This window comes from Marinococcus sp. LNHM5E3-2.1, assembly GCF_056034365.1.
In genome coordinates this window covers 513,835-571,505 of the sequence record NZ_JBQLIB010000001.1, presented here as the reverse complement: position 1 = coordinate 571,505, position 57,671 = coordinate 513,835, and the positions used below count along the sequence as shown (strand labels likewise).

The following is a 57,671-nucleotide window of genomic DNA, read 5'->3' as shown; positions in this document are numbered from 1 at the left end:
ACCTGCTGGGCAGTCTCAACGGTCCGCAGTTTTTCCAAATGAATTTCATGCTCCTCCAGATGCTCGAATAACCGCAGACCCCGGCCAAGCAGTACGGGAGCGAACGCGACCTGCAGTTCGTCAGCCAGGTTCGCTTTTAACAGCTGCTGGCCTACGTCTGCCCCGAGTACTACCACATTCTTCTGACCGGCTGCTTCTCTTGCCTGTTGAATCGCGCTTTCAATTCCATCTGTTACGAAGGTGATGGTAAGATTCTCATTTTCCTTTGGATGCTTGGCAGGTGGATGATGGGTCAATACAAACAGCGGTACTTGAAATTCGTAGTCCGCCGCATAGGCGTCAGGGTCTTCGCTTTCATCAAAGCTGTTTCTCCCCATCACTACCGCACCCGTTTTAGCCATCTCAGCCTGAATCACTTCATCAGGCTCAAAGCTGGCATAAAGCTTTTCCATCTTTCCGTACCGGTCATTGACGTACCCATCCAGCGATAAAATCATTCCCAAGCATACTTTTGCCATCTCTGTCCCCCGCTTCTTTTTTCATTGAAGCATCCAAAAGCCGTTTCTATCCCGGGTACATAATACCTGCTTGTTTACCATTGTTTAAATGCCCAAGATCGGCAACGAAGAAGGTGCATCTGACAGGCCGGAGCGCCGGGGCTCCCTTACCCGTAAGCCGTCAGCTGTTTTGCACCACATGCACCTCGCAGTCAGCCTTCCGGCGGATAGCTTGAGAGGTGTGGCCAAATATCAGGCGTTCGAACCACTTACCGCCGCTCTGGCCTATAACAATAAGATCCGCCTGATAGCGTTTGGCTAAATCAGTCGCTAAACGTTTTTTGGGCGTACCTGTTTCCATCACCGTTTCCACCTGCTCAATCCCGTGGGCCCACGCAGCCTCCTGACAAGCTTCAAGATACAGGGAAGCCTTCGTCTGCAGCCGCTCGATTCCCTTGGGGTCCATGCGTTCCAGTGTCGAGTAGCTCTTCTGGTCGAATACGAAAGCGATAATTAACTCAGCTTCGTGCTCGGCCGCCATTTTCTTTGCCTCATCGAACACCGTGTAGGTAGGAATCTCGACAGCATCAATTCCTACTAAAATTCGTTGGTATTTGCTCATATTTTGCCTCCTTACTCTTAAAAGATGATCATGGCCTTCTATATCCCCTGTCCACTAATGAAGAAAGCATCCTTCTTGTTGAACCGCCGGCTCATGCGTCCTGAACCGTTCTTTGCAATTAAGATGGTATTTCACCATTCCCCCATTCCATGCGTTTTTAACCTTGTTTAACAGAAAGCCTCTGCTCTATAAAAAAACGGATTTTCTCTTATTTTAATGAGATATTGCTTTCAGAAGTTTATCGTACATTTACAAAGTAAGGATATTCCTTGAGAGAGGGGCAACTGGAAAATTGTAAGAAAGGCATAACGTGTTTTCGTTTCAGCCTGGCGGCACGTTTCCATCAAGGCAATCAATACCCGCAGATCAACATAAACTAAATCAATGCCGGCAATTGATATCGTTAAATTCCCCCTGCAGCACGACCCCCTTTTAGGATGAAGTCTAAAACGTCCAGCAGGGACAATTCCCGCTTTTGAAGACTAGTACTGGGTCTTGGTCTCACTCCTGCTTATCAGTCCGGAAAAACGAGAAGAGTACCGAAAAATTGATGGCGGGGTTACCGCCTCCAATTAGAGCTTGAATAAGTAGTTAAGAATAACAAAATAATTGCACTTCCCTCTCTTAGTCATTTCAGCGTTAACAAGAATACAAAAAGGCGTACCAATATGGTCCGCATGACGAACAGCCGTCCTAGACGATTTCTTACATCGCCTGGGCGGCTGTTTTATGACTTGGATCGATAGAACAAGAAAATTATCCCTCCCTGGTACCCTTTTTTATACTATGCCACTTTGATGTACGTACTTACTAATATGTCGGGTATTAATTATAATAGCATTAGACAAAATAAAAAAAGGTGGCCTTTACGTTATGGAACAATATCGCATTCATCCGGAGAACGGATTGGAATTTGGCATTTATACCCTGGGAGATCATCTGCCCGATCCGCATACAGGAGAGAGAATATCAGCCCAGGACCGGATTCATGAATTAATCGAATATGCCACGCTTGCTGAACAGGCGGGCCTGGATTTCTTCAGCGTCGGGGAAAGCCATCAGGAATATTTTGCCACGCAGGCCCACGCGGTGGTTCTTTCAGCTATTGCCCAGGCGACAAATAAAATAAAAATTGGCAGCTCTTCCACGATCATCAGCACCTCTGACCCTGTCCGGGTGTACGAAAATTTCGCAACAATTGACCTCATTTCCAAAGGACGCACAGAGCTCGTAGCAGGACGCGCCTCCCGGATCGGATTGTTTGACCTGCTTGGTTATAATGTCCGCGACTATGAGGCGCTGTATGAGGAAAAATTTGATCTGCTCCGCCAGATTAATGAACAGGAAACGATAAACTGGGAGGGGGAATTCCGGGCTTCCTTAAAAAATGCCCAGGTGCTCCCCCGCCCTGTGGAAGGATCGCTTCCCATCTGGCGTGCCGTCGGCGGAACGCCGGCCAGCGCAATGAAAGCGGGCTATGCCGGAGTGCCGATGTTTATGGCTCATTTAGGCGGATCGTCAGACCGTTTTAAACAAACCGTTGATGCCTACAGGGATGCCGCCCGGGCCGGCGGCCATGATCCGGCCCAGCTTCCGGTCGCCACAGCCGGCTTCTTTTACGCAGCCGAAACGACCCAGCAGGCGCTGAAGGACCTGTACCCCCATATTAATGAAGGTATGAAACGCACCAACGGCGGCGGCTTTCCGAAGCAGCTGTTTGCCCAGGGCGCCGAGCCTCATAATATTATGAACACGGGCAGCCCCCAGGAAATTATTGAAAAAATCCTGCACCAGCATGAAGTATTCGGGCATCAGCGCTACATTGCACAGATTGATTTCGGCGGGATGCCGATGGATAAAATCAGAAAAAATATCGAATTGATCGGGGACACCATTCTGCCGGCTGTTAAAAAATATACGGCAAAAAAATAAGGAGCGTACCTAATGAGACTCATTGGCTTATCCGGTTCACAGGTCGGTTCGAAAACAAGAACGGCCATGGACGAAGCAATTAAAAAAGTAAATGCAAAATACCCTGAGATAGAAACAGGAATCATTGATCTGGCGGAATACGACATGCAGTTCAGCGATGGTCGCCATTACCTGGATTACGAAGGAGACACCGGCTATGTCACCCAGCAGCTGATGGAAGCAGATGCTATTATTATCGGCATGCCGATCTTCCAGGCGTCTATTCCGGGAGCGTTAAAAAACGTATTCGATCTGCTTCCAGTCGATGCCTTTCGTGATAAAACAATAAGCATGCTCGTCACTGCCGGATCGCCGAAGCATTATTTAGTTGCCGATTTGCAGCTTAAGCCGATTTTATCCTATATGAAGGCTCAAATCGTTCAGACGTATGTATTCATTGAAGAAAAAGACTTTCACCAGAAAGAAATTATTAATACTGATGTAATGGCCCGGCTGGACCGCCTCGCAGAAGATACCGTGGTACTTTCGCAGACCTTTGAACAAATACGGGAAAATCAATATGACTTTTAACAGACTGTAACGAAAAAAATAAACTAAAACCCGAACCATGGACACGAAAGAAATAGCGTGCATGATTCGGGTTTTTTCTTTATACTTCCATCGGGTTAGACAGTAATTGGCCCAAACACGATCAACTTCTAAACGGCACCATTTGTTCTAGCGCTTTTTTGACATCCCGGTACATCTTAACATCCTTCATTGCCTCCCCGTGTTCGACCGCCGATTGAGCCATTTCCGGACGAATGCCTGTCAGGACAGGACGAACTCCCAGAAGCTGCAGTGTCCTCGTAATCGAAAATAATCGAGGAGCCACCTCATCATCAAGTTTGTGGGTGCCTGAAAAATCAAGAATCAGAATATCAACGCTGTTTTCCGCTACTTCCGGCAGAACGCTCTCAATAATATGATCAGTGCGCTCCTTACTTAAAGACCCTACTATAGGTAATACTGATATGCCTTCTTTTACCGGTACTACGGGGGCTGAAAGCAGTAAAAGCTCTTCTTTCAGCTGTTGGAGGTCTAATTGGTATTGGTTATTAAAATGGGTCGTGGAGTTTTTCATAGCCTGGTCAAAAATGTCACTCATCCGGTGCATGAAGTAAAAAGCGTCTTTCAGGGATCCGACCCCGTATGCTTGAAATGTCTCCTCAATCTCTTCAATGGCATGCAGACGAAATTGTGACAGCAGCATAATAATAGCATCCAGATCATATCCCTGTTCACTTAATACGTTTGCCGGGTCATAATCCAGATTGACCGCTGCCGTCGACTGGTGGTCGTCCAGCTCCTCCTTGATCGTCATGAACAAATTATAAAGCAGATCCTGGTGCAGATCATCTTCCCGGGGGGAGAGCGGGTTTTGGAGTTCTTCGGATGTACGGCTGACAATCCGGTGAACGACGTAATCAAGGTGAGTAAAAAAGTGTTTATATAGTTCTGTATCGATATTAGCCATAAGCATCCCTCTTTTTTCCATTTCTTCTTTTATTATTAACAATATCAAGGTAGATTAAACCTACTCCCTGCTATTACCCTTGATTCGCAAATGATAGCCGAAAAAGACCTTCAAGACATACGGATGGGTTTATATATACATTTATGCATTAACAAAATGATACATTTATATACTAACTTTCACTAACCCGGGCGGTATTTTGCCGTTTCACACTTAAGTAGATCGGAAAAAGCACCCAATTATAAAACCGTTGCCCTCAGGCGCACCAGAGAACAACGGAAATTTGCTTATTTGATTTTATTCAGACGGCACACTTTCTGTGCGGGTCCGTGCTTCTTTTCTATCCAGACCGTAGCTAAGCGTTGCAAGGCCTGCAGCTATCAGGGCGGACAAACCGCCGGCCCATGGAAGAAGCCCAATGCTTCCCGCAGCCACAACGAGCCCCCCTGCCGCAGAGCCCAGAGCGATCCCGACGTTTACCGCAACAGGCGTCAGCGCAGACGCCAGGTCTTTTGCAGAAGGAGAATATAATTCTGCAAGATTCATTAAATATAGCTGGATCGTGGCATTCAGGGCATAAATCATGACTGCGATAAGCATGATGCTGATTAAACCGGCGATGGTCGACGCCATGGTGAAATAAAGCGATAGCAGGATCACACTTTGAACAACGAACACGTACCGAAGCCTCGAGATGCCGTTGCGACTGGCAATTTTTCCTGCCAGCACGTTACTGAGAATCGAAAATGCTCCGTAGCCGAGAAGCACTACACTCACATAGCTGCTTGGGATCAACAGACCATTTTCAATAATGGGCGTGATGTACGTATAAATCGTATACGTGCCGGCGATGCTGAAAATAGGAATGAAGAAAGCCAATAAAATCCGCGGCTGTGTAAAAAGGGCAGCCTGGTCCTTGATCGAGCTTTTTTCATTTTTGATATCCTTCGGAAGGACGCCTAAACTAATAAGAAGCGCCGCCACCCCGAGAAGAGCTGTCACCCAGAAAGTTACGTGCCAGTTCGACAGCTGGCCGATAAATGTACCCAGCGGCACGCCAAGCACGTTGGCGATCGTAAAGCCGGCAAAAATAGAGGCAATTACCGCCGGCTTTTTAGCCGTTGGCATCGTGTCCCCTGCAACTGACATTGCGAGGGCCGTTAATACGCCGCTCACCATCGCTGTCGCAATTCTCGACAGCAGGAGCACGGCATACGTGCCTGCCAAGGCACTGATCACATTGCCGGCGATAAATAACAAAATCAGGATAATCATGATGTTGTATTTAGGAAACCGGCTCAAAAAGGCGGTCAGTACCGGTGTACCAATCGCGTAGGCAATCGCGAACCCGGACACGAGCGTTCCGGCTGTCGCCAGGCGAATGCCCAGGTCGGAGGAAATTTCTGAAAGCAGTCCTACTATAACAAACTCGCTCGTTCCCATCACAAACGTCAGCAGCGTCAGCGTAAACGCCAGTACCTTCTGCTTGCGGCTCAATTGACTTTCTTGTTCGTATGCACTCATTTTTTCTACCTCAATTCTTAATAATTAAATATCTAGATTTTTCGATTTAATGAGCCATAAAAAAACAGAAACCCCGACGGTCAGATTTCTGTTTTTAAGTATTCTGCCAGCTGTTGAAGCGTTTCTTCATTACGCCTGTAATACGTCCACTGGCCGTAGCGCACAGATTCGAGCAGGCCGGCTTTCTGCATCATGTTCAAATAGTGGGACACCGTGGATTGGGACGCCTGTACCTTTTCCTGAATGTCTCCCACGCACACGCCGCCTTCGATGCTTACCTCTTTTGGCAGGTGAGCCTGCTGCTTGGGAAAATGCTTTTCCGGTTCCTTCAACCACCAGAGAATTTTCAGACGGGTCTCATTTGAAAGTGCTTTAAACAGATCTATTGGCTCCATAAACTGCATTGTATATCGATTTAACTCGATATGTCAACCCTTCCTTTTTTTAAGGAGCTATTTGACGAAAATGTATTTTTTATATGTATATCATATTTTCTGTGCTCGAATTTACTTTTCTTTTCCCCTATGATACTTTTTTACAATAAATGGGAAAAGAAAAGAAATTGATCTTTTTCTTTAAAAAGGAGCGAAAATGACGAACACCAGATCACCCGTATCCGTTTTTCGGAGCACGAATTAGCAGACAAGCTGCGGGGCATGTAGAAGCCCCTTCGAAAAACAGATCATCACTTACTAATAAACGGAGGCAGTTATTATGAATGAGGATCAGGCACAGGGCGAGCATGTGATTTCAGATCAGCGGGGCAGAAAATACATTACGTTGGACGAACCGGATGGCGTCGTCGTTCTGGCAAAAAAAGAAGACGCTTTTCTGCTTATCAAACAATACCGTCCGGCAGTCGATGCTGTTGTGGTGCAGCTGCCGGGCGGCGGCGTGGAACCGGGCGAAACACTTGTTCAAGCTGCCCGAAGAGAACTGGCTGAAGAAACAGGATACACGTGTGGACCTCTAAATTATTTAGGAACGATGCTTCCGGCCTCCTGGCGGAGTAATGACCGTACCCACGTTTTCTTTACCGATGACCTGAAGGCCCATCAGGAGCAGCAGCTCGAAGACCATGAAAACATTCAGGTTTATTTTCTCCCTATTACCGAATGCATACATAAAGTCAAAAACAATACGCTTTCTGACGGAGAGTTAAGCTTTGCCCTTTTTCAGGCTCATCTCCATGGCTATTCGCCCGTCTTTAACTAGCGATGCCAACGCGTTCATGCGTATAGAAACCAGAGCTTTTAAGTGAGTTTAGCAGTCTCCATTATGTATTTAAACATTTAAGCGATTCAACAATTGGCTGGTCGGACAAATCGTTATATGATAAGTTTATCTTCATTCATTTTGAGGATTAAAAAGGAGACGAGGAGCATGAATCAAAGGCTGATTAAAACAGAAGGCTTTATGTTTGCCGCCCTGGGTACTATTAGGAAGAGCCGGGCATGGATGCTTTTGCATCACGCCCGGCTCCTTTTTTTATAAATAGAACAGAAACGATCATTAAACTACGTGCCGAAACTCGTTCAAATATTTTTCGAAAACGTCTTTACTCAATTCCTGATGGAAACGGGTGCTTATTAGTGCTGCTTGTCCTTCCGGCACTTCCAGCACATCAAAACGCTCCTTGTTTTTGCCTTCTTTCTCATCGGAGACCAGCACTTCAATCATTGGATTATCGGCATGCTTTTGAAACAGCAGCTCCACCGGCCCTACACCAATCACCGATCCACCCTCTTCATCTCCCGTCATTCGAACGTTGGCACCAACTTTTGTCTGAATTTGCTTTTGCATTCCGCTTACCAGCTCAGCAATAAACGCAGCCCCTTCGTTAACAATCGTTTGTTCATCTGTAGAACCGTATTTTTCCGCTACTTTGTCTGTGAATGTATCTATTTTCATAAATTTTCTCCTTTCGGGCAGCTCCCCCTGCATTTTTCAAAACTGCTTTATTTGTTTTTCAACAAAAGAAGGAAGCTGCCTGTATTAAAGACAGCTTTCTTCCGGTCGTGCTGCTTCTTTTCTTTATTTCTTCTTCTTGATGGCCCGAAAAATAAAGCTTACGAGCAATACGAGAATAACGGCACCAATAAGGGCAGGGATAATGGCAAATCCGCCAAGAGTCGGCCCCCAGCTGCCGAGAAGCGCGGTGCCTAAACTCGCGCCGATAAAACCGGCGATAATGTTACCAATAATACCAAATGGCACGTCGCGGCCGGTAAGTGCGCCTGCAGCCCAGCCAATCAAACCGCCGATAATCAAACTCCAAATAAACGATAGCATGCTATTCATCTCCTTAAGGATGGTTGTATTTTCTTTTAACTTTCATTTTCTTCTGTTTCCTACATCTGGCTTCTTCAAACGTTACTCTCCGCTTTTGCTAACGGCCTTTGTACTTATGTTCGAGTAGTTCGTTCCAAACGAGTTCTTTAGTGCACCGAAACAAGAAGAAACCACCAGGTCACTGTTCTCACTGGTGGTACCCGGTGAATTTACATATCTATTTCTGTTACTGGCTTTTCGTTTTGGTCTTCTGTCCTGGATTCACTACCAAAAGCGCCGCAAACACGCCATACAAAATTACTGCTGCTATTTCCATGTTTATATTTCCTCTCTTTCTTTAAACTCATAATTTTCCTTCACGCTTACTTAACCAGGTTGTATTCCTTACATAAGTCTTCCACCATTTCTTTTCGCGGAACGCCTATTTTCAACTGTGTTTTGATAATAAAAAACCAGAAAAAGGATTTCGCTCCTTTTCCTGGCTCATGTACTGGCTTTTGTATCCATTCATTTCCGCCGATTATTTATTTTTAACGCTATGAAAGCTTTTATGGTTTTAACGTTATAATGCATATTTACCCGCCTAATTTACAGGTAAAACATGCCGATCTTTCCACAACTCATAATTATTTGATCAGCCCGTTAAGTTTTCTTTTTTCTTCCTGCTCAGGAACCAGCGCTAATGGGTCACTCGTTTTCCCGTAATGAAGCAGAATTTCACACAAGGGCAGGTTTAACCCTTCCTTACAAAATATTCATTAACGGCCCTTTGTAGCGTGCCCAGTGTTCTGATACGGGGATTACCCGTTTCCTGAAATAAAGCGGGATCCATCGCCAGTTTTCTGGGCACCCCCGTGAGTACGGCTTCACTTCCCATCAAAGAGACCCCTTCAATGATTCTTATAAAGTCTTTTAATTCCTCTTTCTCCATCCACTCTGCGCCGGACAAATCAATGATTAAAACCTGAATTTTCTGCTCCGCCACCTTCATCAATACATTTTCCTCCAGCAGCTCCAGACGCCGCCTGTCGATAGGCCCAATTAATGGCAGTACACAGATCGAGCGCCCGAGCGGGATGACCGGCGTCGAAAGATAGTCGACTAATTGCTCCTGATTTTTTATAAGGGTTTCTTTGTAGTTTGAATAGCTTTTCAAAAACGTATGTAAAAAAGCGTCGATTTGGTTATTTATTTTTCGTTCCCACTGAAAAAAACCGTTGAATCTTTTTTCCTCGGCACGTGCCTGATAGGCTTCGATTAACAGCCAGATCGTCCGGCGCAGCGCATGTACCCATTCCAGCCTGAAGGATAACTCAATATCCTGCGACGCCCAGACGATGCCCTCCTGTTCAGCGAATGCTTTCAGCTCCTCTTCTTTTTCATCAAACGCCAGGGAAACAAATTGGTGGGCGTTCGCCACCAAATCAATATTGCCCCGCTGCAGTATATCCCGGACTTCTTTTTTTACCGTAGCGGCTTCTTCAATCAGCATTTGTTCGAATAATTGAGCATTTTGGGTGTAGAAATTCTTTAACGTCATTGAATCGTTAAATGAATACGTCATGGTATCCTCCTCCCTGATCCTTCGCCCGCATTATTTATTACTCATTCCACGAGCATGAACAATTTACTATATTTAAACAAAAGTACGAATTATTTGTATTATATATACCTATTTCAAAAAAAGAAATGCTTAATATGATTTGAAAAGAAAAGAATTTGAAGCCTCTGCTTACCCGTAAAAAAAGAGACAAGCATTCAGCTTGTCCCCAGATGCATATTGATTCCACGGTTACACTAATCGGTCTGACGAAACTCCGGGCTGAGCCATAATAGCAATCCGGTCAGCACAATTCCTGTGACGGATGTGTACAGGAGCACCGCCTGAATAGGGATCGAGGCCGCCACCAGAAACGAAATGAGCGCAAAGGCGATAGGCTCAAATCCGCTGGAGGCAAAGTTGACCAGGCTCATCACCCGACCCAGTTTGTTGTTGTCGGTTTTCTCCTGGATCATCGTAATCGTCGGCAGGTACACCAGCATCCCCGCCCCTCCCATCAGCGTGATCACAATAACCAGTACAGGCAGCGCCTCCACCTGGCTGAATACCAGGAGGAGAATAAAGCTTACCCCAAGGGAGATTAACACCCACTGGCCCCGCCGCTGCTTCAGCGACCACGTAACCAGTAATACACTCAATAAAAAGGTACCGGTCGAAAATCCTCCCTCCAGCAGGCTCAGCTGCCACGGGGCGCCTCCAAGCGCGCTGATAAGCATCGGGATGCTTATCAACAGCGGTCCGATCATCAGTAAATTAATCGTAATAATCACCATCGTGCCGGCCCGGTGGATGCCTGACTGAAGCACGTACGCAAGCCCTTCCTTCAAATCCATCCAGGCGGTATGACGCCCGCTTCTCGCTTCCGGGACCGGGTCTTTCAATAACGGCGGGTAAATCAGAACAGTGGATACAGCGATCAGGCAAGCTGCTGCGGAAAACGCAAAGGCAAAGTCTCCAAAGGTTAATAACAGGCCGCCCATCACCGGACCGATAATAAACATCAGCTCCGTGGATCCCTGATACCAGGAGTTGGCCTGCTGTAATTGGTTCACCGGGACAATACTCGGAATCATCGCCGAAGCCGCCGGGAAAAAGAACGCATCGAGAAACCCAAAGACAAACGCCAAAATTATTAATGAAGTTGTCTGCAGGGCGTCCTGCTGCACGAGCACCACAAGCACGATCATAACGACCACCTGCAGTGCGTTCGTCGTAAACATAATACGCGATTTCTGGATTTTGTCCGCAAGCACCCCGCCGTAAATCATCATTGCCACACGCGGAATGGCGATCGTCATCATGACGATTCCGAGAATGGCCGGCTGCTGCATTTCATCGACGACGAACCAGGAAACGGAAAGAAAGAAGATCGAAAAGCCAAGCATCACCGTCATGCCCGACAGCCATACGAGCACAAACGTTTTATTTTTTAGTAACGAAGTCCATGAATCAGCCATCTGTGCCCTCCTGTAAACCTATGCTGCTTCCGTCCTTCATGTATAGTTAGGAAGTAAGGAGCCCCCGCCAGAATACCTGCCATATCCAATCGACGTGGGTCCAGAGTTGTTCTTTAAAATCAAAGCCATACTATCATATTTACGTTTCTTCATCGGCCTGAAGCATATCCTTAGGTATAATCTGTGCCATGCGTCCAGCCAGTGTTTCTGCCGGCTCCCGAAAATCTTCCCGGATCCATTCAATTACCATATTAAACATGCCGCCGGCGACAAATAACACGGACGACCGGTCCAACTTATTGTGAAACAGCGTATTGGCTGCGGAAAATGTTTCAACCGCGTACGTGAAATAATCCAGCAGGATAGATAGAGCATTTGAGTTTACGAGCCGTGCCATAGGAATACGGCGCTCGCTCAATTTATAGGTCATGCGCTGTGTAAACAACTCCAGCGTAAGGTATTCGCGCTGTGCTTCTCCGGATAAATGGCGGATAAAGGCGTTCAGCTCTTGTTCCACCGACGCATTCATCACATCGTAAATCGACGTATAGTACTTATAAAAGGTCACCCGGGCTACTCCTGCTTTTTTACAGATATCGGTGACCGTAATATCCTCAATGTCCTGCTTTTCAATCAGCAGGGTGACCGCTTCCATAATATACTGCTTTGAATTGATGCTGTCCTGCCGTGCTTTTCTCATCACGAACACATCCTCCCCAAGTGTTTGCTTTACAGCCTTTTCCTCCCAAATGAATTGCATTCCGGACGTCAGCATCCTTATACTAACATCTGTAAGTACAAGTGTTTTATTTTTCTTCAGATTAAAGAAGGCCGAAGGAGCTGTCAATCGCCTGATCAGCGGCCCAGCTGTTATTTTCTTTCTTTGTACTTCGTCACTAAACATACTTATTGGAGGGACCGACTATCGCAACGCTTTTATACAAATTAGGAGATTGGGCTGTGCGCCGCAAAAAATCAGTCATCAGCGGGGCTTTTCTAATCCTGCTGGTGTTAGCTTTAAGTACCGTCAAATGGGGCCCATCGTTTGATGATGCCTTAACAATTCCGGGCACTCCGGCCGAGGAGGCCAATGATGTGCTCGAAGAAGCCTTCTCAGGAGCGGCCACTGGCGCCCAGGCTGATATCGTGTTCCAGGCACCCGAGGGCGAAACCCTGACGGAGCCTGAAAATCAGCAGGCAATTAACGATTTACTCAGCACCATCCAGGACAGCGATGATCACGTGGAAACAGTTGCTCCTCCGTCCCAGCTTCAGAATTTCAATGAATCCGAAACCGTCGGCTATGCGACGGTGACGTTTGATGAAGCGGCTGAAGAGGTGCCTGCCTCCTCGATTGAAAATCTGGAGGAAGCTGTCGATCAAACGCGTGACCAGGGCATTCAGACCGAGCTCACCGGCGACGTAGAATTTTCCGGTCATGGCATCGGATCCGGGGAAATTATCGGTATTGTCGTTGCTTTTCTCGTGCTCGCGGTAACATTTGCTTCGTTTTTAGCAGCCGGCATGCCAATTTTTTCAGCGATGCTCGGGCTTGGCATCAGCCTGTTACTGATTGTCATCGGATCAAATTTCGTCAATATTCAGGGCGTATCCCTGAGTCTGGCAGCCATGCTGGGGATTGCGGTCGGCATCGATTACTCCCTGTTCATCATGACGCGTTTTCGTAAGCAGCTGGCCGAGGGACACTCCGTGCGGGAGGCCGCGGCCATTGCCAACGGCACCGCCGGCTCTGCTGTCGTATTCGCAGGGATCACGGTGATGATCGGACTGCTCGGCCTCTCCATTACAGGCATTCCGTTCTTGACCATGATGGGTATCGGGGCTTCCATCAGCATCCTGATGGCGGTGTTCGTGGCGATAATTGTGCTTCCTGCGCTTCTGGGAGCTCTCGGGCACCGCATTACGCCGTTTAAAAGCAACCGGTTTTTAAATGCATTCACCCGGACCTCAAAAGGCGACCGGCCCCAAAACAAATGGGGAGGCTTTGTCACCAGACGCCCCTGGCTGGTAACGATTATAAGCACGGCCCTTCTCGTTATCATCGCCATCCCCTTCACCCATGTGAATCTGGGGCTGCCGACCGACGGCACGGCGAAGCAGGAGGACACTACCGAACACAAGGCCTATGACCTTCAAACGGAGGCCTACGGGGAGGGTGTTCATGCCACGCTGACCGTAGCAATGCAGGTGGACGATTCAATGGATCAGCAGGCCATTCAGCAGATACTCCAGGAAATGAACGCCGACCTCGGGGATTTCGATGCCGTCGATCAGGTAGCCCAGCCGTTTCCAAACGAAGCGGGGGACACGTATATTGTCAGCGTCACCCCAACCTCCGGGCCGAATGATCCGAAGACGAAAAACCTGGTTGAAGATATCCGCTCTCTTTCCTATGAGAACGCCGAACTGTATGTGACAGGCACAACTGCAGTCAATATTGACATTGCAGACAAGCTTCAGGATGCCTTGCCGATTTTTGCTCTGTTTGTTGTCGGCTTTGCGTATGTGCTGCTTGTGCTGGTTTTCCGTTCGATTCTTCTGCCGCTGAAGGCCGTGCTGGGCTTTTTGCTGTCGCTTGCAGCCACGCTTGGTTTTGTGGTTTTTGTTATTCAGGACGGGCACCTGCTCGATTTATTCGGCTTCCCCGGGGAAAGCGCCGTTCTGGCGTTTCTTCCTATTATATCCATCGGGATTTTGTTTGGCCTGGCTATGGATTATGAAGTCTTTCTAGTCAGCCGCATGCGTGAAGTGTATACGCAGACCGGCGATCCGCAGGAAGCCATTCTCGCCGGCATGCGTGATAACGGTAAAGTCGTTGTTGCCGCTGGGCTCATCATGATGGCGGTATTCATCGGATTTATCGCTACGCCGGATGCTATGGTCAAGTCCATTGGGCTCTCTTTAACCTTCGGCGTATTATTCGATGCGTTTGTTGTCCGACTGACTATCGTGCCGGCGGTCATGAAGCTGATGGGCCGGGCCGCCTGGTATATGCCCCGTTGGCTCGACCGCCTTTTGCCGGACATCGACGTGGAAGGAGAAAAACTGAGCCACCGCAAAGACCAGAATAAATAATTTCCATGACAAAGCAGGGTATCCCTCAAAGGGGCCCTGCTTTTGTTTGTTTTCAAGCAGCTTCAACGTGGCAATTCATGAAATAATGCGAAATTTCCTGTAATTATTTTTCTAATTAAAAGCTTTCTATGTTATCATAAAAAGCAAGTCATCTGATGACCATATTACTTATGGCAAACGCTTACACTTTTTTAAGGAGGAAAAACTATGAACCACAGCAATACTACGACAGACGTGATCCTTATTGGCGCCGGCATCGTGAGTGCGACGCTCGCCACGCTCCTGAATAAACTCGAGCCGCAGTGGCGCATTACCCTGTTTGAAAAGCTCGATTCCGCAGGCCAGGAGAGCTCGAATGAATGGAATAACGCCGGCACCGGGCATGCGGCGCTCTGCGAGCTGAACTATACTCCCGAGCAGCCGGACGGCTCCATTGATATCAGCAAGGCCGTCAATATTAATAACCAATTCCAGGTTTCGAGGCAGCTCTGGGCGCATCTGGTGGATCAGGGCGATCTTCAAAACCCGGAGGAATTTATCCGTCCCCTCCCCCACATCAGCTTTGTTTACGGGGAGAATCACGTGAACTTTCTGAAAAAACGGTTTGAGGCTCTCGACGGTCATCCCCAGTTTCAGGGCATAGAGTTTTCCGACGATCCTGATCAAATCAGGCAGTGGATCCCGCTAATGATGGAAGGCCGCGACGCTGACGAGCCGATAGCGGCCACGAAGGTTGACCACGGCACCGACATCAATTTCGGGGAACTGACCCGCCAGATGCTCGCCAACCTGGAGAAGCAGGACAATATCGAGATCCGCTACAACCATTCCGTTGACGATATTTCCCAGCGAAACGACGGCTCGTGGGAAGTAAAGGTACAGAACCACGAAAAGGAAACTTTGGAAGAACATACGGCTTCCTTCGCCTTTATCGGTGCCGGCGGCGGCGCCCTGCCACTGCTGCAGAAAACCGGCATCCCCGAAAGCAAACATATCGGAGGCTTTCCGATCAGCGGCGAATTCCTCGTCTGTGATAATCCGGAGGTCGTCCGCGAGCATCATTCCAAGGTGTACGGCAAAGAGCCTGCCGGCACCCCGCCGATGACGGTTCCCCACCTGGACCGGCGCCATATTGAAGGCAGAGATACACTCCTGTACGGTCCGTTTGCCGGATTTACGCCCAAGTTCCTGAAGCAGGGCTCGCCGCTGGACCTGTTCGGCTCGGTCAAGCCGACGAACGTGCTGACAATGCTTGCAGCAGGCGCGAAGAATACACCGCTGCTCAAATACCTGGCCCAGCAGCTGAGCATGTCGAAGGAAAACCGGATGGAGGAGCTGCGGAACTTCGTGCCGAATGCCTCCAGCGAGGACTGGGAGCTGCTCGTCGCCGGCCAGCGCGTGCAATTAATCGAGGATACAAAAGAAGGCGGCCGCGGCGCCCTGCAGTTTGGCACCAAGCTGATTCATGCGAGCGACCAGTCGATGGCCGCTTTGCTCGGTGAATCCCCGGGCGCTTCCGTGTCGGTGTCAATAATGCTCGAGGTCCTGAACAAATGCTTCCCCGAGCACCTGGAAGCGTGGGAGCCGAAGCTGAAGGAAATCATTCCGTCCTACGGCAAATCCCTCGAGGATAACCCTGAGCTGTTGGACATGGTGCACGATTCCACGTCGCGTACCCTTGGACTGGCGGCATCTAAAGCATAAAAAGCTCTTCATCCGTATAGAATACAGAAAGGAAGCATCCACGTGCCAAACGGCGCCCGGTGCTTCCTTTCCTTTTATCTAAAAAAGCTTTTTCCTAATCCTCCAGCTGACGCCGCTGGTAGGTGATGAAAACGACGCCCCACATGACGGCCGTCCAGCCGACAATCCATAAGAGCGGAGCCGTCACGTCGACCCACGCCGCTCCCTGCTCCACCTGGCGGGCGATCTCCACCAGTTGAACGTTCGGCAGGTATTCAAGCACCCCTGCTGCCTGGTAGCGGCTGGCCATTTCTTCGATAATCTGCGAGAACCCGAAAACAAACATAATCGGCAGCAGAGCGACAGACGCCTGTACGACCGACGTCGCTAAAAGACCCAGCAGCGTACCGAGCGCCAGGTAAAAACCGATCGACAGCACCATCCCCGCTCCGACAATGCCTGCGTGAGAAGGCTCGTAGCCGGCGAGGAGAATACATACGAATAGCGTCAATGCTGTGAATAGAAAGGTTAATACATTTTTGCCGGCCAGAATTTCCCACGGAGATGCCGGAGACAGCATCAGCCCCCGCAGCGTATGCTTTTCTTTTTCCTCGGCAATCAGCGCGGCCTGGACAAATGTCGCCACAAGCACCAGCGCGATGTTGAACGTTAAGTAATGAATTTCTATCGGCAGCTGGTCCTGCTGTCCGTAAAACAGAGCCAGGATAACCGGTGTTATCACAGTGGTCGTCACAAACAGGTTTTTCGATAAATCTTTAACATCCTTCATAAAAATCGCATACATACGCTGTACAGCCATCATCGTTACACCAGCTCCCTTCCCGTTAAACGGACGAAAATGTCTCCCAGTGTCGGTTCCTGGGAATGGATCGCGGCCACCCGTTCGTCAGCCATATATTCATACAGCTGTTTGGCATACGCCGGGGTATTCGCGAGCGTATGCACATCCCCGTTCGTCAGCTCTACTTGGATCATGCCTTCGGAATACCGACGCCGAAGATTTTTGGGGGTATCAACCTGCTGCAGACGCCCGTCATGGATAAAGGCTACCCGGTCGCAGAGCGTCTCCGCTTCCTGCATATCATGGGTCGAAAGAAAAATCGTTGTTCCCCGTTCGTTTAATGCCCGCAAGCCCTGGTGAATATGCTGCATATTCCCCGGATCAAGGGCAGACGTCGGCTCGTCGAGCACAAGCAGCTCCGGTTCATGAAGCAGCGTCCGGGCGAGAACCGTGCGCTGCCTCATGCCTTTGGACAATTTGGCCACAGACCTGCGGCGTGCGTCCTGCAGGTTCACAAGCTCCAGCACGTCCTGAATGCGCTGCCTGGGCACGTCGTACAGTTTGGCATAAAGCGCGAGATTTTCCTCGATGCTCAGCCGCTGATACAGGCCGCTGTTATCCGTCAGCACGCCAAACCGCCGGTAAAAGTCGCTTGTTGCCCGCACCGGCAGAGACCGGCCGAAGACGCGCACCTCGCCATCGGTTGCCTCAAGCTGATTGGTAATCATTTTAATAGTCGTTGTTTTTCCTGAGCCGCTTGGGCCTAAAAAGCCGAAAATTTCGCCCGGCTGCACGTCGATATCCAGGTCGTTGACGGCCACCTGGTTGCCGTACATCTTGGATACACCTTGAAGGTGAAGAATCGGTTCCATTATTGCGCCTCCTCCTATGTGATTGCTTTCAGCATACGAAGAAACGCGGTCTGGCGCATTATATTCCTGGTCAATGGAGCATATCCGGCCCCCAATGATACATATTCTGCTCTCAGTGGAACACTTATTTGATGCCGAGCATCGCCTTCAATGCGGCCATTTTCGTTTTGGACAGCGGAATTTCCGCCTGGGAAGCATCATTTAACACAAGCGTATAGCTGTTGCGGGTCCAGGTCATAATTTCGCGCACATTCTGCAGATTTACAATATACGACCGGTGGCAGCGAAAAAAGCCGAATGGCTGCAGCCGTTCCTCCAGCTCGGCAAGCGTAAAAACTGCCGGGAAGGTTTCTCCCTGGACATGAAGATGCACCTCGCCCTGCACGCTTTCAATAAATTCAATTTCGGTGGGATGAAACAAAATTAATTTCTCGTTTACACGGCTTGGTATTTTATCAAACGGCAGCCCCGGCTCTTTATCCTCCACGGCTGCAGGTGCCTCCTCTTCCTCATTTTCCGTCTGCGTCTCCACCAAATGCAGCCCGGAGGATTCCAGACGGTAAACGTTTTCTGCAAGCAGAACCGCACTTTCCATATTTCCCGTCAGCACGAGCACCGTGCTTCCTTCTTCCTGCAGGCGTTGAAACAAACGGGCGATAATGCGCCTAGTTTCCAGGTCAACGTTCTGATCCGGCTCTTCGAACACACAGAGAGGCGCGCGCTGGGCGCACAGGCGCGCCAGCTTTAACCGCTGCTTTTCCGAATATGTCAGCTGTTTTACTGCTGAATGTGCCCGTTCCTGCAGCTTCACTATTGAAAGCATTTCATTTACCGACCAGGAGGAAGCGTACAGCTGCTGAAATAAGCGAACCTGGTCCCGGACCCGGATACGATCGTACAACCCGTCCTCCAGCCGGCACACGCCAACCTCCCGGGTAAACGACCGGCGTTTTTTTAGCGGATCGCCGTTTACGATCGTCGCCCCTTCTGAAAGAACAGATTTGCCAAGAAATGCTTGAAGCAGCACCTCCCGGATGTGGGTATGTGTATAGACCGCAAGCACCGATGGCTCGGTTACCTCCATGGTAAAAGCGGGAAATAGCGTGATTCCTTCGTTTTGTTTTTCCCATTGCTGAAGTGATAGTGTAGCCAATTCACGTTCTCCTTTCGAATTTTTCCGCCAGCTCTTTTTGTTTAGTATACATAAAAATACCCTGATAATGGTAGAGGTGATACGTTTTGCTTTTCAGACACCCGTTTTTTATTATCCCGGAAATATGTAAATAATTAACTTTTCTTTGATATGCATATTTAGAAAGAACTACTCTTCACTCGCAGAAGAACTACAGCCGGGATCATTATTACTGTCTGGCACCGGCAGCTCGAATCAAATTCTTACCTTCGCCACCGTTTTTACCTCCCTGGTAGTCAAAACGTTCTGACGCTTGGGGCCAGAATTTATTTTCTTTACGGGTAACCGAAAATGTTTTGCTGGCAAGTATTTTATCCCGCCAATGCTGATGGCTGTGGTGCCCGAAGGTTTACTAATAAAAAACTCCATACCAAAAAGCCCCCGCAGCAATTTCTGCCAGGGGCTCAGATTTTCAACTCCACCGTCACCAGATAAAGGATGTCCGGCGTACACCGTTAATACTCACCGGTCGGCTGTCTCCGATGGGCGTCCGTACGTGCATCTCAGTAAAGCCATTATCATACGTCCCTTCCTTCTTTACGGTCAGGCTGATGTCGTTTTCGCCGGGTACCATGGTCCACGTAATCAGCAGATGCTCCGTATTTTTGCGCCTGTCGTCGTCATCATAATACGTAAACGACGTCTCCACCCCGTTTTCCCCGGGATACACGTACAGGTCGATCACGTGCTTTTCGTTTTTTTCGACCGGAATCAGGCTCCCGCCCTTCACCATGACCGGCGTGTAGGTAAGCGGTGCCGGCACTGTTACCATCCAGCCTCCCTCGTACCAGCGCCCGGTATACATGTCGTACCAGCCGGATGCATGCTCCGGAAGGTACACCGTGCGCTCCCGTTCCTCCGGGCGTACCATCGTGCAGACGAGAAGCTCTTCGCCGAGCATGAATTCGTCGTTTTCGGCATACGTATGGTCATCGTCCGCAAAGTCGAAAAATGTCGGCTTGACCACGGGTTCATAGGTTGCAGCCGAGTGATACAGCAGCGAGAATATATAGCCGGCCAGACGATCGTGCCAGCGCATCGCCTCGGTCACCCGGTCGATGATCTGCGGATACATCCACGGCTCGTTTACCGTCCCGTCGTCGTTCCACGAGTGAATCGTAAACCGCGGGTAATACACGCTGCTCTGCACCCAGCGCAGAAACAGCTCCGGCCCCGGGGCATTGCCGGCAAAGCCTCCGGTGTCATGGCCGAAGTTGTATACGCCCGACAGGCTCAGCCCGACCGACATGTTGATGTTGTATTTCAGCGTCCTCCAGCTTGAATAATTGTCCCCGGTCCACGTCTGGGCGTAGCGGCCAAGCCCGGCGCTTCCGGAGCGGCTGAGCACGTACGGCCGGAGTTCATCGTTATACTCCACCTGGGCCTCGAGTGAGCTTTTCGCCATCAGCATTGGAAAAATCGCCCGGTACGGCTGGAATTTTGCGCCCCGGCCGAACAGGTGAATATCGGCCTCCGGATCCCACACCTCAAACTCATTGTTGTCGTTCCATATGGCGTCAATCCCCTTTGCCAGCAGTTGATGCTTCACGTGCTCCTTCCACCACGTGATCGTGCGTTCGTTCGTAAAGTCCAGGTGCACGCCGAGCCCGTCCCAGAACTGCTCAAACAGCGGATCATCATATTTGTTCAGCACAATATAATCGTTGTCGAGCACCTCCTGGAACTGGGGATGATCACTCAGCAGCGTCGGTTTGACGTTGGCAATTACGTGGATGCCGTTTGCATGAAAATCATCGGTGAACTGCTTCGGATCCGGAAACTTGTCATAGTTCCAGTTGAACACATGCCGCCTGGAGCCGATCGAGGTATAGCCGGACGACAGATGAAAGGACCGGCAGTCAATGCGGTGCTTTTTGCAGTCCTCCACGAATTTCATCAGCAGCTCCTGCGAATTTTTTGCCTCGGTGTAGGTCATCGCCGACCCCGAATAGCCGATGCTCCACTTTGGCATGAGCGCCGGCCGCCCGGTCATCCATGAAAACCGCCGCGTCACGTCGGCCACCGCCGGACCGAGAATAAAATAGTAGTCCAGGTATTCGGACCGCGATTCAAAATATCTGTACCGGCCGTGGTAATGGTTTTTCTCCCGTCCCATATCAAACAGGCATTCATTGTAATCGTCGTAGTACAGCCCGTAGGCTACGCCCGTTTCCGGCGAATGCGTGATGTAGTACGGGATATGCTTGTACAAGGGGTCCGTCCCGGAGGCGTCGTAGCCCATGGCATCGATATTGAGCATCCGGAAGCGCTCCCCGTGCTTATTCACCTCTCCCGATTTTTCGCCGAAGCCGAAGTAGCGGTCGCTGTCGCTTCGTTTCAAATAGTGCGCAGTCGGCGCAGCTTCGGCAATTTGAAAGGCGTACGCCTGCGTGTCACGGTCCTCGGCAATCAGCACGTCTTCCTTTCCGGCGCCTGTTTTTATATACCAGCGGCAGTGAAGCCTTGCCGTATTTATTTTCAGCTTCAGCGAAGCGGTTTCGATTTCATATTCCCCGGGATAGGCTGTTAGGTCAAAGTCCGGCAGGGTAAAAAGGCTGGCGATTTTATTCCGGTCGATTCCTTCAAACGGCACTTCGGTGTCCCCGGGAGCTACCGCCCACGTATGAATATTCACGTGCGGATTTTCTCTGGTCAGCGTCACGCGGTACAGGGAGTCCTCGAGCACGTAGACGCATAAATACATGTGCTGCAGCGCATTTTCAAAGATTAAAACATTACTTTTTTGCTCTGATAAAATAAACTGGTCTTTTATCATCACGGGTATGCTCCTCTTTGGGTTATCTTTAATCCTGCGAATTGATTTACTTCATATTACGGCGTTCCCCCGGGATTAGCAAGTTTGAGCGGCCACAAAAAAAGCAGAACCCCATCCGCTGGAGTCCTGCTTTTATTTGGCTATGCTTTTTACTTTCCGATAAGGTCATCCATCTGCTTGATGAGCGCGGTACGCTTCTTCTGGTCCAGGGCGTCCGGATGAGGATCGCCGAAGTCGCCGCTGTCGTTGTCAAAATACTTTCCGGACGCGTCGACAAACGTCTCCGACAGAGCCGCCTGATACAGAATATTCGCCCCGATAGCAATATCGTTACCTTCGACGCCGAACGCGGTCTTTACCATTTTACTACCGAGGAGGGACCCCGGATTCACTGCCACGATGACCGGCTCGACACGGTGCGCCATCTCTACGGTCCACATCGTGAGCGCCAGCTTGCTCTGGGCATATGCCTCTCCGTCCTGAAGATCCGCCTCACCCGAGAGTGCCTTCGGATCGACCGGCTTCTGCGCCGCCGAGGATAAGTTCACAATGCGGCCCGTTTCATCCATAAGCGGCAGCAGCTCGTTGGTCAGGATATACGGAGCCATCGTATTCACCGCAAATCGGATGTCGAGCCCGTCTCCGGTTTTCTCACTCGAGGCTGTGTATACACCCGCGTTATTGATGAGCACGTCCAGATGCCCGTGCTTCTCCTTCACTGCCTCGGCGAAGCTTCTCACATTCGCCATCTGGGACAAATCGGCCACATACTGCTCAGCATTTTCGTTTCCAATCTCTTTGGCCACATCCGCAAGCTTTTCCCCGCTGCGCCCGTGCAGCAGCACCTCGTGGCCGTCTTTAGTCAGCATTCTCGCCGTTTCCATTCCAATGCCATCCGTCGCTCCTGTCAGTAATATTTTCATATTTTATGCCTCCATTAACTATATATATTAAGCAGCTCGTTACGCTTAGACGTAGTCCCCATTCCCAGACAGTTGTATTCGAAACATCGTTCTATATGTCTCCCAGGCCCGTTTCGGTTATAATTGACAGAACTTGATTATATTTCAGCCTAAAAGGAGTTTTGCCGAATGAATATCCAGCAGATCCGCAACGCTACTCTCATCGTCGAATACGCCGGCAAGAAGTTTCTGGTCGATCCGTATTTAGGAGAAAAAGGCGCCTATCCTCCACTGCCGAACCCACCGGCCAATGCACCGGACGGCGACAAGAATAACCCGGTCGCCGAGCTGCCGGTTTCATTGCAGGAAATCACCGCTGGCGTTGATGCGGTCATCGTCACGCATACGCATCAGGACCACTGGGACGAAGCCGCGAAGGAAGCACTTTCCAAGGATCTTCCGCTCTTTACACAGAATGCCGATGAAGCGGAGACTATTCGGAACGAAGGCTTTCAGAACGTCGAGGTGCTTCACGAGGACACCGTCTTTGAAGGGATAGGATTGAGCAAAACGAAGGGCGAGCACGGCCGCGGTGACATTTTAAACGTTGTCGGCCCGGTATGCGGCGTCGTGTTCAGCCATGAATCAGAGCAGACGCTGTATGTGGCCGGAGATACGGTCTGGTACGAGGGCGTCCAGGAAGCGGTCAACCTCCACCAGCCGGATATCATCGTGGTCAATGCCGGAGACAATCAGTTCGCCGAGGGCGGCTCGCTCGTTATGGGCAAGGAAGACGTGTATGAGCTGCAGCAGGCCGTGCCGAAGGCGAAAATCATTGCCGTGCACATGGAAGCGGTGAACCACTGGACGTTATCGAAGGAAGAATTAAAAAGGTTTGCTGAAGAAAAAGGCATCTCAAAGAATGTGCTGGTGCCGGAGGACGGGGAAATTTACCGATTTTAAATCGAACTTATAAGTAGCTTTCACTACATGAATAAAAAAGCCAGCTCAATATACAACGAAGACTCCGGCCTCCATAGGCGCCGGAGTTTTTCATTATTTATCTGCATTAACATTCTCCAGGGCTGTAAACCAACAATAGTAATGCCGATGATATAATAAAGCTCACATAAATTACTCTTTCTACCATATATGATAAAAGGATACAAAGACGGTGATGTAGAAATTATTAGGAGTTAGCTGTTTCATCTATTAATCAGCTCGTCTTACGAGGGGAAAATTAATGAACTACAACAAACAGTTATATAAAAGGAGAGGATTATTTGGCTAGAAAAAAATCCAGCATTAATGATTTCCGCAAGGTTCTGTATACTTTAGCAAAGGTTTTAGGAGACATTAATGCTGTTAAAAAAGGAAAAGTTGGAAAACGGGTTGGCCGTCGAATAGCTGGAAAAGCCACTGGAAGAGGGCTCGGAAAACTATTTAAATAATTTTTAACAGCCGGGCTAACCTTATGGTAAAGCTACCTGCTAAAGAGGCGTTCAGAGCAATTTATATCTGGGTGCCTCTTTGTCGTGGGAATTTCTCCAATTTACGTTATTTCATTTAATATCAATCCTAATTAAAGTCTCTGCCCAATTGGTATTCCGGGGCTTTTGATACAGTCATTTTAGGGTATAGGAGTGATATTACAGGGAAAAGAGCGTTTTCACGTCCCGATGGCTGTATACATATTTCATTTCTACCTTCCGCCAGTCCAGTGGTATGCTTTCTTTTCCTCGTTACAAGTACCGGCAGGAGAATGCCGATGTAAAACAGAATCAGGCAAGAACCGCGAAAGGAGAATGATGCATGAACAAAAAGGTGATATCAGTACAAAAAAAAGCCCCGTCCCCCTCTGTTAATTACTTTCGCCGCTTCGCCCCCAGCGCTGCTATCCTGTCGGCCATCGTCATAAGTGGATGTTCTTCAGAGGAAGAGAGCGATAATGACAGTGCGCCTCCGGAAGAAGAGACCGACACTAACGAAAACGAGGAAACAGCGCAGGAGGAAGAGGAAACCGAGCAGTCAAGCGAGCCCTCCGATTACGGTGTAAGCGCCGGGCATCCGGCAGCGGTTGATGCCGGCATGGAAGTGCTCAATAATGGAGGAAATGCGGTCGATGCCGCTGTCGCAGCCGCCTATGCGGTCTCAGTTGTCGAGCCGTTTGCCTCCGGTATCGGCGGAGGCGGCTCGGTGTTAATTCAGGAGCAGGGTGAAGATCCGCAGGCATATGACTACCGCGAGGTCGTACCCGAGGGAGGCATTCCTGAATCCGACATAGGTGTTCCCGGCTTCACGGCCGGCATGAACGAATTACATTCAGATCATGGCACGGCAGAATGGGAAGAGCTGCTTGATCCTGCGGTGGCTCTTGCTGACAGCTCAGAGGTTTCCGGACTGCTCGCAGACCAGCTCGAATCGGGAGAAAGCAGGCTGCCCGTCAGTGAGCTGAGCCATTTCTACCCTGACGGCGATCCTCTTGAAGCCGGCAGTACCGTGGAGCAGGAGGAGCTCGCGGACACCCTCCGTACCATCCGCGACAACGGAAGCAGTGCCTTGTATGAGGGAGACGCCGGGCAGTCGCTGGCCTCTCAAATCGAAGGCATAGACACCGCGTCGCTTGAAGCCTTTGAGATCAGCCAAAACGACCCGTCCGTCGGGACCTATGCAGGCTATGACATTATCGGCGCCGCCCCGCCGCTTCCCGGCATCAGTGTGATACAGATGCTGCAGATGCTTGAGGAGCGCGGCAGCATGGAAGCCGGACGGGAGAGCACGGACTTTATTCACGATACAGCCATGTCCTGGAGACTGGCCTCCCAGTTTATTGAAACGGACTACGGCGATCCGAATTTTGTGGATGTGCCCGTGGATGAACTGACCGATCCGGAGCAGAACGCGGAGCTCGCAGCGGAAATTTCCAGCGACAGCGTTATTTCCGATGCGGAAGCCTCCTCCTATACCGGAGATCCCAACACGACTCATATTACCGTTGTGGACGAGGATGGCACGTTTGTGTCGATGACCAATACGCTCACCAACTTCTGGGGCTCCGGGGAATATGCTGACGGCTATTTTCTGAATAACCAGATGGACCGGTTCGATATCGGTGAAAACGACGTTAACGAACCCGAGCCGGGACGGCGCTCGGTCACGTGGTCCTCCCCGATGCTTGTCGCAAATGACGACGGCCCGGTGCTTGGTATCGGGAGTCCGGGTGGCGAGCGGATTCCGATTATGCTGACGCAAATCATTTCCGACTGGGCGGAAAATGACGTCAGCCTCGAGGAAGCTGTCGAAGCGCCACGGTTTCACCTGGACGGCGACGACCTGATCATGGAAGAGGCACCTGAGACGGAACAGCGTGAGGAGCTGCTCGCTATTGGGTACGAGGATATCCGCGAACAGCCGACGCCGCTGTACTTTGGCTCGATTCAGGCGTTAGCCCTGGACCAGGAGAGTGGAGAGCTTTCCGGGGCGAGAGACCCACGGCGGGAAGCAGATTGGCAGAGCAGTACTTCAGAGTGAACAAAGCCTGTAGTACGAATAGCTCTTTAGTTTTTCTGTCGTTTTCGTTTATCCTCTATAAGGGTTCTTTCCCGCACCTTAGATCAACATCCGAGAAGAAGTTCCCTTTGTAGAAAGTAGGTTTTTACATGACATCCCCCCAGGAAAACATTCCAGGACAGCGCATCAATATACTCGACCAGATACGGGGCGTGGCTCTTTTTGCGATTTTTATCGTTAATATTTTCGGGCTCGCGTTAGTGAATCCGGCCAATCCGACCTGGCTTGGTACCTTCATTAAAACATCCGTCGCCGTCGTGTTTGAGGACAGCGCCCGGCCATTGTTTGCGATGATGTTTGGCATCAGCCTCGTGCTCATTTTCGACCGGATGAATACGAAAGGGACAAACCCCTATCCGACCCTTATCCGGCGGCTCGTCATTCTGTTTTTTGTGGGCGGCCTGCACGGGTTCTTTATCTGGGCAGGGGACATCTTGCTTATGTACGCCTCCGCGGGAATCCTGCTGCTCACCTGCCTGCGGCTCCCCACCCGGTGGCTGCTCGGACTCGCCTTTTTATTCTGGCTCGGCTATTCCACCGGGTTCGACCTGCTGGACGGCTACACATCCGTGCAGATGAATCCGGAGCAGTGGATGAAGGACGCCCTGCCCCCGGATCAAGCCTATCCGACCGGCGTGGAATACTTATTGATTGAATGGTCGACGATGATCGATCACCTCGGCTATTTCTTTTTTGGGATGTACGCCTACCGGAGCGGGGTCTTTTTAAAAGCCCGGGAGAACCGCGACCGTAAATGGCGGCTCGCCCTCCTCTTTCTTCTTGCCGGACTTCTTGGAAAAGCCGTTCTGTACGCCGGAGTAGGCAGCCCGCTTGTCGCTCATCTCGACGATGTGTACGCGTTTCTGGTGAGCCTGGGGATCGGCCTCGGACTGCTTCTCGCCGGTACCAGCCAAAAAAGCATTTCCATGTTTCTCATACCATTTACCGCCGTTGGGAAACTGACCTTCACCCATTACCTTCTGCAGTCGCTCATTTTCGTGAGCCTGTTCCGCGAGAGCGGCCGCACGTTTTTTAACGGCGTGGGTATCTGGGACCCGCCGGGCTACGTGTTCGCATTTGCCATCGGCATGCTGGTGTTTGCCGCACAGCTGCTAGCTAGCCCGCTGTGGCTGAAGTATTTTTACTACGGCCCACTGGAATGGGTGTGGCGGATTGGGACGCATATGAAATGGGTGCCGATGATTCGGAAGCGATCGTAAATGAACAGAATATCTATCGCCTAAAACCACTCGCAGGCTAATATACTTCCTTTTAAGTAAATCGATGCAATACATCATTTGTTTTACTTGGAAGGGAGTATTTTTCTCGTAAATATGCATAAAAAACTCCTACTTAATACCTTAGAGAAAGGAGTTTCACTATGAATATCTTTCAAGCACTTAGTATGGGCAACGGAAAATTAAATGAAGAAAATATGAGCGCAATGCTTGGCTACCTGCTGTCCCCCAAAGAGCCTCATGGTCTGGGTGATGTGTTTTTGCGAAGCTTCCTCGAAGCTTTAAACGAGACAGAGGCTTTAAACGGGCGGTTTAAGAATATACTGGACCAGCATTCTCTGTCTGGAACAGAAGTTATTTTTGAAAGCCCCTATCAGCTGGACGAACGAAAGTTGTTTATCGATCTGGATCTGCGATTTTATTCCTCCATTCCTTCTTCAGGTTCACAAGCGGAAGCAGCAGAAACACACCGCGTATTGATCGAAAATAAAATCCGCCCGCAGGCGGCAACGAAGGACCAGTTCCGGCGCGAGTATTTCGCCGTTCGCGAGGATCTTGAAGATCAACATGAAACAGCGGTGACAATGATCTACTTAACCCCGGAAGCTTCCCAGGGGCCACTTCAGGAAGCATATGAGGCTTTACGAGAGGAAGATATCGCCCCGCACCGTAAAGCCTGGTGTACCTGGACCGGAAACGACGGCTTCTCGATTGTTTCTCTCATTCGATTAATGCTGGAAAAAGAAGCCAAGGGCGAGATTGATCCTATCTCCGAATACGTCCGTCATACTTTGAAAGCGTTCATTCGTCATATTATGGACAGTCAACAGTCCATTACCAAACGCTCCAGTGCTCCTGCCGATTCTGGAAGCATGCAACAGGAGGTGACGGTTACATTAGCAGGCACTAGATACCAAATTCAACGATACGCCAGCGGCATGGTTATCGTATACAACGCTGACCTGGGAGAAAAGGAGATAGCCAAGCCCCTCCTTCGTCAGATAAATCAAGAGTTTGACCTGGGTGTCGAGCTGTACAGCCCTTCCGGTAAAAAGAAAAAAACACCACAGCTCGGACGTGATGTTTTAAAGGCGTTAAACGCAGCATCTTATTAACTTCATAAACAAAAGCCCCGACGCCTTCATACGCCGGGGCCACATATTATATTGCTTTAATTAAGCCGCTTTCTCTTCTTCGTTTTTCTTGCCCTTATTGCGGTTCCAGCTGAGCAGGAAGATGCCTGCAAGTACCGCCAGGATAATCAACGAGTACAACCACTGGGACTGGACAAGCATGATCAGGTTGCCGAGCGCAAGACCGATAACTCCAAAGTCTGCGTCGCCGAACGTTGTGTTCTGGAACCCGAGATCGCCGAGCAGCGGCAGCAGAAGCGCCGGCAGGAAGCTGATCATAACGCCGTTTGCAACAGCTCCGACAATAGCTCCCACTCTCCCCCCGGTGGCGTTACCGAAGACCCCGGCAGCCGCTCCGGTAAAGAAGTGCGGTACAAGACCCGGTACGATTACGGCCAGGCCGAGTAGCGGCAGGATGAACATGCTGCCGAGACCGGCAATAAAGCTGAACAAGAAGCCGATGATAACCGCGTTATTCGCGAATGGGAACACGGCCGGTGCATCGAGCGCCGGTTTGGCGTTCGGTACAATTTTGTCCGCAATCCCCTTGAACGCCGGTACGATTTCACCCAATAGCATCCGTACCCCGGCGAGAATAATGTAAACGCCGGCTGCGAAGGTAAGCCCCTGCATGAGTGCGAAGATGATAAAGTTCTGGCCTTCGCTTACCTCTGATTCAATAAACGCCGGACCGGTGAACAGTGCGACTACCACAAACAGGATAACCATCGTCAGTGAAACAGAAACGGTAGTGTCACGCAGAAACCCGAGCGACTTTGGCACCTTGATGTCTTCGGTGCTCTTGCTTTTGTCGCCGATCCGCTTTGCGAGAAAGCCGGAAACAAAGTAACCGAACGATCCGAAGTGGCCGACCGCGATGTCGTCGGACTGCGTAATTTCACGCGTGTACGGCTGCAGCATCGCCGGCAGCAGTACCATGAGCGACCCGAGGATGATGGAGCCAAGCGCTACCATCGGAACACCGGTCATACCGCCGGTTGTCAAGATAACCGCGATCATGCATGCCATAAACATAATATGGTGGCCGGTCAGGAAAATGTAGCGAAACGGCGTAATTCTTGCGAGGATAATATTCACGATCATGCCGAACAGCATAATCATCGCCGTTTCCGCCCCGAAGGCGTCCTGGGCAACCGCTACAATTGCTTCGTTGTTCGGGATAACCCCGTCGACGTTAAATGCCTGATTGAACATGGCGCTGAACTGGTCGAGAGACCCGGTAATTACCGCTGCCCCCGCTCCTAAAATCACAAAGCCGAGTATCGTTTTCAGCGTGCCGGACACGACGTCCGACGCTGCCTTCCGCTGAATCATCAGGCCGATAAAGGCAAACAGCCCGACCAGAATTTCCGGTGTGCCCAACAAATCATTCATCAATAAATCTACCATCACTCAACCTCCCCCTTATAAACCCCTGGTGCTTTACAGATTTTTTTCCAGTGCGTCCCGAAGCTCCTTCTTGTCGAGAAGGTTATTCAAAAGCGCGATGTTGCGCGTGCCGTCGTCAAGATTGCCGAGAATGTCGGCCGAGCCGATGTACAGGTCGGCGCTTTCTGTTTTCGCGGTCGTCAGATCCGTATGGGACACGTCCGCTTCCTCGTTCATTTCCTTCAAAATGCTGTTCACGTTCATTTCCACCATCATCGAGCTTCCCAGTCCATTGCCGCATACTACTAATATCTTTTTCATCTTTCTCACTCCTCGTTATTATTGGGTCGAATACGTTTTAACCAGTTGCATGATTTCCTGTTTGGATGATGCATTTATAAGTTTCTCTTTTGCTTCCGGTTCCGACAACAGCTCGGTCAGCTGCGACAGCGCTTTTAAGTGTGTTTCATTATCAATCGCCGCCAGCACAATCACGACCGACGCCTGGTGCTTTTCCTCCTCTGAAAAATGGACCGGCTGCTGCAGGTGCAACAGGCTCATGCCGAGCCTGTTGACGCCTGATTCAGGGCGCGCGTGCGGAATCGCAATATCCGGCGCAATGACAATATAGGGGCCGAGTTCTTCAATGTTTTGGATCATTGCCTCGATGTAGGAGGCGTTCACGCTCTCGTTATCGGTAAGCGGAGTGGAAGCCTTGCGGATCGAGTCCTGCCAATCCGCCGCGAAATCTTCCATTATAATAGTGTCTTCGTTGAGCAGTTCTTCCAGCATGGGTTTGGTTGTCTCCTTTACCTTTGAAATATCGCCCCTCAGGAAATGCCGGAGCTTTTCGGCCAGCTGTTCGCGCTCATGGATCGTCGCGTGCTGGCTGATGGCGTTCAGCAGCGCCTCTTCTTCAAAAGCGCCGGGGCTGCTGTCGGCAAACACTTCTTTTAATCTGGCATGCACGCTGTCCCGCTCCTCGTTTGTTAAAAACGGCGGCAGCAGGATCACCGGTGTATCGGTTTCCGGTACGGGAATCGTGCTGAACACAATATCCACCTGCCGGGTCATCGCCTCGTATTCCTGCCGGGACAGAATGTCCTCGACCATCAGCTCCGGCATCATCGCCTCAAGCTGGGCGCGGAGCAGCGCAGACGCCGCAATCCCGTTTTCGCAGATGACCACGGCAGTATACTTTTTATTCGTCTGCACCCCGTCCCGGTGCAGCCAGCCCCCGAAGTGCATCGCAATGTAGGCAGCTTCCTCTTCCGGAACGGTTTTACCGAGGTAGGATTCCAGGTGGGTAATCGACCGCCGGGTCAGGTGCAGCACCTCCGGGTAATTTTTCTTTACTTCCTCCACGTAGTCGTTTGCAATCGGCATGTCGTACTTCATCCGGTAGTAGGCGGGCTTTAAGTGCGCCAGTAGGTTATCCTCGAGCTGCCTTCGTTCGTCGAACACGAGGCAGCCGACCACCTGAAAGTCGTTGACAATCTTTGTGATGATCATGCGCAGCTGGTGTTCTTCCTCCGTTTTGGACTGCTTCGCAGTTTCCCGCTGAACCCGGGAGCCGAGCAGGTGCATCGCGAAGTAATAAACGTCTTCTTCCGCGAGAGCGACCAACTTTCGCTGCTCCAGACTGTGCTGAATTTCCTTCGCCGCCTGGTACGCCTTCGTCTGCCGGATAATTTCTTTTTCTTCCGCATCGATGTCGACGGCCGGGGCGCTTCCGGGCTGCTGCGCGGCAAGAAGCAGCTGCAGCACGAGCGAGCGGATAATTTCATCGCTGTACTGCACTTCAAGCATCGCCTCGACGCGCCGGATTTCGTTTTCGATCAGCGTGTACAGCTGATCCTCCTGGGGCAGCGCCGCCGGCGACAGCATCTGCTGCGCCTTTTCCTCCATTCGCTCCGAGAAGCGCTCCGAGAAAATGTCTTTAATGATCGTATTTAACAGCTGCTGCTTTTCCTCCCGGCTCCCGTCAAGATAATAGCCGGTGTGCTTGTCGTTTTTAATGCGGATGCGTTTCGGCTCCAGCCATTCTGCGGCTTTTTTCATGTCCCGGAACAGCGACCCTCGGCTCACGTTAATCCAGTCAAGCAGCGTGTTCGTCCGAACGTTCGCTTTCGCCACCAGGAGATGCAGAACGATAAGATAGATGCGCTCCCACTGGTCAAACCGGTAGTCCCAGTCACTGTCGATATGGGTAACATCCTGCAGTTTTCGTTTTGTCTCCGGATCCAGGTAGATGCCCTTGCCGTAGATCCGCTGGGTGCGTGTCAGCCTGTTTTCCTCGAGCCAGTCGTCAATCTGCTGAAGGTCGTAATAGATGGTGCGCTGTGAGATGCCGAACTGCTTCGTTAACCGGTCCACTTCCACGACTGAGTCTGCCTGCAGCACATAATTTAGAATCGCCGTCCGACGCTGATCCAGGACGATGATGATTCACCTCCCGCCTCTTTGTTTCAAATTGCAAAGTGTATTTGCTCATCACTAGTGATTACCGTTACTATAATACAACCGCCGCAACTATGTAAGGGCTTTCCATGTTTCAAATTTGTAGAATAGGAATTTGCAAAATGGTACTTTTTTAAAATTCTTTTTCTACATTAAACAATAAAAGCTTCTCACGCATTTAATAACTGTGTGAGAAGCTAATATTAAAACTATAAAATAGCATTTTTCTTCATCTAAATATTTCTTCATCTATCACTTTCGCTAATTGTTCTATTTCCATTACGCTCGAATTTCCTAAAATGTTCAATTAGTACTCCCTTTTAATCGAATAGATGAAAAATCTGTATTGTTTAAAGGGAGTATTTTTTATGCTTCGTTAAAATATTTTACATTTATCAGGAAATTTTGATCGAAAAAATATTTTAAGTTATCGCAAGTTTTATTTTTCAGCACTCTATTATATATGCTAATAAATATTTTTTTTAATGGGAGTAATTACTTTATTCATAATCCTAAAATTATCTACTTGAGGAGGATTCAAAATATATAAATTTGAATCAAAACTCCTAATTTCTTCTCTTAATTCCATTAAGAGTCTGCCTAAAGCATTAACGCCTATTAGATTTTGCTCGTTCATTTGACGAGTCCCCCAATAATCATCTCTAGAAGATAGTTCAACAATGTCATTATAACCGGTCGAAAGTAGTAAGCTTGAAAATTTTCCCCAATTGTTTAAGAGTTTTACTCTTAAAGACCATCGCATAAATTGTATTTTCTTATTTTCCCAATCATTTCTAGTTTTTTGTCGATACTTTTTACTAACCATTTTTGCAGTCATAGGACTTTTATGAGAGAAAATTTCTTTTTGTATTTCTGCATTTAGTGGGTATCTGCAGGATTGATACAGTGCTTCTGAAGTAAATATTTCTAAGTCATTAATTTTTATTGGATAACCTGAAGACATATTTGAGAGACCGCCGAATCTATCTTTAGTCTTTTTGAATACAATAACTTCATTTTTATTATACTTTCTAAATTCTTTTTTCATTGTTTATTTCCATTCCCATACACTGTTCTCGGAAATAGAGGGAACCAGTCCCCTAGACTTGAAGTTTTATTTTCGTCTCCCCACCATAAAACTAAGGGGCAGTTATTTGCTATATTTCTGTATGTTATTAGCATTGAACCAAACCCCAAACTTTTCTGGTTATCAAAACCTAAAGGTTTTATGTCTGGATTTTTACTTATGCCAAAAGATTTTATATAAACACCTTTTTCCAAAAAAGCTTTCTCTACAATACTTCTGTTCTCCTTTGAAGTAAATAATGTTTCTTGTTCAGGCACATTGGTCTTTCTCAATAAAGGATAATAATTATTTTGCGCTTCGGTCCTATCTTCCTTTGTTTTTTTAATTATTTGTGAGGTATCAGAATTATATTTGTGATCTCCGGCCCAAATGCACTCGAATTTTTTTATAACTTCTTGATTTCCTGGATGTGTATTATGGAGCATTTTGAAATACCAAATTTCTATTTTAATTCCTTTTTCTTTCGCTATTCTATTTAATTTATCAAATGTATATTGATAATTGGCATCATATACTGCATAAAAAACAATATGAATTTCACTTGCAACAGGCGCTTCATTTAACCAATTACTAATATCTTTAATGACTTTTCTTCCTGTAAACAATATTTCATCTATATAAATAAATCTATTAGGTTTGTTTCCAAAATCTTTATTTGATACACCATATTTTGGTAAAACTTCTTCGTTCATCAATTTCAATAAATCTTGTTGACTTGCTCCAAATTTTTGAATATTAAGAAAGCATATATTGTCTTTATTTTCTATAGGTTTCCCACCAATAATGGAAGGGTAGTTCAATATATTTCTTAAAAATTGTATAAAATTTTGCTTGTTTATAAATTGACTTTTCAATATGTGTACTAATTCATTAAGTATAATTTTTCTTGAATCGCTTTCAAATTGTAATAACCATTTTTTAATTCTTCCTTCGGTAACTATGCCCCCCTTATAATCTTCGACAATATTACTTAAAATTTCGATTAATGCATTATAAGTTACCATATTTTTTCGCTTTTTTTTCTGACTTTCTCGAAGTTGGGGCAACATTAGTTTTTCACGGAGGTTATTTTCTTCTTGAGTTGTAGTAAATAATTCAAAAGTGAAATTTCTTCTTTTTTTTAATTGCTCGAAAGATTTAATCAAAGCATAAGGTTCTTGTATATTCTCCTCTATACTGCCAATATAATAATTTTCATAATATACGTCAGTAATATTATTTTTTTGCCATTCTAAAGTTACAATATCTCCTACTTCAAGACGGCTAGCTATTTCAATGTTTTGATTTGCGTATTTTTTCAAACTAATAAGATTACTTTTCATTTTCTCACCTCTAATTGTTTAATGTTTTTAAATCTATTTAACAAAATAAATACTCTTTTTACTAATACCTTCTTTCATTATTATCTCAAAAATAATTTTATACTGTTCTATATGCTTTTGATAAAAACGCTCTAGCTTATCTCTGTCTTCTTGATGTATGTAAATATCTATTTTTTAATCTACAATTTTCCATCTCTTTTCGGTTAAATACACCAAGTCAATGAACCCTTTCATTCTTTTTGTTTTTCTCTCTGTCCCGAATAAAGCAGTATAACCTTCATCTTCAAGGCTTAAGTCGAAATAAAATGGCCATTCCGTATAAACGGCTTGAGCATTTTTGACTTCCTAATAGAGATCAAAGGCTTTAAAACTATCTACGATCGAAAATGCTTTTTGAATTTGCTCCTTATCGAACTCATACTGATATGCAAGATTCGGGATAAATCGATCTACAGCTTTTCTCTGTATTACCTTCTCTAAGACGCTGTGAATAAACGTGCCCCACGCTGTGCCTCCACCTTCTTCTCTTGCAATAGCTGGCAATGGCTGATCTTTATCACCTGTAGGAGACCACTCTTCTATTATCGAATACTTAATTGCTTCATTTAGTTCACTTTCATAATTTCTGTTGGTCTCAACAAGGTTTTTATCTACTATGCACATCTATTACACGAATTGCTTTTTCCTTTGCATTTTGCTCTAATATTTTTGTTTTCTCTGTCTGATTCTTCCAGCCATTAGTTTTCTGCTAACTACTTTTCATAAATCTTCAGAAAAAGACAAATGCCTTTGGTCTTGTCATCCGAAATAAAAGCTTTAATCGGAAAAATATTCCTGTAACAGCTGTCCGTAAATCAATAATCACTTCGTACATTGCTCTAACGAACGAGTTTGTGATATTAATATTCATAAAATACTGAAATTTTTCATTAGAATTTATATTTATTAGAAACAAGACATCAAATGAATTTGAATATGTTGGCGCAATTAGTCCTAGCTGTTTGAATGTAAGGAAATAAAAAAGACCGTGTTCCTAAAAATGGGAATCATTACGGTCTATTTTACTACAAATATATTATTCTTTTAATAACTTAACTTTAATTTTTTGTACAATTTTCACTGAAAGCCATCAAAGATCGAATTAATTTACTTGAAAATTTTAAGGATTGGTTACAGGCAAATATAATTTTTATGCCACTAATCTTCCTCGAAAATTACATTTTTAGTTCAAAGTATAATTTTAAATAACTTTCCCAAGCTTTTATTAAACTCTTTTAATCATAATAATATGAGTTTAAACTTTCTAAATTTATATTTATACCACTGTTTAAAAGTCGCTGTTCTCTGTTCTTAAATAACTTTTGTATTATTTCTTTTTTATCATTGAAATAACCATAGTGAATTTTCTTATGGCATTCTAAACATAATGTAACTATGTTTGCATGAACATCCAGGCTATAATCAAATTCTTCTTGAAATTCCATAGGAATTAAGTGATGAGCTTCTACATAGTTCTGCCCATTGTACTTAGATATAAAATGTTTGTGGGAGTTGTTAACTTCACACCGATAATCAGAAAAAGCTGTAGCTTCCTTGGCTAACCTGCTGCTTCTGCTCCATATTTTATAATCACCTATAGAAATAGGTTGCGGCTTTTCCCGTATTAAATCAGCTCCATTAATATCGAGATTTACCTCAGGACTGATAAGATATTGTTCAAACAACTTTTCTTCCTTTAACTGCTCAGCCTGCATCTTTGTTTTTAACCAAGAGTCGGTTTTATACTGAATATAGCCTTTAAAATGATTCAATGAGGCACTGTACATTCTGTGGCCTTTAATGTTTCTTTCCTGAAATAAAGAATTTTTTAAGATAAGATCAATTATTTCTGTATCTTGAACATCAAATAGATCTGTTTTTTCAATTCCATAATCATTTAGTTCGGCGGAAATAATATCAACAGCGGCCGCATATCTTTTCGCTGAATAATCTTTAATTTCTTTATGTGTTTTTAACCATTTCTCAAACTCCTCTTTTTTCAAATCTTTCGCTCCCTTAATTAAAATGTCTCTTGAAATATTAGCTCGCAAGCATTTTTATTCAAAATCGATTTTATTTACATACTTGTTTTTTCATTTTTAAAATGCTACTAATTAAGCTTAATTTCTTCATACTCTATTCCTGTTAGATCAACTGTATACTGCATTTTCAATATATGTTTCCCAGCTTCTCCTAAAGCTTCTTTTAATTTTTCTGCAGGAAATTTTTCAGCTACTTTATAAACCCTTCCCTCAAGAACAGCAAAATTCTTTTCTCGGGCTGATGAATATTCCGGTGCCCCAAGTCTGTTCATATTTTCTTCAAGTTCTTCTCTTATAAAACCATAATTTACTAAGTTTTCAATGAGAATATTTAAAGTTATACCCGAAGAAACTTCCTCTAACCTTACAAAAATTAAATCTGCGTTAAATACACTGCTTAATTGAAACTGACTATTTACAGTAACTATATTTTCATATTTGTTTGTAGTAGTCTTCACTTCAAAACTTTCATCCTTATGCTCAATATCCACTGACTGACCTTTTGCTCCCGTCCATACTGGGAGAGAACCTCCTGAGTCAGCTTCTGCAATATATTTCAAAGCCAACAATTCTCCAACAATACTATGTATACTTTTATCTACAGAAGCATTCCCTATCAAATCTTTCCATTTTAACCACCATGAAAGGGGTTCTGTTTCCAATGTTTTTCTATCGATACCGTCTTTTCCCGGGTCCAAAAAGACAGCTGCAATACTTGCAAACTCATAACGTTGTTCATTATTCTCGCAGGTCAATAACAAGACGTTTTTTGTCTCATTATTAATAATCAAAGACTTATTGTATAAATTCGCATTTGCAAACTTTTCATTAATTTTTACTTCCTGGTCTACAATAATACCTACGCCTACTTCATTCTTTTCTTTCATCACCCACCCCGGATAATTTTCTCCAAGTAAATCATCAGGCAGTTTTCGAATGCGGTTCACCTGCAAGGAAGCAAAATATTCTCTTAACTTATCGACAAGCTCCATTATTACATCTCCATATTCATAGTTTGTTTTACAGCCTTAGCTATCGCTTCACTTAACAGAGGAGGAACCGCGTTTCCTATTTGGCGATAGGCGTCACCCATGCTTCCTTGAAATAAAAAGTCGTCTGGAAAAGACTGAAGTCTTGCTGCTTCTCTAATGCTGATGCCCCGTGGCTCATAAGGATGAATATGACTGTACGTATCTGTTCCGAGATGAGCTACAAGAGTGTGAGAAGGTTTATGCGGATGGATTTTTTTCCACTTGCTGTGAAACTTATTTCTGTCGTAAGGGGGCACAAATTCTTTGTAAAGGGCCTCGTAAGCTTCGGGTTCCCTTTTTTTTGTCAGTTTTCTCCTTGCTGCTTCTTTTTTAAACAACTTGTCAGCTATATCAAAAGCTTGACGAAAATCATCTCCCCATTCCATTAGTTCGAATATTTTAAAATCCCTTGCTGTGTATCTAAATGAATTTCCTGAAACATATTCAGCATTTCCAGTATGTTTTCTCATTTTTTTTTGAAAGGTATTCACAGGAGGTTTGCTGTAAGCAAGTCTGATGTTAGGTTTATAACCATGATAGGAAGAATCAGATGTTCTAAACAAGGTGGGAAGATCCGAGAACGCTTCCTCAGTCGTTACCCAGGCGGGAGCATTTTCCCCAGCCTGATGTGGTTTCTTAAAATAAGGATCTTCGTTAAATTTTTTAAATCTTTTTTCGTTAAATGTTTTGAAACTTTTATCCGGCTTTTTTCGCGAAGGGGAAGGTAAAAGAGGTTCTCCATACTTTTTCTTTACAGCAAAAACGAACAGCCTTTCCCTAATTTGCGGCACTCCATAGTCCGCAGCATTGAGGATTGTCCAGAATGTATTATATCCTCTTTTTTCCAATTCACTGCATACCTCATGTGCAAGATTTTTACCAAAAAAGTTTACAGCTTCCGGAACATTTTCCATTACAATAAAATCTGAAGAAGCATCAAGAGCCACTCTCAAAAATTCTTCATAAAGAAAGGCTCTTTTATCGTTTAGTCCAAAACGTTCTTCTCCTAAAGACTTTATTTTCGCTTTTCCTATATTGGAATATGCCTGGCACGGAGGCCCTCCAATGGTAACTACTTTCGAATCGGTATTTTTTCCCCGGGTGTAATTGTAATCCTTCACATCGGTGTTATGTGTTCCAGAAACGCCTTCAGATCTTATATGAAGGTTATAATTTGCTGTCCTGCATGCAGCTCTGTCCATTTCAACACTTTCAGAGATGTGGAATCCCTGCAGTCCAAACCCGAGTGACATTCCTCCACATCCTGAAAATAAATCTACTACATCTATGACAGGATCTTTAATTTTTAGTTTACTACTGTGCGTTATATTGTTTTTTAATATATTCAAAAAGATCCCTCACATAAATTTCAGTACCGCCTTCGATTAAACCTGGCTCCACCGATTTAGTTCTGGCCGTATTTAGTTTCATTACTTTTCGAAAGGTATCCGGGTTTTTAAGTCCATCTTCTTTCGATAAAAGACCATATTGTCTCATCAGTTCCCGCGACATATCTATTCTATAGCCGTTGGAACCGGTACGTTCAACAAGGTTTAGAATAGTGTCTGTAGAGTTATCTTTCAGTACAGTTTCAGTGGAAATTACGTTTCCCTGCCAGGAAAGAAATATATACCACCACAGTGTTTTCAGCCATATTCTGTTTGGTCTTCTATAAAAATGGTCTGGACCGTCTCCCCACCTCTTATTTACAATATCAGGTATAATATTAAGAGAAATAAATCTCCACAAACCTGCGGAAGCTGCAAGATAAAGAGGGAGTGCAAAATGACCGTTTTGAAAAAGCTTATACATTTTAAGAGCAAAAGTATAGTCGTACGTATAAGCGATGTTATCTTCATTTAAGTTTTTTTCTTCAAGAGTTCGCTCGTGTATTTTTAAAAGCTCTTCTCTTAAAGGTTCGTCAAAGTTATTTCCTCTCAACATTGGTTTAAAATCGTTCGAAAGCAAATGCTCATATCTTTTATCTGCTTCTTTTTTAGATAATTCTTTCCACATTACGATTCCTCAAACCTTTCATTTACTGACTTTTGAATTGCTTTAGACAGCAGCTCTGGTGAAGAAACGTCTTCTTGCATATTATCCAGGAAATAGGAAACAGCACTCGCAACTGACCCTTCTTCAAAGTTTTCGTCATTTTTTAATTGGGCAATATTATATTCATCAAGTACTTTGAAAGCAATATTTAATATAGCCGATGAAATGATCTGCTTCATCATTGGGGAGACTCGTGGCATGGCGTCGAGTCTTAAATCCTTTGCGTCCGGATGCTTCCGGTTGATATTAAGTGACACGTAATCTTCGTGCAGTAAGTCTATTGCAGCATCCTCCCAGTTGCACTCGACCCACCACAATGGATCTCCGGGCCCCACGGGTTCTTCATGATGGAGAATAGGAAAGGTTCCGCCTTCACCTTCCAGTAAATATTTGGTGCTTTCCAGCGTCCCAAGAACTGTTCCTTTTGTATGCGGAAGCTCTTTTACGATAGGAGTGACTGCAAACAACAACAGTTCCAACACAATATTTTTTCTGAAATATCCCCCCGGAATACTAAATGCAATAAGCTCATCAATGATAGGCTCACTGCTTAGGTCGAATTTTTTCAAAATTTTAGTGTATTGCTGCTGTGATTCTTTTGAATAATATTTAACAGCAAGTCCAAGTTCCCCATCAGGGGGCACCAAACCTTCTTCTCCAAAAAGGTAGCTGTGATTCTGTATAGTAATTTTCTTTCTGTAATGTATATCATCACGGGTAAAATCAAAACTATGTGAATTATCCTGTAGTTGAACTTCTTTCGTAGCTCCTTCATTCACTACAGGGGTATCAAATTCTATTTTTTCCCCGTTTTTATTAAAAGAAAGTTCGAGCGGCGTTTCCTGGTACCCTATGTCAGCAATCATGTCTTCGTTAAGTGTTTTAAAAAATGACACATTATTCATCGTTTTTACTCTCCGCATTTGTATAATCATTAACTGAAATATGCATTTGAATTAAAGGATCCTCATTTTCTATTAACATTGTGCCTCTAACTTCTTCGAAGCCTTCGGGGATATCAAGTGTCCCACTGTAATCTCTGCCAAATTTTTTAGTTTTAACTGGTTTAAGTTCTAAATTTTCATCTAATACTACATTTTTAAGAGTGAAAGGAAAATGTACATCTATGTCATTTTCCCATTTATCCCCGCGCATAATTCCTTGTTCAGAAAGTGCCGAAATTTCTAGATTTGCACTAACACTTTTATTATTCAAAGGTTTTACAGAAAAAGTAATTTCTGTCTTATATACTGAGTGGGCTTTAATATCTAGTATTTCGTAAGAGAAATTTCTTTTTCTTACCGGTTTACCACCACGTCGTGGTTTACCAGACTCTTCTTTTCCCGGGCTTTTTCCATATCCACGCGGTGGAAGAAGCGCTTTGCCAACGATATTACTCAACTGGGTGTCACGTTTAGTCTCCCCAATTGTGTCCTCTTTTATAATTATTTTATTAATTCTCTTTGTCAGTGTTTTTTGCACTCTGTTTACTAAATTTAATCCTTTCCCTAAATAAAGGTAATCATACCATGATCTGTGGTCAGCTTTTTCACTTTTCCTTAAGTAAGCTTCCACAGTTGGGGCGTGTTCTTTAAAATGTAAGTTAATGATTTCATTATCAGAATTAGGAACGAAAAGACCAATTAAAAAATGATTTTCGTTCTGTGGCTGAACTTTATCAACCCATTCCCCGGCAGTATTATAACTGACGATCATACCGGGCTTTCTTGTATGACTTATAATCGGCGCGTTTTCAGTACCTCCATGGTTTATAACATCGAAGTACTCATAAGGCGAAGGCAGATTATTTGGCGGGGCCATCAACATCTTATTTTTGTCTACAATGGCAAAAGATATTTTCCCTGCTTCAGAATCAGACAGCACATTCTTTGTGTTGATAGATTCCACATAAGCTTCTGCATCTTGAAGAATGCTCACATCATTAGCTTGATCCAACGCTTGGTTATACAGATCCTGCATTAAAAGAAAAGGAGGCTCCATATTAACTTTTTTAATCGTTCTGTCGTTTACAGTGCATTCCAATCTTCCTCCATAAGGAAATAACTCATTATTCAAGCGGGGGGCGTACCATCTCTGCACTGCCACAGTTAAATACCTTTCAAGAGAAAATGTCCATGGAAGACTGTTCCCGTTACTTTTTTCTGTAAGAAGCTCATTCTCCTTAATAAATGGAAGAATAATAGTTGTACCGGTGGCTTCATCTTTGTAAGGCTCAACATTAAATTCTGCTAGTATTTCATTAATTGACCCTTCGTCTGTAATAGGCACAGATTTTCCATTCCTCTGCTCTCCCCACCAGGCCACACCTCTTTTTAGTTTATGTTCCGTGCCATAAGGGATGAATGTTTTGTGCTCATCTTTAGTCTCATCCTCTATAAGGCATGCAGCAAGCCGGGAACTATAGTCACCATTATCATTTAATACCCTGGAATAGTATATTACCAGTCCTATTCCTACGCGGAAATATACTGTTTTACCAAGCCCCCATGAGCCTCCAGCCCCTTCTTTTTCCTGCGGGCGTCCAATTTCATAGACGAGATTAAGGAGATTTCCCTGTTCCTCCCTGCTTTCCATATCTTCATAGCTCAAGGGACCGGTCAGTCCCTCAGTGTTGGAGTCTCTTATAATCAACGATTTTTGCTCACTTTCAAGAAAAAAATTCCCAATGGTATCTGTGAGACCTTCAAAATAATTGAGGACATTTTCTTTTTTGAATTTATTTATTGCCAGATCCACATTCACATGCGAAGTATTTTTTTTTCCTGCATCAAGACTGTTTTGAAGCGATTCCCTTACAAGAAGATCGAGAATCGGCAATTCATCATTTTGTATCAGTCTTAGAAGTGAACTGCCACTTTGAGCCATTCTATCAACTTTTGCTATATCTGCACTAAGTAAGGCCACCTTCATCATTCCTCTGTTTCAATATTTTCTTCATTTGGATTTATTTTAATTTGTAGTGCTCTTGCTTTTGTTCCTTTTTTAAGTTCGCCTGGAATGAATATACAAATCCCTACAGGATTGACAGGCAAATTCAAATTGCTCCTCCTCCTTTTTAAGTTTTCTTTACTTTTATTAGTAGGCTCTGAACAGCCATCTATACGGTATATTAATAACTGTGGTGTATTACCCAGACCATATTTTTCCCGCAGCCAACTGACTTCTCTGTTTTTCAAACGAGTGATTTTTTCCTCACTATCTTTAAACGACTCGAAATATTTCCTGGGAATATCAGCCATTAAATCGCTTGGTGCTCTCAATACTCCAATATTTTTAAAATCAAGATTTTTATAATAATCTTCACTTTCCAAGGCAGAACGTCTTACCATTCCTATATTAAAGTCAGCCAAAGGCCATGTTTTTTCTTGATTTTTGGAAGGTTGGCTGGGATCACCCACACCAGAAACCACTACATTCCATTTGTCAAATTTTAAAGTATCTTTAAATTTTTCAAACCAATCACAAAAATCATTGATTCGATTGAATACTGTCGACCTGTCATGAAAAGTCATTCCTTGAGTCAAATACTTCTTAATAATTGAAAAATTCACTCCTTCAAACACAATAGAATTTTTCATTACTGATTGATACGGGCTTGGACATTCTTGCAAGAATTTCTCTGTAGCCTGCACATTATTTTCCAATATTTCTTTGTTTTTGTGATAGTGTATCATTTGATTGGATGTTCCAGAAAAATCCAGGTCAACAGCTTTTGCACTTTGCATTCGATTAGCTGCTGTTATGCGCATCCAACTAATTTGAGGACTATTTTTTACTCTGGGTCCGTATTCTTCGGGTCGTTTTCCTGTATTAGAAAAGTCTTCGAGTTCTTCTCTCAATTCTGCTTCCAAGTTTGAGAGAAATCGGAATTTTTCCTGAGTATCTGCAGTCATCCATACACGAGGAAAAATCTCATAACCTTTTCTGAAGCCGAACCAACGCCCCATTTGCATAAGAGTATCTGAAGCGTTTGGCCCCCGAAGAAAGTATGTACTCACGAGACCTTCAATAGTAAGCCCTCTTGAAAGTGTACTGCCCCCAATTATTATAAATGCTGGAGCTTTATCCGGATAATTTTTACTTCCACGTTCCGGATATGCCAATCTAACATGAAAATCATCCGTAATACCATTTTTTGAACAGTTGTCTATGCACAAATGCATTCCTTCATGATATTGAAGCTCTTCATCTTCGCCCATCATGATATGAGAAACGTTTGTATTAATAATATTTTTAATTTCCTCTGCGATTTCTTCGAAAGGGGGATAACTATTCATTTCTTCAGCTTTCATTGGATAATATGGAACGCTTTCTTTTAGATCTTCAGTAGTAAATGAAGCCGTTTCCTCTTCGTATACTTTTTTACAAAAACTCATCAATTCATTTAACGAAGTTTTTTTAAGAAAATTATTAATTTCCTCTGCCATCCGATCATGGTGTTCCTGCCTCTGACTTGTGTGTATCAGCATGCTTATAGGTTTTTTATAAGAAATAGATGGATGTCGGAGACTGGCAACAGATATAATAAACCAGGCCAGAGAACGTTTCATAGAGGAAGGCAGGCCGTTGATTTCACCTTTTTCCAGATTTCTAACTTCCTCTACTTCATCTTCTTGAATACGCCGCACAATATCCATACCTTCTGCAGACTCTTCTTCAAGACCAAAAATTTCCCTCGGCCCAAAATATTCTTTAGCCGTCGGCAGTGCTCCAATGAAATCTTTTGGATACAGCGATTCTGGAGAAGATTCATTTAAAAAATTTGAATAAGGTGTAGCCGTATAACTGATATAATTCGTTGATCTTGGCTGAACTTTTCTGTTTTTTCCTTCTACCAAATCCACTATTAATTTGTTAATCCTTGCTCTTTCTGCAGAATCCACGTTTTTAGTATTAATACTTGCCTGATCAGCCTCGTCATCAATAATAATCATATTTATCTGTTGTAGTTTTCTTTCATCTTCTTCCAACCACTGGTTCAATTTTTTTAGCCTGGTTGAATTTTTCAAAGATACAGTAAAATAGCGTTGCTTATCCCTATCACCAAGATGAAGAGATTGAAGCCTTTCGTTGTTATTGGAGCTTTTGGATGGTTTGTTTATTATATTCCATTCTACATTCCCGGGATGGTTCAAATCCTCCCACAACCTTGCCTCTGTCTGAGATCGAAGATTTTCTATCGTACCGGAAAGTATAACGAAATAATTCCATCCCCAATCTGCTGCCATAGCCATAAGGGCTGCCATACTGGCTGTTTTGCCAGACTGCACATGACCAACTACGAGTCCCTTAACTATTTCTGAAGACGAATTACTTCGGTTTAACTTTTTAAGAATTCTTAGTGTAGAGTCTTCCAATTTATAAATAGAGTCTTCAGTAAAACCTGCATTAATTAATTTTTCTTTGTATAACTGCCAGGAAGAATCCATATGTTGGGGAACGTTAATCCCGTTTTCTTCATCTTTTTCTGCAACCATAATGGTCTCTTCATCAACTATTTTGAGTTTTTCTTCAGCTTCTTCTGTTCTTCTTTGTTCTTCTACTATCTGTTTAAATCCTTCAACAGTGGTTCCTTCAGGAAACTCACCCAATTCCACTTTCATTTCTATCATATTTTTAAGAGTTAATTTCTCCGAATCTTCCAAAAGAATATCTTCCCATTTTTTTTTCTTTCTTCGTGCATTTTGAATATAAATTCTAATAATATCATATTCCTTAGCATGGACATTGTTCATGGTAACCCCACCTTTTGTACTATTAACTTAATTTTATAAATTACGACAATAAATTACAAATAAAGTTTTTTCTTTTATTAAATTATTTTGACAGGCGACAATTACAAATAAAACAAATTCAGATTAGACTATCATATTTCAAAGAACTTTTTTTATGATTTTAGTGCCAATTTCTTAATATTGAAAAGCAAAAAGTCTGGATTTTGATTATCCAGACTTGAGTACATTTTTATTATTCAAATATTTATTTTACCGGCTTTGAATTGATTATTTTCAATATATTGATGAGAAACGATCTGCGATACAGCGTCGGCGATTTTCTCACTGAATTTGGGGGGCACGGCGTTACCAATCATTTTGTAGTTCTCCCCCACACTGCTGATAAATCGGTAATCATCATCAAACGTCTGCAGCCGGGCGGCTTCCCTGACCGTGATCGATCTTGCCTGTTCCGGATCCGGGTGAATATGCCGCAGCCCGTCCTTGTACAGGTGTGCTGGTATAGTATTACTCGGTCGATTTCGTCTCAGCACATAGTATTTATGAACCTCGGAAGTCTTGCCGGTCCGTTCTGTATAAAGCTGTTTTAAAGCTTCGGAAGAGATGTACTTAAATTCCCGCGAGTCAATATCAGCTGCCAGTTCTTTAAATATACCGATATCCCGGGAGTTGTGATAACGGGGCTCATGATTTAAACAATCGCCTTCCGGAAAAAGATGGGAGTATTTTCTCCCGTTAATTTTATATTCATGCTCCGCTGGAAATATAGGCGGCAAATCATTGATCGTTTCGTCCACCGTTCTCATTTTCTCTTTATACTGAGGAAGAATATTTTGGTAGAAATCTTTCAAAACAGCCTGGGGTTCCTGATAATACTCCTTATTGAGTCCAAGAATGATCACCCTTTTCCGCTTCTGCGGCACCCCGTATTCTGTGAGGTCAATCAGAGCATTTTCCTCCAGGTTATCTGTTAACTCGTATTTGTACTCCTCCACTTGTCTTTTAATAAGGGTGGTCACCGGGGTGTCTCCAGGCTGGGCGCTTAACATCCCCTGCACATTTTCGAAAACAAACGCTTTGGGCCGGTATTTGTCCACTACTTTCATATAGCCTTCAAATAAATAATTTCTGTAATCATTCTTCATTCCGTGCTCATCACGTATGCGTCCGGCCACTGAATAGGCTTGACATGGAGGCCCGCCGATGATCAGATCCACATCATTACTTCCGACAATATCATTTAATCCAGCGTGTGTGCCGTATTCAGGATCGTCAGACCACCCTTCGAACAACTCGTTTATGCGCTGAATATCAAAATGCATCACCCGGTTTTCGGCGTCCTCGTAGTTCCATTTGATTTTTAATCTGTTTATTAAATTATTAACAGGTGCTTTTTCCCATTCCACAGCGGCCAGTAATTCCGAATGGCTGACTTTTTTAAATCCTTCCGAAAGGCCTCCGCAGCCCGCAAAAAGGTCTATTATATTTAATTTATTCATTCGATCATCACACTTTTTGTTTGGTTTTTAAATAAGCTTTTAATTCCTGACCGATATGATATCCGAGTAACGGGGGAACGGCGTTTCCCACCTGCCTGGACTGCTGGGTTTTAGTACCAAAAAACCTGAAATCATCCGTAAAGGTCTGTAATCTGGCATTTTCCCGTATAGTGGGAATACGGTTGTATTTATAATGAAAATGATTTCTGTGACCAGTATCAATGGTTTTGGACGGCTTTTGACTGTGATATCTTGTCCATGCTTCGTTAAACTTTCTGCTTTCCCCCACTCCGGGAGGCAGATCTTTATGATTGCCGCCCTCCGGTACCATGGAGATAACACTTTTCACCAATTCGGAATGGTTGGTCCCCACATGGTTGTACAGGATCTCAGTGTTTTTTCTCATTGTTTGTTGATACTCGGTTAATGGAGGAGTGTCATACTCAGCAATTTCCTCTCCGAGCCCTTCCTCCAAACTTGGGAGATCACTTAGCGCATCACTGCAGGTAACATATTTAAAAGGAAAATGAGTCTGGGCGGGAAATAAAAATTTATTCTCGCCTTTAATTCCTACAAAAAAGATCCTTCTCCTCATTTGTGGTGCTCCATAATCCGTGGCGTGTAGAACTTGGAAATTAACTCGATAGCCTAGTTCTGTAAAACTATTTAATATTTCCTCTTTAGCTTTTCCTTTATATAAAGAAGCTAGCCCCGGCACATTCTCTAATACCAAAGCTTGGGGATTAAATGCTTTCACAGCCTCCACCATCGATTTAAATAACGTATTTCGTTCATCATTCTCATCCCTGGTGCCTGTTAATGAAAAACCCTGGCACGGCGGTCCGCCTACAATTATGTCCACATTTTGTTCCCCGATAACATTTTTCATTTCATCAATAGTTTCAAGGGCAAACAGGTCTGCTTTCAAAACCTCTGCTTCTCCGTGATTTTCTTTGAATGTTTTTAAAGCGGCAGTATCGCTGTCCACTCCTAATAATACTTCATACCCCGCATCCATGAAGCCTCTGGACAAGCCCCCGCATCCTGAAAACATGTCTACCAGTGTAGGCTTATTAGTCAATTATATCACCCCTTAAATCTGCAATTATGTTTTTATCTTAATATTAATTATAGCACAATACAGAACACTTGTTCCTGTTTGTTTCCACATATAAAATTATTATATATTATTCCGAAATATAGTGAAACTATTTTAGGGGTTACTAATATCTACTGTAGACTAAATAATAAATGATTTGTACTTTCATAAGAAAGGAAAAGAAACGATAAGATAATATTTATTTTATTTTCACTTAGGAGGGTACTGATGAGCGATAACTTAACTACTGAACAACGAAAAAAGAATATGAAAGCTATAAAGTCAGTTTCAAAGTTAGAAGAAATCGTTTCAAAGAGTCTATGGAACAAAGGAATACGTTTTAGGAGAAATGTTAAAAATTTATATGGCAGTCCGGATATAGCAATCAAAAAATATAAAATTGTTATTTTTATCGATTCTTGTTTTTGGCATGTCTGTCCTATACACGGGAATTTCCCTAAAAACAATGAAGAATTTTGGCGGAAAAAATTAGAGCGCAATAAAGAACGTGATCAAGAAGTTAACGATTATTACATTGAAAACAACTGGACCTTAATTAGGGTCTGGGAGCATGAAGTTAAAGAAGACCTGGAAAAGGTTACGACACATTTAGCAGATAAAATACTTCAAGAAAAGCACCGTTATTCAAAAATGAAGAGAAAATAATTAAAGAACTGTTCTAATAGAATAGTTCTTTTAATACTTTGGGTTGATAACCTAAGTTATACGTTCTATTGTGAAGTTTAGTATTATTCAAATTACAATTTGAATAATACTAAACTAACTTTCATCAAATATAAAAGCTATAAAATTCTCAGTTATATTTTTTATCGCTAAATTCACTACTGCTCCGCCAACTGCTTTTGAATACTCATTAAACTTCTTTTCATCTGATTTTGTGTTCTCGTAAAGGTTTCCCAAGTCTTTTAAAAGTTTTTCCTTTTCTCTTTCAGTCAATTCTTCTTCTGTCATAATTTTTTCTAATAAGACTTTATTATTTTTTCTGAATTCTTTATGAGATTTTTTTGATGAATTTAATCCTTTATCTACCTTTTTAAAAATTTCATTGAAATTAGGTAATTTTTTTGCAACGCCTTTAACCCCTTTAGAAGATAAACTCCCTATAGTATTACTAACATTTTTAACGTAAACTTCTTCTTTATTTTCAACAATTTCATTTCTAATTCTTTCTGCTTGATTTATATATATCTCCGAGGTTTTCTTATCCATGCAACTCACTCCTTAAAAAATCAAAAATTATTTAATCGCTTAGAAAATTCTTCATAACAATAATTTAATATTAATTTGTCTTCTTGTTCCAACTCTTTCATATGACATATTTTATTTCTTACGTTTACTAACTTGTATAGTTTTTTCTTGAGTTCTTCACTATAAGTTATCTTGTCTAACAAAGGTATTTGTTCATGAAAATACAATTCATTTACAGATTTTTCATTTCCACTAACTGCTTCTTTTATAGAACTTTCAATAAAGTATAATTTTTCATAATACTTAGACATCTTTTTTGCTTTTTTATTCAAACTGGTATTTTGCATTTAATTCACTTCTTTTTAAATTAATTAATGTAAAAACCACCCGCCCCTGCTTCCACAGGAACGGGCGGTCTCGGGAGCTTCCTTTGGGAGAAGCTCTTTTTTATTCTTCACTCTCGCTTTCGGTCTGCAGGGAGACGGTCCGCTGCGGGACGAAGGTGCTGATGGCGTGCTTGTAGACGAGCTGCTGCTTGCCGTCGCTGTCGAGGACGACGGTGAAGTTGTCAAAGGCTTTGATGAGGCCGCGCAGCTGAAAGCCGTTCGTCAGAAAGACGGTCACCTGAATTTTTTCCTTGCGTACCACGTTCAAAAACTGATCCTGAATGTTCACTGATTGTTTCATGCTTGAATCTCCTTCCACAGCCGGGGCTTAGTTGAATGATTTATGTATTAGCGATGCTCGCGCTCGAACTGCCGCAGAATCGAAGCAAATGCTTCGTCGGCAAACGGCCGGGAGCGATCGGTAATATCATACCAGTGGGCGTCCTCTTTGTTGCGGAACCAGGTGAGCTGGCGCTTGGCGTATCTTCTGGAATTGCGCTTCATGCGCTCGGCGACCCAGTCGGTGTCCGCGTCCCCGCGGAAATACGGGAACCATTCCTTGTAGCCGATCGCCTGGGCGGCCTGGACTTCCTCGCCGAAGCGTTCGTACAGCCAACGCGCCTCGTGCTCGAGGCCGTCGGCCATCATGCGGTCGATCCGGCGCTCGATCCGCTCATACAAATACGGACGGTTCATTGTTAATCCTATCATGAATGAAGCGTAGGGCGAATGCTTTTTTTGCATTTTTTTGGATAAAGTTGGTCCTTCTTCCGCCGTTTCAAGAATTTCGAGTGCCCGCACGACTTTTCGCACGTTGTTCGGGTGAATCACGGCCGCCCGCTCCGGGTCCCGGCGTTCGAGATTGGCGTGCAGGGCGGCGCTTCCGTACTGGCGGGCGTACAGCTCCCACTTCTCGCGCACACCCTCCTGCTTTTTCGCATCATAAAATGAATAGTCGTGCAAAAGCGCCCGGATGTACATGCCGGTGCCGCCGACGATAATCGGAAGCTTGCCCTCCCCGTGCAGCCGCTCGATGATTGGCTCGGCCTGGGCTTTAAAGTCCGCCGCGGAATATGGCGTATCCGGCGACAGCATGTCCACGAGATGGTGCGGCGCCTGGTTGCGTTCTTCTATTGTCGGCTTGGCGGTGCCGATGGTCAGGCCTTCATACACCTGCATCGAGTCGCCGCTGATGATTTCGCCGTTGTATTTATGGGCCAGTTCGATGCCGAGCCCCGTTTTGCCGACCGCGGTCGGGCCGACAACGGCGAGTACCGGTTGCTTCACGTGTATGCCTCCTTCCATCCGTACCGGACTGCGGCGCTCCGCCGCCCGGCCGGGGTTAACTGATACTGCTTAAATTGCGGGCTATCCGCATGATCTTTCACGACAATTCGGCGCCGTGCGACCCGAAGCGCTTCCTCGATCCAGGCGTCCGTCAGCGGGTCCGCGGCCGCCACCGGGCGGAGCCGGTCGATCGCCGGGCTTGTGGCCACCGCCTCGGCAAACATTGGATCTAGATAGACGACATCCACCGAGCTTTCCGGCATGAGCCGGAGCAGTCGGAGGCTGTCGCCCTGGACCACCGTAATCCGCTTCATCGCGTCCGTAAACCAGCCGGGATAGTCTCCCTCAAGCTGGAGTCCTTTGCGGACGAGCGACGCCACGACTGGCTGCTTTTCGATGCCGAGCACGGTGCCGGTATTTCCCGCACCGAGGGCGAGCATGATGCTGTCAGCGCCGAACCCGAGCGTCGCGTCGAACACCGTGTCGCCTTCGCTCACGTCTGCCGCCTCCAGCAGCGGGTCGCCCCCACCACGGTGGACGTGCAGACCGCGCAGCCAAGCCATCGATGGGTGAAACGAGAGCGGCTCGGCGGCTTCCACGGCCGGGTAGTAGGTGTCACCGCTGGCTGCCACAATATAAATATCTTCGTTTGTCTCCCGCTGCCAGCGCTGGATCGAGCGCTTGCCGCGCGCTGCGTATGTCTCTCCCCATGCCCGCGCCTTTGCCTCTGCTTCTTCGCGGACCGCCGGTTCCGGCTTTTTGGCGGTGGTGATAATCACGGCGCTCTCTCCTTCTGTACAGCTACATGATGCGCTTGAACATTTTTTCCATATCGTAGTCGGAAAAGTGAATGATGATCGGGCGGCCGTGCGGGCACGTGTACGGACTCTCGCACGTGCGCAGCCGGTCGACGAGCGCCTGGATTTCGTCCTTCGTCAGGTAGCGGTTCGCCTTGATCGCCGCCTTGCACGACATCAGAATGGCCGCTTCCTCACGCAGCTCATGCACGCTGATGCGCTTGTTGTTTTTCACTTCTTCGATGCATTCGCGGATGACGCCTTCTTCGTCGCCGGCCGGAAACCAGGTCGGGTGCGCGTGCACCCGGAACGTCTGGCCGCCAAACGGCTCGAGGAAAATGCCGATATTTTCAAAGTCGCGCTGGCGTTCGTTGATGAGGATTTCTTCCTCTTTGGTCACCTCAAGCAGAATCGGCACGAGCAGCTGCTGCACGTCCTTGTCCACGTCGCCGATTTTCACCCGGAAGTATTCGTAAAAAATACGCTCCTGCGCAGCGTGCTGGTCGATCATGTACAGCGCGTCTTCGTTTTCCGCGAGAATGTACGTGCCGTGAAACTGGCCGATCGGGCGCAGTTCGGGCAGCTCAGGGCCCGGGCTTTCCGGCGCCGGGGCTTCGGGTTCCGGCTGCGGTGCGTCCTGCTCTTCGGGCCACGTGTCTGCGTGTTCAAACACCGTTTCCGGCTCCTCGGCCGGGGCAGCGTCACTGAACGACGCCTCGTGGGCAGAGGCATGGTCCCCGGGTGCGGGCGCCGGCTCGTCCGGGACGGATGGTTCTTCCCTCCGCGGCGCTGGGGACGGGGCCGGCGCGGGTTCGGTAAAGGACAGGTTCATCTGTTCGGTCGTCGGTGCTGATTTGGCCCGCTTCTGGTCGCCGGCCGGAATGAGGCGCTCCTGCTGGAGACGCTCCCGCACTGCCTGTTCGACCAGCTGCAGCAGCTCCTCCTCCTTGCTCACGCGCACGTCGAGCTTGGACGGGTGCACGTTCACGTCAATCAGCCCGGGATTCATTTCAATATGCAGTGCCGCGATCGGGTGCTTGCCGATCGGAAGCAGCGTATGGTAGCCCGACTCGATCGCTTTTGTGAGCGGGTAATGCCGGATGTAGCGGTGGTTCACAAACGTGGACATGTACTGGCGCGAGGCACGGTACGTTTCGGGCTTCGCGATCCAGCCGCTCACCCGGTAGTCGTCCGTCGCCGCTTCGATGTACAGCATGTCGCGCGCCGTCTGGCGGCCGTAAATGGCCGCAAGCACCGGCTGCAGGCTGCCGCTTCCGTTCGTGAGAAGCAGCTGCTTGTCGTGGTGGTACAGCCGGAAGCTGACCTCCGGGTGCGCGAGCGCCTGCCGGTTCATCACGTCGGCAACGTTTGCCACCTCGGTGTTCATCGTCCGCACGTATTTAAGCCGGGCCGGGGTGTTAAAAAACAGGTCGCGCACCTCCACCTGCGTACCGCGCCGGCTTTTGGACGAGGTGCAGGCAATGCGCCTGCCGCCCTGGTAGCGGATGAGCACTCCCGCTTCGCGGCCGTCCCCGGTTTCCATCGTCACGTTCGAGACCGCGGCAATGCTCGGGAGCGCTTCGCCCCGAAAGCCGAGCGTCTCAATCTGAAACAGATCCTTTTCCCGGGCGAGCTTGCTCGTCGCGTGGCGCTCAAAGGCAAGCTCCGCGTCCTCCTGATCCATGCCGCGGCCGTTATCGGTCACCCGGAGAAGCGAAAGCCCGCCCTCCTCGACGTCCACCTGGATGGTTGTGGCCCCGGCGTCAATCGCGTTTTCCACGAGTTCCTTCACGACCGAGGCGGGGCGTTCGACGACTTCCCCCGCCGCGATTTTGTTGGCGAGGCCGTCCGGAAGTTTTTTTACATACGTCACCGCTTATTCCTCCTCCTCGTTCGCGTACTGTTGGAGCTGGTACAGCTTTTCGATCGCTTCGATCGGACTCATGCGGAGCACGTCGGTCCGCTTCAGCTCGCTCATGATTTCTTTCGCACGGGCGCTGCCGTCATCAAGGGAAAAGAGCGCCAGCTGCTCGGGCTCGTCCGGTTCCTTGATTGTCTCTGCAGAGGTTGGTGCAGCTTCGTCCGGCGCTGCGTACGCGGCGGTTTTCTGCTCTTCAAAGCTTTTTAGAATCGTCTCGGAGCGTTCGATCACCTGCGGCGGCAGGCCGGCGAGCTTGGCCACGTAAATGCCGTAGCTGCGGTCGGCCTTGCCCGGCTCCACCCGGTGCAGGAAAATGATTTCACCGTCCTCCTCCACTGCCCGCACGTGCACATTCCGGAGCGCCGGCAGGTGGTCCTCCATCACGGTCAGCTCGTGGTAGTGCGTGGAAAAGAGTGTCTTTGCCCCGACCTGCTCGTGAATGTATTCCATGATCGCCTGCGCGAGCGCCATCCCGTCGTACGTGGAGGTGCCGCGCCCGATTTCGTCGAGCAGAATCAGGCTGTCAGCCGAGGCGTTCAGCAATGCCTGTTGGGTTTCCTTCATTTCCACCATGAACGTGCTCTGGCCGCTCGTTAAGTCGTCGGCTGCCCCAATGCGGGTGAAAATCCGGTCAAACACGGGCAGCTCCGCCTCCTCGGCCGGTACGAAGCAGCCGATCTGCGCCATGATCGCAATCAGCGCCACCTGGCGCATCACGGTGCTTTTGCCGGCCATGTTCGGACCCGTGATCAACAGCATGCCGTGCTCGTCCATATGGGTGTCGTTTGCCACAAATTCGCCGGCGGTGAGCATCGTCTCCACGACCGGATGGCGGCCGCCGCGGACAGCAAGCGTCTTGTCCTTGCTGAAGGCCGGCCGGACGTAGCCGAGCCGCTCGCTCACGTGGGCGAAGTTCTGCAGCACATCCATTTCGCTCAGCAGGTCGGCAAGCTCCTGGAGCGGACGCACGTAGCCCGCGACGTGTTCGCGCAGGTCGAGAAACAGCTCATACTCGAGCTGGACGGCGCGGTCCGCGGAGCCGAGGATCAGGTCTTCCTTTTCCTTCAGCTCCGGCGTGATGTAGCGCTCGGCGTTCGTGAGCGTCTGCTTGCGCTCATAGCGCCCGTCCGGAATCAGATGGGTGTTGGCCCTCGTGATTTCAATATAGTAGCCGAACACCCGGTTGTAGCCAACCTTGAGCGACTTGATGCCCGTTTCGGCACGTTCCTTCTGCTCAAGCTCCGCGATCCACTGCTTGCCGTTCTGGCCCGCCTCTCGGTACTGGTCGAGCTCCTCATGAAAGCCGGAGCGGAACATACCGCCCTCCTGGACGCCAAACGGCGGATCGTCGACGAGGCTCCGGTCGAGCAGCTCCTCAAGTTCCTGAAAGGCGGACACGTCCACCAGGCGTTCGTTAATGGCCGGATTATTCATGCCACCGAGCAGGTCGGCAATCGCCGGCACCGCCTGCAGCGTCCGACGCAGCTGCACGAGTTCGCGGGCGTTAATGTTGCCGTACACGGCCTTGCCGGCAAGCCGTTCAATGTCATACACGTCGCGCAGATGCTCGCGCAGGTCCTCACGGGCAAAGAAATTGTCCGCAAACGAAGCCACCATCCCGTACCGTTCTTCGATCGCCGGGCGGGAGAGAAGCGGCTCCTCGATCCAGCGCCGCAGCTTGCGGCAGCCCATCGCGGTGACGGTACGATCGAGCACGCCGAGAAGCGACCCGTCCTTCGTTTTGCCCATCATCGTCTCCGTCAGCTCCAGGTTTCGCCGCGAATGCATATCCAGCTGCATCGTCCGGTTCGGCTCGTACACCGTAAACGGCTGCAGGTGGCCGAGCGACCGCTGCTGGGTGCGCTCCACGTAGCCGAGCAGAAGCGCTGCGCCGTTTTGGAGCGTGCCGCTGTCCAGCTCACCGGTGAGTGCTTCCCATTCGGGCTTCAGCTCCGGCACCGCCCCGGTCGAGATCATCCCGCGGTACATGTCGGCCATGACACCCTCCTGCTCCTCCGGCACGATGATTTCCTTTGGGTGCGCGGTCGTCATTTCGCGCTGCCATTCGCCGACGTCATCGGAGAGAAGCGCCGCCGCCGTTTCCCCGGTCGTGAGATCCGCCTTCACAAACGCCGTTTCCGTTCCGTTCGGCACTATCGCGACAAGAAAGTTGTTTTCCGTTTCGTCAAGGGCGCGCCCTTCCATGATCGTCCCCGGGGTGATCATGCGCACTACCTCGCGCTTTACGACGCCTTTCGCTTTAGCCGGGTCCTCCACCTGCTCGCAGATCGCAATTTTGTACCCTTTTTCGATCAGCGTGGCAATATACCCTTCGGCGGAGTGATACGGCACCCCGCACATCGGGATGTCATTTTCGTTCTTCTGGCCGCGTTTGGTGAGCGTGATCTCGAGCTCACGGGCGGCAAGCTCCGCATCATCAAAGAACATTTCGTAAAAGTCGCCGAGCCGGTAAAACAAAAAGGCGTCCGGATAGGCCGCTTTTATGTCCTTATACTGCTTCATCATCGGTGTATCTGTCTCTGGCATCAAAAAGCCTCCGTTATGTTTGTTTCACTGCCTGTTTATTGTACATCGTTCCGTTCGCTTCTCCAACGGGAAGCATTCTCCGATTTGTCCCTCATATTATATCACTGTTTAAGAAGAAACTAAATTATGGTATGTGAAATTTATAAAAGTCCGACAAGCAGAAAACCGCCTCCCGTGAAACGGAAAGCGGTTCTTTTTATGACCTGTTGTCGTCGTCTTCGTTCTCCCAGATCGAGGCAGTGATCTGGTCGCTGATCAGCTGCAGAATGTAGTTAACCTCGGTCTGGCTCTGGCGGAACTGCCCGACGATCGGAATGTTTTCAATCTCTTCGTGCAGATCGTTAATCTGCGCTTCCACCTGACGCTTCGCTTCCGTTTTTTCGTAGTGCTGGAAGTTGACCGCCTGCTTCTGCTTATCCTTGATCTCCTGGATCAGGTTCTGGATCCGCACGTTGTCGTTAATCTGCGTCTCGGCGCGGATGAAAAAGTCCACTTCCTCGGTTTCCTTCAGCCGTTCGGCGAGCCGTCCGGCTTCCTGCATCACTTCTTCTTTCGTGTAGGCCATCTGCTTACACCTCCGCGAATTCCACAACATGGCCGTCGAGCGACCACGTTTTGGCTTCGTCAATTTGGACGTAAATGACTTCGCCGATAACGTCCTTCGGCGCCCGGAAGTTCACGAGCTTGTTCGTGCGCGTCCGTCCGGAGAGCACGTCAGCGTTTTTACGGCTTTCGCCTTCGACTAGCACCTCAAGCACTCTGCCCTCGAGCTCTTTGTTGCGGCGGTTCGAAATGTCGCCCATGAGCGCGTTCAGGCGGGCGAGCCGCTCTTTTTTCACATTTATCGGCACGTTGTCCTCCATCTTCGCTGCCGGCGTATGCTCGCGCGGGGAGTAGATGTAGGTGAACGCGCTGTCGTAGTCCATCTCGCGCATGAGAGACATCGTGTCTTCAAACTGCTCCTCCGTTTCGTTCGGGAAGCCGACGATGATGTCGGTCGTAAACGACGCGTGCGGAATCGCCGTTTTGATTTTGCGGGCTAGCTCGACGTATTCCTCGCGGGTGTATTTGCGTCCCATC

General features: G+C 46.8%; 51 protein-coding genes (2 of these 51 only partly in view). 11 read left to right on the top strand and 40 right to left on the bottom strand.

What is annotated here, in order from left to right; translation table 11 throughout:
- From ACTRXH_RS02955 to gvpJ, 3 genes are all read right to left on the bottom strand, one after another.
- A protein-coding gene (locus ACTRXH_RS02955; RefSeq protein ID WP_474260635.1) for a dihydrofolate reductase family protein crosses the window boundary here: on the bottom strand, window positions 1-518 show its 5' portion. It extends 31 nt beyond the left edge of the window; 518 of the gene's 549 nt are visible here — the first part of the coding sequence; its start codon is at window positions 516-518; its stop codon lies off the left edge, out of view.
- 160 nt (window positions 519-678) lie between these two features.
- Window positions 679-1,119 (bottom strand): universal stress protein, encoded by a 441-nt coding sequence (locus ACTRXH_RS02950; protein ID WP_474260634.1) that lies wholly within the window; start codon window positions 1,117-1,119, stop codon window positions 679-681.
- Window positions 1,120-1,349: 230 nt separating this feature from the next.
- Entirely contained in the window at window positions 1,350-1,586 is a 237-nt protein-coding gene (gene gvpJ / locus ACTRXH_RS02945) for a gas vesicle protein GvpJ (protein ID WP_474260834.1), read from the bottom strand.
- 406 nt (window positions 1,587-1,992) lie between these two features.
- Between gvpJ and ACTRXH_RS02940 the strand changes: the two genes are divergently transcribed.
- Together ACTRXH_RS02940 and ACTRXH_RS02935 are read left to right on the top strand one after the other, a co-directional pair.
- Window positions 1,993-3,051 (top strand): LLM class flavin-dependent oxidoreductase, encoded by a 1,059-nt coding sequence (locus tag ACTRXH_RS02940; RefSeq protein WP_474277451.1) that lies wholly within the window; start codon window positions 1,993-1,995, stop codon window positions 3,049-3,051.
- Between the two features lie 12 nt (window positions 3,052-3,063).
- Entirely contained in the window at window positions 3,064-3,621 is a 558-nt protein-coding gene (locus ACTRXH_RS02935; protein WP_474260632.1) for an NADPH-dependent FMN reductase, read from the top strand.
- A 121-nt stretch (window positions 3,622-3,742) separates the two neighbouring features.
- On the opposite strand, the gene ACTRXH_RS02930 is transcribed toward ACTRXH_RS02935, so the two are convergent.
- From ACTRXH_RS02930 to ACTRXH_RS02920, 3 genes are all read right to left on the bottom strand, one after another.
- Window positions 3,743-4,567 carry an STAS domain-containing protein gene (locus ACTRXH_RS02930; RefSeq protein ID WP_474260631.1) on the bottom strand — a complete coding sequence of 275 codons (825 nt, stop codon included), beginning with the start codon at window positions 4,565-4,567 and terminating at the stop codon, window positions 3,743-3,745.
- A gap of 297 nt (window positions 4,568-4,864) precedes the next feature.
- Window positions 4,865-6,091: an MFS transporter gene (locus ACTRXH_RS02925; protein WP_474260630.1), complete on the bottom strand. Its 1,227-nt coding sequence runs from the start codon at window positions 6,089-6,091 to the stop codon at window positions 4,865-4,867.
- A gap of 80 nt (window positions 6,092-6,171) precedes the next feature.
- A complete protein-coding gene (locus ACTRXH_RS02920; protein ID WP_474260629.1) occupies window positions 6,172-6,486 on the bottom strand; it encodes an ArsR/SmtB family transcription factor in 315 nt (104 codons plus the stop codon).
- Window positions 6,487-6,805: 319 nt separating this feature from the next.
- Between ACTRXH_RS02920 and ACTRXH_RS02915 the strand changes: the two genes are divergently transcribed.
- Complete coding sequence (locus tag ACTRXH_RS02915; protein WP_474260628.1) at window positions 6,806-7,306, top strand: NUDIX hydrolase; 501 nt, start codon at window positions 6,806-6,808, stop codon at window positions 7,304-7,306.
- 297 nt (window positions 7,307-7,603) lie between these two features.
- On the opposite strand, the gene ACTRXH_RS02910 is transcribed toward ACTRXH_RS02915, so the two are convergent.
- The 5 genes from ACTRXH_RS02910 to ACTRXH_RS02890 all read right to left on the bottom strand — a co-directional run bounded on the left by ACTRXH_RS02910 (window position 7,604) and on the right by ACTRXH_RS02890 (window position 12,101).
- Window positions 7,604-8,002, bottom strand: a complete 399-nt coding sequence (locus ACTRXH_RS02910) for a hypothetical protein (RefSeq protein WP_474260627.1) — start codon at window positions 8,000-8,002, stop codon at window positions 7,604-7,606.
- A 123-nt stretch (window positions 8,003-8,125) separates the two neighbouring features.
- A complete protein-coding gene (locus ACTRXH_RS02905; RefSeq protein ID WP_474260626.1) occupies window positions 8,126-8,383 on the bottom strand; it encodes a GlsB/YeaQ/YmgE family stress response membrane protein in 258 nt (85 codons plus the stop codon).
- Window positions 8,384-9,116: 733 nt separating this feature from the next.
- Complete coding sequence (locus ACTRXH_RS02900; RefSeq protein WP_474260625.1) at window positions 9,117-9,947, bottom strand: STAS domain-containing protein; 831 nt, start codon at window positions 9,945-9,947, stop codon at window positions 9,117-9,119.
- Window positions 9,948-10,180: 233 nt separating this feature from the next.
- Complete coding sequence (locus ACTRXH_RS02895; RefSeq protein WP_474260624.1) at window positions 10,181-11,401, bottom strand: MFS transporter; 1,221 nt, start codon at window positions 11,399-11,401, stop codon at window positions 10,181-10,183.
- A gap of 139 nt (window positions 11,402-11,540) precedes the next feature.
- Window positions 11,541-12,101, bottom strand: coding sequence for a TetR/AcrR family transcriptional regulator (locus ACTRXH_RS02890; protein ID WP_474260833.1), 561 nt, complete (start codon window positions 12,099-12,101; stop codon window positions 11,541-11,543).
- Between the two features lie 260 nt (window positions 12,102-12,361).
- Here ACTRXH_RS02890 and ACTRXH_RS02885 point away from each other — a divergent pair, with 260 nt between their 5' ends.
- The gene (locus tag ACTRXH_RS02885) at window positions 12,362-14,497 is read left to right on the top strand and encodes an MMPL family transporter (RefSeq protein ID WP_474260623.1); all 2,136 of its coding nucleotides are present in this window, start codon (window positions 12,362-12,364) and stop codon (window positions 14,495-14,497) included.
- Window positions 14,498-14,704: 207 nt separating this feature from the next.
- A complete protein-coding gene (mqo, locus tag ACTRXH_RS02880; RefSeq protein WP_474280501.1) occupies window positions 14,705-16,201 on the top strand; it encodes a malate dehydrogenase (quinone) in 1,497 nt (498 codons plus the stop codon).
- 94 nt (window positions 16,202-16,295) lie between these two features.
- On the opposite strand, the gene ACTRXH_RS02875 is transcribed toward mqo, so the two are convergent.
- From ACTRXH_RS02875 to ACTRXH_RS02855, 5 genes are all read right to left on the bottom strand, one after another.
- A complete protein-coding gene (locus tag ACTRXH_RS02875) occupies window positions 16,296-17,003 on the bottom strand; it encodes an ABC transporter permease (RefSeq protein WP_474260621.1) in 708 nt (235 codons plus the stop codon).
- 2 nt (window positions 17,004-17,005) lie between these two features.
- A complete protein-coding gene (locus tag ACTRXH_RS02870; protein ID WP_474260620.1) occupies window positions 17,006-17,854 on the bottom strand; it encodes an ABC transporter ATP-binding protein in 849 nt (282 codons plus the stop codon).
- A 124-nt stretch (window positions 17,855-17,978) separates the two neighbouring features.
- Window positions 17,979-19,007 carry a LytTR family transcriptional regulator DNA-binding domain-containing protein gene (locus ACTRXH_RS02865; RefSeq protein ID WP_474260619.1) on the bottom strand — a complete coding sequence of 343 codons (1,029 nt, stop codon included), beginning with the start codon at window positions 19,005-19,007 and terminating at the stop codon, window positions 17,979-17,981.
- Window positions 19,008-19,470: 463 nt separating this feature from the next.
- A complete protein-coding gene (locus ACTRXH_RS02860) occupies window positions 19,471-21,822 on the bottom strand; it encodes a glycoside hydrolase family 31 protein (RefSeq protein ID WP_474260832.1) in 2,352 nt (783 codons plus the stop codon).
- A gap of 149 nt (window positions 21,823-21,971) precedes the next feature.
- Window positions 21,972-22,745: an SDR family NAD(P)-dependent oxidoreductase gene (locus tag ACTRXH_RS02855; protein ID WP_474280499.1), complete on the bottom strand. Its 774-nt coding sequence runs from the start codon at window positions 22,743-22,745 to the stop codon at window positions 21,972-21,974.
- 168 nt (window positions 22,746-22,913) lie between these two features.
- On the opposite strand from ACTRXH_RS02855, the gene ACTRXH_RS02850 reads away from it, so the two are divergent.
- From ACTRXH_RS02850 to ACTRXH_RS02830, 5 genes are all read left to right on the top strand, one after another.
- Window positions 22,914-23,687 (top strand): MBL fold metallo-hydrolase, encoded by a 774-nt coding sequence (locus tag ACTRXH_RS02850; protein WP_474280497.1) that lies wholly within the window; start codon window positions 22,914-22,916, stop codon window positions 23,685-23,687.
- A 320-nt stretch (window positions 23,688-24,007) separates the two neighbouring features.
- Window positions 24,008-24,175: a hypothetical protein gene (locus ACTRXH_RS02845; protein ID WP_474260616.1), complete on the top strand. Its 168-nt coding sequence runs from the start codon at window positions 24,008-24,010 to the stop codon at window positions 24,173-24,175.
- Window positions 24,176-24,536: 361 nt separating this feature from the next.
- Window positions 24,537-26,255, top strand: a complete 1,719-nt coding sequence (locus ACTRXH_RS02840) for a gamma-glutamyltransferase family protein (RefSeq protein ID WP_474260615.1) — start codon at window positions 24,537-24,539, stop codon at window positions 26,253-26,255.
- Between the two features lie 128 nt (window positions 26,256-26,383).
- On the top strand, window positions 26,384-27,514 hold the full coding sequence (locus ACTRXH_RS02835; protein ID WP_474260614.1) for a DUF418 domain-containing protein: 1,131 nt from the start codon (window positions 26,384-26,386) through the stop codon (window positions 27,512-27,514).
- A gap of 161 nt (window positions 27,515-27,675) precedes the next feature.
- Entirely contained in the window at window positions 27,676-28,647 is a 972-nt protein-coding gene (locus ACTRXH_RS02830) for a PD-(D/E)XK nuclease family protein (protein WP_474260613.1), read from the top strand.
- 60 nt (window positions 28,648-28,707) lie between these two features.
- Here the strand turns inward: ACTRXH_RS02830 and ACTRXH_RS02825 are convergent, their stop codons facing one another.
- The 15 genes from ACTRXH_RS02825 to ACTRXH_RS02755 all read right to left on the bottom strand — a co-directional run bounded on the left by ACTRXH_RS02825 (window position 28,708) and on the right by ACTRXH_RS02755 (window position 48,399).
- Window positions 28,708-30,075 carry a PTS ascorbate transporter subunit IIC gene (locus ACTRXH_RS02825; RefSeq protein ID WP_474280749.1) on the bottom strand — a complete coding sequence of 456 codons (1,368 nt, stop codon included), beginning with the start codon at window positions 30,073-30,075 and terminating at the stop codon, window positions 28,708-28,710.
- Window positions 30,076-30,108: 33 nt separating this feature from the next.
- A complete protein-coding gene (locus tag ACTRXH_RS02820; RefSeq protein ID WP_322524744.1) occupies window positions 30,109-30,375 on the bottom strand; it encodes a PTS sugar transporter subunit IIB in 267 nt (88 codons plus the stop codon).
- Between the two features lie 18 nt (window positions 30,376-30,393).
- Complete coding sequence (locus ACTRXH_RS02815) at window positions 30,394-32,457, bottom strand: BglG family transcription antiterminator (RefSeq protein ID WP_474280495.1); 2,064 nt, start codon at window positions 32,455-32,457, stop codon at window positions 30,394-30,396.
- Window positions 32,458-32,980: 523 nt separating this feature from the next.
- Window positions 32,981-33,562 carry an NADAR family protein gene (locus ACTRXH_RS02810; protein ID WP_474280493.1) on the bottom strand — a complete coding sequence of 194 codons (582 nt, stop codon included), beginning with the start codon at window positions 33,560-33,562 and terminating at the stop codon, window positions 32,981-32,983.
- A complete protein-coding gene (locus ACTRXH_RS02805; protein WP_474280491.1) occupies window positions 33,559-34,923 on the bottom strand; it encodes a phosphoribosyltransferase-like protein in 1,365 nt (454 codons plus the stop codon). The genes ACTRXH_RS02810 and ACTRXH_RS02805 overlap by 4 nt, the downstream gene beginning before the upstream one ends.
- A gap of 345 nt (window positions 34,924-35,268) precedes the next feature.
- Window positions 35,269-35,586: a hypothetical protein gene (locus tag ACTRXH_RS02800; RefSeq protein WP_474280489.1), complete on the bottom strand. Its 318-nt coding sequence runs from the start codon at window positions 35,584-35,586 to the stop codon at window positions 35,269-35,271.
- 611 nt (window positions 35,587-36,197) lie between these two features.
- Window positions 36,198-36,965 carry an HNH endonuclease gene (locus tag ACTRXH_RS02795; RefSeq protein WP_474280487.1) on the bottom strand — a complete coding sequence of 256 codons (768 nt, stop codon included), beginning with the start codon at window positions 36,963-36,965 and terminating at the stop codon, window positions 36,198-36,200.
- Between the two features lie 107 nt (window positions 36,966-37,072).
- On the bottom strand, window positions 37,073-37,996 hold the full coding sequence (locus ACTRXH_RS02790) for a PD-(D/E)XK motif protein (protein WP_474280485.1): 924 nt from the start codon (window positions 37,994-37,996) through the stop codon (window positions 37,073-37,075).
- 2 nt (window positions 37,997-37,998) lie between these two features.
- The gene (locus ACTRXH_RS02785; RefSeq protein WP_474280483.1) at window positions 37,999-39,384 is read right to left on the bottom strand and encodes a DNA cytosine methyltransferase; all 1,386 of its coding nucleotides are present in this window, start codon (window positions 39,382-39,384) and stop codon (window positions 37,999-38,001) included.
- Window positions 39,350-40,051 (bottom strand): DUF6339 family protein, encoded by a 702-nt coding sequence (locus tag ACTRXH_RS02780; protein WP_474280481.1) that lies wholly within the window; start codon window positions 40,049-40,051, stop codon window positions 39,350-39,352. Before ACTRXH_RS02780 ends, ACTRXH_RS02785 begins: the two co-directional genes overlap by 35 nt.
- Window positions 40,051-40,995, bottom strand: coding sequence for a hypothetical protein (locus ACTRXH_RS02775; RefSeq protein ID WP_474280479.1), 945 nt, complete (start codon window positions 40,993-40,995; stop codon window positions 40,051-40,053). Before ACTRXH_RS02775 ends, ACTRXH_RS02780 begins: the two co-directional genes overlap by 1 nt.
- Window positions 40,988-43,015: a hypothetical protein gene (locus ACTRXH_RS02770; RefSeq protein WP_474280477.1), complete on the bottom strand. Its 2,028-nt coding sequence runs from the start codon at window positions 43,013-43,015 to the stop codon at window positions 40,988-40,990. Before ACTRXH_RS02770 ends, ACTRXH_RS02775 begins: the two co-directional genes overlap by 8 nt.
- Before the next feature lie 5 nt (window positions 43,016-43,020).
- Window positions 43,021-45,846, bottom strand: coding sequence for a Z1 domain-containing protein (locus tag ACTRXH_RS02765; protein ID WP_474280475.1), 2,826 nt, complete (start codon window positions 45,844-45,846; stop codon window positions 43,021-43,023).
- 236 nt (window positions 45,847-46,082) lie between these two features.
- Window positions 46,083-47,345, bottom strand: coding sequence for a DNA cytosine methyltransferase (locus tag ACTRXH_RS02760; protein ID WP_474280473.1), 1,263 nt, complete (start codon window positions 47,343-47,345; stop codon window positions 46,083-46,085).
- Window positions 47,346-47,352: 7 nt separating this feature from the next.
- Window positions 47,353-48,399 (bottom strand): DNA cytosine methyltransferase, encoded by a 1,047-nt coding sequence (locus ACTRXH_RS02755; protein WP_474280747.1) that lies wholly within the window; start codon window positions 48,397-48,399, stop codon window positions 47,353-47,355.
- Window positions 48,400-48,672: 273 nt separating this feature from the next.
- Between ACTRXH_RS02755 and ACTRXH_RS02750 the strand changes: the two genes are divergently transcribed.
- Window positions 48,673-49,110, top strand: a complete 438-nt coding sequence (locus ACTRXH_RS02750) for a very short patch repair endonuclease (protein ID WP_474280471.1) — start codon at window positions 48,673-48,675, stop codon at window positions 49,108-49,110.
- A gap of 114 nt (window positions 49,111-49,224) precedes the next feature.
- Here the strand turns inward: ACTRXH_RS02750 and ACTRXH_RS02745 are convergent, their stop codons facing one another.
- The 9 genes from ACTRXH_RS02745 to miaB all read right to left on the bottom strand — a co-directional run.
- Window positions 49,225-49,674, bottom strand: a complete 450-nt coding sequence (locus tag ACTRXH_RS02745; protein WP_474280468.1) for a hypothetical protein — start codon at window positions 49,672-49,674, stop codon at window positions 49,225-49,227.
- A 20-nt stretch (window positions 49,675-49,694) separates the two neighbouring features.
- Window positions 49,695-50,000, bottom strand: a complete 306-nt coding sequence (locus tag ACTRXH_RS02740; protein WP_474280466.1) for a hypothetical protein — start codon at window positions 49,998-50,000, stop codon at window positions 49,695-49,697.
- Between the two features lie 100 nt (window positions 50,001-50,100).
- Window positions 50,101-50,340, bottom strand: a complete 240-nt coding sequence (hfq, locus tag ACTRXH_RS02735) for an RNA chaperone Hfq (RefSeq protein WP_022792841.1) — start codon at window positions 50,338-50,340, stop codon at window positions 50,101-50,103.
- A 47-nt stretch (window positions 50,341-50,387) separates the two neighbouring features.
- The gene (gene miaA / locus ACTRXH_RS02730) at window positions 50,388-51,344 is read right to left on the bottom strand and encodes a tRNA (adenosine(37)-N6)-dimethylallyltransferase MiaA (RefSeq protein WP_474280464.1); all 957 of its coding nucleotides are present in this window, start codon (window positions 51,342-51,344) and stop codon (window positions 50,388-50,390) included.
- Window positions 51,323-52,105 (bottom strand): class I SAM-dependent methyltransferase, encoded by a 783-nt coding sequence (locus ACTRXH_RS02725; RefSeq protein ID WP_474280462.1) that lies wholly within the window; start codon window positions 52,103-52,105, stop codon window positions 51,323-51,325. Before ACTRXH_RS02725 ends, miaA begins: the two co-directional genes overlap by 22 nt.
- Before the next feature lie 22 nt (window positions 52,106-52,127).
- Window positions 52,128-53,996, bottom strand: coding sequence for a DNA mismatch repair endonuclease MutL (mutL, locus tag ACTRXH_RS02720; protein WP_474280460.1), 1,869 nt, complete (start codon window positions 53,994-53,996; stop codon window positions 52,128-52,130).
- A 3-nt stretch (window positions 53,997-53,999) separates the two neighbouring features.
- Window positions 54,000-56,591 carry a DNA mismatch repair protein MutS gene (gene mutS, locus ACTRXH_RS02715; protein ID WP_474280458.1) on the bottom strand — a complete coding sequence of 864 codons (2,592 nt, stop codon included), beginning with the start codon at window positions 56,589-56,591 and terminating at the stop codon, window positions 54,000-54,002.
- A 196-nt stretch (window positions 56,592-56,787) separates the two neighbouring features.
- Entirely contained in the window at window positions 56,788-57,156 is a 369-nt protein-coding gene (locus tag ACTRXH_RS02710; protein WP_474280456.1) for a YlbF/YmcA family competence regulator, read from the bottom strand.
- Between the two features lie 4 nt (window positions 57,157-57,160).
- On the bottom strand, window positions 57,161-57,671 hold the 3' end of the coding sequence (miaB, locus tag ACTRXH_RS02705; protein ID WP_474280454.1) for a tRNA (N6-isopentenyl adenosine(37)-C2)-methylthiotransferase MiaB. Its footprint extends 1,073 nt past the window's final position; only the last 511 of its 1,584 coding nucleotides appear in the window; its start codon lies beyond the right edge, outside the window; it ends in the stop codon at window positions 57,161-57,163.

What these genes read in the sequence shown, in the direction of transcription:
- ACTRXH_RS02950 (WP_474260634.1), bottom strand. Translation starts at nt 1,119, where the DNA reads ATGAGCAAATACCAACGAATTTTAGTAGGAATTGATGCTGTCGAGATT.
- ACTRXH_RS02940 (WP_474277451.1), top strand. Translation starts at nt 1,993, where the DNA reads ATGGAACAATATCGCATTCATCCGGAGAACGGATTGGAATTTGGCATT.
- ACTRXH_RS02935 (WP_474260632.1), top strand. Translation starts at nt 3,064, where the DNA reads ATGAGACTCATTGGCTTATCCGGTTCACAGGTCGGTTCGAAAACAAGA.
- ACTRXH_RS02930 (WP_474260631.1), bottom strand. Translation starts at nt 4,567, where the DNA reads ATGGCTAATATCGATACAGAACTATATAAACACTTTTTTACTCACCTT.
- ACTRXH_RS02925 (WP_474260630.1), bottom strand. Translation starts at nt 6,091, where the DNA reads ATGAGTGCATACGAACAAGAAAGTCAATTGAGCCGCAAGCAGAAGGTA.
- ACTRXH_RS02920 (WP_474260629.1), bottom strand. Translation starts at nt 6,486, where the DNA reads ATGGAGCCAATAGATCTGTTTAAAGCACTTTCAAATGAGACCCGTCTG.
- ACTRXH_RS02915 (WP_474260628.1), top strand. Translation starts at nt 6,806, where the DNA reads ATGAATGAGGATCAGGCACAGGGCGAGCATGTGATTTCAGATCAGCGG.
- ACTRXH_RS02910 (WP_474260627.1), bottom strand. Translation starts at nt 8,002, where the DNA reads ATGAAAATAGATACATTCACAGACAAAGTAGCGGAAAAATACGGTTCT.
- ACTRXH_RS02905 (WP_474260626.1), bottom strand. Translation starts at nt 8,383, where the DNA reads ATGCTATCGTTTATTTGGAGTTTGATTATCGGCGGTTTGATTGGCTGG.
- ACTRXH_RS02900 (WP_474260625.1), bottom strand. Translation starts at nt 9,947, where the DNA reads ATGACGTATTCATTTAACGATTCAATGACGTTAAAGAATTTCTACACC.
- ACTRXH_RS02895 (WP_474260624.1), bottom strand. Translation starts at nt 11,401, where the DNA reads ATGGCTGATTCATGGACTTCGTTACTAAAAAATAAAACGTTTGTGCTC.
- ACTRXH_RS02890 (WP_474260833.1), bottom strand. Translation starts at nt 12,101, where the DNA reads ATGAGAAAAGCACGGCAGGACAGCATCAATTCAAAGCAGTATATTATG.
- mqo (WP_474280501.1), top strand. Translation starts at nt 14,705, where the DNA reads ATGAACCACAGCAATACTACGACAGACGTGATCCTTATTGGCGCCGGC.
- ACTRXH_RS02875 (WP_474260621.1), bottom strand. Translation starts at nt 17,003, where the DNA reads ATGATGGCTGTACAGCGTATGTATGCGATTTTTATGAAGGATGTTAAA.
- ACTRXH_RS02870 (WP_474260620.1), bottom strand. Translation starts at nt 17,854, where the DNA reads ATGGAACCGATTCTTCACCTTCAAGGTGTATCCAAGATGTACGGCAAC.
- ACTRXH_RS02860 (WP_474260832.1), bottom strand. Translation starts at nt 21,822, where the DNA reads ATGATAAAAGACCAGTTTATTTTATCAGAGCAAAAAAGTAATGTTTTA.
- ACTRXH_RS02855 (WP_474280499.1), bottom strand. Translation starts at nt 22,745, where the DNA reads ATGAAAATATTACTGACAGGAGCGACGGATGGCATTGGAATGGAAACG.
- ACTRXH_RS02850 (WP_474280497.1), top strand. Translation starts at nt 22,914, where the DNA reads ATGAATATCCAGCAGATCCGCAACGCTACTCTCATCGTCGAATACGCC.
- ACTRXH_RS02840 (WP_474260615.1), top strand. Translation starts at nt 24,537, where the DNA reads ATGAACAAAAAGGTGATATCAGTACAAAAAAAAGCCCCGTCCCCCTCT.
- ACTRXH_RS02835 (WP_474260614.1), top strand. Translation starts at nt 26,384, where the DNA reads ATGACATCCCCCCAGGAAAACATTCCAGGACAGCGCATCAATATACTC.
- ACTRXH_RS02830 (WP_474260613.1), top strand. Translation starts at nt 27,676, where the DNA reads ATGAATATCTTTCAAGCACTTAGTATGGGCAACGGAAAATTAAATGAA.
- ACTRXH_RS02825 (WP_474280749.1), bottom strand. Translation starts at nt 30,075, where the DNA reads ATGGTAGATTTATTGATGAATGATTTGTTGGGCACACCGGAAATTCTG.
- ACTRXH_RS02820 (WP_322524744.1), bottom strand. Translation starts at nt 30,375, where the DNA reads ATGAAAAAGATATTAGTAGTATGCGGCAATGGACTGGGAAGCTCGATG.
- ACTRXH_RS02810 (WP_474280493.1), bottom strand. Translation starts at nt 33,562, where the DNA reads ATGAAAAAAGAATTTAGAAAGTATAATAAAAATGAAGTTATTGTATTC.
- ACTRXH_RS02805 (WP_474280491.1), bottom strand. Translation starts at nt 34,923, where the DNA reads ATGAAAAGTAATCTTATTAGTTTGAAAAAATACGCAAATCAAAACATT.
- ACTRXH_RS02800 (WP_474280489.1), bottom strand. Translation starts at nt 35,586, where the DNA reads ATGTGCATAGTAGATAAAAACCTTGTTGAGACCAACAGAAATTATGAA.
- ACTRXH_RS02790 (WP_474280485.1), bottom strand. Translation starts at nt 37,996, where the DNA reads ATGGAGCTTGTCGATAAGTTAAGAGAATATTTTGCTTCCTTGCAGGTG.
- ACTRXH_RS02780 (WP_474280481.1), bottom strand. Translation starts at nt 40,051, where the DNA reads ATGTGGAAAGAATTATCTAAAAAAGAAGCAGATAAAAGATATGAGCAT.
- ACTRXH_RS02775 (WP_474280479.1), bottom strand. Translation starts at nt 40,995, where the DNA reads ATGAATAATGTGTCATTTTTTAAAACACTTAACGAAGACATGATTGCT.
- ACTRXH_RS02765 (WP_474280475.1), bottom strand. Translation starts at nt 45,846, where the DNA reads ATGAACAATGTCCATGCTAAGGAATATGATATTATTAGAATTTATATT.
- ACTRXH_RS02760 (WP_474280473.1), bottom strand. Translation starts at nt 47,345, where the DNA reads ATGAATAAATTAAATATAATAGACCTTTTTGCGGGCTGCGGAGGCCTT.
- ACTRXH_RS02755 (WP_474280747.1), bottom strand. Translation starts at nt 48,399, where the DNA reads ATGTTTTCAGGATGCGGGGGCTTGTCCAGAGGCTTCATGGATGCGGGG.
- ACTRXH_RS02750 (WP_474280471.1), top strand. Translation starts at nt 48,673, where the DNA reads ATGAGCGATAACTTAACTACTGAACAACGAAAAAAGAATATGAAAGCT.
- ACTRXH_RS02745 (WP_474280468.1), bottom strand. Translation starts at nt 49,674, where the DNA reads ATGGATAAGAAAACCTCGGAGATATATATAAATCAAGCAGAAAGAATT.
- ACTRXH_RS02740 (WP_474280466.1), bottom strand. Translation starts at nt 50,000, where the DNA reads ATGCAAAATACCAGTTTGAATAAAAAAGCAAAAAAGATGTCTAAGTAT.
- hfq (WP_022792841.1), bottom strand. Translation starts at nt 50,340, where the DNA reads ATGAAACAATCAGTGAACATTCAGGATCAGTTTTTGAACGTGGTACGC.
- miaA (WP_474280464.1), bottom strand. Translation starts at nt 51,344, where the DNA reads ATGGAAGGAGGCATACACGTGAAGCAACCGGTACTCGCCGTTGTCGGC.
- mutS (WP_474280458.1), bottom strand. Translation starts at nt 56,591, where the DNA reads ATGCCAGAGACAGATACACCGATGATGAAGCAGTATAAGGACATAAAA.
- ACTRXH_RS02710 (WP_474280456.1), bottom strand. Translation starts at nt 57,156, where the DNA reads ATGGCCTACACGAAAGAAGAAGTGATGCAGGAAGCCGGACGGCTCGCC.